Consider the following 57,160-nt stretch of genomic DNA (forward strand, 5'->3'; position numbering starts at 1 on the left):
CGCTGCCAGGAGATCTTCGACTACTCCACGTACGAGCAGGAGGACTCGGTCCGGTACCTGGTCGGGATGGGGCAGCCGATGGACTACGTCGCTCCGATGCTCCTCGAATCGGTGCCGACCATGGTGTGGGGCGGGCAGATCCGGCTGATGGCCCGGGCGCTCGGCGTCGAACTCGACGGGATCCGGGAGACCATGGAACGGCGGGCGCTGGAGTCGGCGGTGACGACCCGGACCATGGGCCAGTTCGCGGCGGGCACCCAGGGCGCGGTGCGGTTCGAGGTGCAGGGCATCGTCGGAGGCGAACCGCGCATCGTCATCGAGCACGTGACGCGCATCCATCCGTCGTGCGCGCCGGACTGGCCGGTGCCGCCGGACGGGGCCGGGGCGCACCGGGTGGTCATCGAGGGCCGGCCGCGGATCGAGGTGACGGTGGAGGCCACCGACGAGGGCGAGAACCGCTCGGCGGGCGGGAACGCCACGGCGGTGGGACGGCTGGTGGGTGCCATCGACTGGCTGGTGGAGGCGGAGCCGGGGCTGTACGACGCGCTGGACGTGCCGTTGCGGCCCGCAGTGGGAAAGCTCGGAAGGAGCGGATGACGGATGATGCGCATCGACATTCCCGAGGGGAAGCACCCGATCGAGTACGTGTGGGGCGACATGGTCCCGGAGATCGGTGCGGCGGCGTCGAACTTCTCGCTGTCGGTGTACGCCCACACCACCCTGGGGCTGCGCGAGTTCGAGGCGGCGCGGCTGCGGATCGCGCAGATCAACGGGTGCGGGTTCTGCCTGGACTGGAGAACGGAGCGGGACGGGGAGAAGGTCGAGGAGGAGTTCGCGGACGCGGTGGAGCGGTGGCGCACCACCGACCGGTTCGACGAGCGGACGCGGCTGGCCGCGGAGTACGCGGAACGGTACGCCCTGGACCACCACGGTCTGGACGAGGACTTCTGGGCGCGGATGACCGCGGCGTACGGGCAGGCCGAGATCGTGGAGCTGAGCATGAGCATCGGTTCGTGGCTGGCCTTCGGCCGGCTGAACCGTGTGCTGGGCCTCGACAGCGTGTGCGTACTGCCTTCGGGGTGAGGCGTGCGAGGGGTCAGGCCGGTGCGGGCGGCCGGACCCCTCCTCACGCCGTCACGCGGTCGCTTACAGGTCGGTGGCGATGATGTGCTCGATGTTGCGTTCGGCGAGCGCCGTGATGGTGACGAACGGGTTGACGGTGGCGTTGCCCGGGATCAGCGCGCCGTCGATGACGTACAGGCCGGGGTAGCCGTGCAGGCGGCCGTGGTTGTCGGTGGCCCGGTCCAGGACGGCGCCGCCGAGCGGGTGGTAGGTCAGGTGGTCGCCCCAGATCTTGTTGGTGCCGAAGAGGTCGGTGCGGTAGATCGTCCCCTCCTTGGCGTTGATCTTGTCGAAGATCGTCTTGGCCATGGTGATGGAGGGCTGCTTCCAGGCGGCCTGCCAGCTGAGGTCGACCTTGCCGGTGGCCGCGTTCCAGGTGAATTCGGCGCGGTGCGGGTTGTTGGTGATGGACAGGTAGAAGGAGGCGTAGGTCTCGATGCCGGTGGGCAGCGGGGCCACCTCGGCGAAGGCACCGCCCGCGTCCCAGTTGTCGATGCCGGCGGTGGGCATGGCGGACTGGAGCTTGCCGGTGGGGTCCCACATGTGGTTGGCCCGGCCGCACATGACGTTGCCGTTGTCGCCCCAGCCCTTGCCGATCTCGTCGCTGAGGTCCGGAAGGGAGCCGGTGGCCTTCAGACGGACCAGCAGCTTGCTGGTGCCGACGCTGCCGGCGGCGAAGAAGACCCGGTCGGCGGTGACCGTCTTGACGGCGGTCACCGCCCCGGTGGTGTCGAGCTGTTCGAGGACGACCGTGTAGCCGCCGCCGGTCGCGGCCGGGGCGACCGAGGTGACCCGGTGCAGGGGCGAGATCGTGACCCGGCCGGTGGCCCTGGCCTGGGCCAGATAGGTCTTCTGCATGTGCTTCTTGCCGGCGTTGTTGCCGTAGATGACCTCGCCGTCCAGTGCCGACCTGGGCACGGTTCCGGCGGCTTCCTGCTTCATGTAGTCCCAGTCGTAGACGTTGGGGACGAACACGAAGGGGAAACCGGACCGCTGGGCGTGCTTGCGGCCCACCCGGGCGTACTGGTAGCAGGCGGCGGACTCCCACCAGGCGGGGTCGACGTGGGTGACGCCCAGCCCGGCGTTGGCCCGCGGGTAGTAGACCTCGTACATCTCGCCGGGGTCGACGGTGGGCAGTACGGAGCCGAACCTTTCCCGTTTCGGGGTGACGGCCATGCCGCCGTTGACGAGGGAGCCTCCGCCGACTCCGCGGCCCTGGTAGACGGTGATGCCGCTGAACTCCTCGGCGTCCAGGATCCCGGTGTAGCGCGGGACGTCCTTGTCGAGCGGGAAGCCGAGGAAGTTGCTGAGCGGCTGCTTGGTCCTGGTGCGGAGCCAGAAGGACCGGTGGTCCGGCTTGGTGGTGTTGGCGAAGATCTTGCCGTCCGGGCCCGGGGTGTCCCAGGCCATGCCCATCTCGGCCATGTGCACGTCGACGCCCGCCTGAGCGAGCCGGAGTGCGGCCACGGAGCCGCCGTAGCCGGTGCCGACGATCAGCACGGGGAGGCGGGCGCCATGGTCGAGGGCCTGCACGACGGTGGGGACGGCCGTCGTGCGGGCGTACGCGGCGGAGCCGTGGCCGGCGAGGGCCACGGCTCCGAGAAGAGAACTTGTTCCGGCGAGGAATCCGCGGCGGGACATCCCGCCCGATCCCTTGTTGCAGGGGGTGTTGTTGCCCATGTGAGCTTCCTCACTTCTGGCGGAAGAGGAACGAGTTCTACTGCCGCCGGTGAGGTAAGTCGATAGATACCGATAGGTAACTTTTGTCTGTACCATCCCCCTTCGCGACCGGAGCGGGTCAGTCCCGGACGAGCACGACCACGACGGCCAGGACGGTGGCCACGGCCAGGGCCGCGGCCCCGTACACCAGGCGGTGCTCGCGCAGCACGGGGAGGTTCCGGTCCACCGAGAAGCGGCCGGGGCCGGCCAGGGCGAGGGCGGCGGCGCAGACGGCGAGCAGCGCCTCGTACTCGATGCCCTGCTCACCGAAGACCGCGCCGCTCCACTTGACGTCCATCGCGTTGATCATCACGCCGAAGATCCCGGCGGCGGCCAGCGGGGTGAGCAGCCCGAGGATCAGCCCGAGGCCGCCCAGCGTCTCGGTCAGGCCGGCGATCACCGCCATGGTCTCGCCCGCCGGGTAGCCGGCCTTGGCGAAGAACCCGCCGGTGCCCTCGATGCCGCCGCCGTCGAACCACCCGAACAGCTTCTGCGCCCCGTGGACGAACATGATCAGCCCGACCGCGAGGCGGATGAGCAGCAGGCCCACGTCGTACGGGGTGCTGTCGTTCACGCTACGGGGGACACGGGCGAGGTCACTGGTGATCATCGCGTTCTTTCTGGTGGGAGGGGAGGGGAGGGAGGGGAACGGCCCGGCGGTCAGCCGAACTGGAGCGAGCGCTTGGCCAGGCCCATCCAGAATCCGTCCACCGGGGTGCGCGGGCTCCCGAGGTCGCCTGCGGCGTCAGCCGCGCCCAGCGTGACGAAAAGCGGGGCGAAATGCTCGGTACGCGGATGTGCGAGTCGGCCGGACGGGGACGCGTGCTCGAAGTCGAGCAGGGCGTCGACGTCGCCCGCGGCCAGCGCCTCGCGGCCCCAGTCGTCGAACTCGGCGGACCAGCCGGGCACGCCGGGGCCCTGGTGGCGCAGGGCCGCGAGGTTGTGGGTGAAGAACCCGCTGCCGACGATCAGGACGCCCTCGTCGCGCAGCGGGGCGAGCCTGCGGCCGATGTCCATCAGCCGGCGCGGGTCCAGGGTGGGCATGGAGATCTGCAGGACCGGGATGTCGGCCCCGGGGAACATCTCGACGAGCGGGACGTACGCGCCGTGGTCGAGGCCGCGGTCCGGGACGTCCTGGACGGGGGTGCCGGGGGCGCGCAGGAGTTTGCGCACGTCCTCGGCGAGCCCGGGGGCGCCCGGGGCGTCGTACCGGACCCGGTAGTAGTGCTCCGGGAAGCCCCAGAAGTCGTGGACCAGCGGCACCCGCTCGGTGGCGCCCAGGGCCAGCGGTGCCTCCTCCCAGTGGGCGGAGACGATCAGCACGGCCCGGGGCCGGGGCAGGCCGGCGGACCACGCGGCCAGCTGGCCCGGCCAGACCGGGTCGTCGGCGAGCGGGGGCGCGCCGTGACTGAGATACAGGGCCGGCATGCGGCCGGGTGCGGGTGTGGTCATGGCGGCGCTCCCTCCTGCCGAGGTGTTGTTCAAATTCAAACGACCAACTTCACCCTAACGCCAGGTTCGAATTTGAACAACCTCCCGTACCCTGGACCCATGACGAACGCGGAGACGGCCACGGGGGCGGGGACGGACACGGGAGCGGGGACGGGCACGGGTACGGACGCGGAGCCCCGGTGGCTCGGTGACGAGGAGATGCGCGCCTGGAAGGCGTTCCTGGCCGCCTCCGCGCTGCTGGGCCGTCGGCTGGACCAGCAGCTCAGGTCCGACTCCGGGCTCTCGCACGCCCAGTACGAGATCCTGGTGCGGCTGTCCGCCGCACCGGACGGCGAGCTGCGGATGACCGAGCTCGCGGACGCCCTGATCAATACCAAGAGCGGGCTGACGTACCAGGTGACCCAGCTGGAGAAGGCCGGACTGGTGCGCCGCCGGAGCTGTCCGAGCGATGTGCGCGGGGTTTTCGCGGTGCTCACCGAGGTCGGCCGGCAGCGGCTGGTCGAAGCGGCGCCCGGCCACGTGGGGACGGTCCGGGAGCTGCTGATCGACGTGCTCACCCCGGAGCAGCTCACGGCGGTCGCCGAGGGCCTGGGCGAGGTGACCCGCCGGCTGCGCGAGGACGGCGGCTGACGCCCCCCGCCCCCGCGGCCGTCATCCGCCCGGCCGCGCCGGGGATGCCGGGCCGCGTCCGCCGGGGCAGGCTGCGGTCAACGGCCACCACCGCACAGACGAGGACCGAGCCATGTCCCACCAACGGCGTTTCGCGGTCATCACCGGAGCGGCGCTGATGCTGCTCACCGCCACCGCCTGCTCGGCCGGCAAGACCACCGTGGGCACACTCAGCTTCCGCGCGCACGATTCGCCGGTCGAACTGACCTACTCGAACACCCCGGTGCAGGGCTGCCACCGGATCGCCCTGCCGCACGGTGCCGCGCACGTGGAGAACAACACGCTCGTCGACATCGTCCTGTACCGGACACCGGGGTGTCAGAAGTCGGAGGAGGCGCCCGGGATCTACGTCGCGACCTCCCTGTCCAACGTCACGGCGCCCGACAGCCTGCCCTGGCGGAGCTTCAGCGTGGTCGGCAGCTAGGGGGTGTCTTGTCGATCAGGCCGGCCCCAGGGCCCAGCCGCTGAACCGGGCGGTGCCGCGGGCGCCGGTTCCGGCGCCGGCCGCGGTCATGAACAGTCCCGCGTCCTGGGCCGCCGCCGCGCCCGGGACGCTCACCCCGGCGACGGTCTGCCAGGTGCTCCCCCCGTCGGCCGAGCACTCGGCCGTGAACTCCGTCCGTGAGCGCCTGGTCAGGCGCAGCAGCGCGGGGGCCGCGAGGCCGGTGATCCGGCGCAGCGCGTCCAGCGTGCCGTCGCCGGTGCTGTCCCAGGAGAGCACGACACCCTGCGCCGGAGTGGTGGCCAGGTTGACGAAGCCGGCCGAGCCCGGCCGGTCCAGGCGGTTGCGTACGACGATGCCCGCGCGGGCCCAGCCGGCCGTGGGGTCCTGGGCGTCCACGCGCAGCCGGATGCTGACGCCGGCGGTGAGGGCGGCCGGCCGGTAGGCGGTGCCGAACTGCTCCAGGTGCCGCCACAGGTCGTCCCCCGCGCCGCTGATGGCGAAGCGGTCGCCGGTCTGGCCGAACACGGCCGAGTTGCTCGTACGGGTCCGCCAGCCGGGGTCCAGCGGGGCCGCCATCAGCAGGCTGCCGCGCTGGGTGACGGTGACCGGGTCGCGGCCCTCCGGCCCGTGGCGGACCGTCACCCGGAGGGCGTACGGGAGCGGCTGCAGGGGTTGCGCGGGCGGTCCGAGCGGCGCGCTGACCCGCCAGGAGGCCCGGACGGTGCCGCCCGGGGCGACCTCGCCGGCCGGGGGGCGGCCGAGCGGGGTGACCGCGGCGATGCCCTCGGGTCCGTCCAGGGCCAGGTCGACCGGTCCGGTGGCGCGCAGCCCGTTGTGGTTGCGGAAGGCGGCGGTGAGGGTGGCCGTGCCGCCCGGCGGGAGGGTGCGCGGCTCCAGGGTGAGGGTGGTGAAGCCCTGGTAGGGGGCGTCGGCGAGGGTGTCGTGCACGGTGCGGGCGGTGCGGTGGGGGTCGCCGGTGGGGCGGACCGGATGGCGTCCCCGGTCCTCGGTCCACGCCTCCTCCCTCGGGTAGAAGTCGAAGGCCGCGGGGGCCCGGTCGCCCTCCAGCGCCTCGGCGTGCTCCCGCAGGTACTCCTCCCATTGCGGCAGGTGCAGCCCTGCGATCAGACCGTGCCAGTCGCGGCCCGCGTAGTTGTTGAGGGTGGTGGCGGCCGGCCGGTCGGCCCAGGTGGTGATCAGGGCGCGGGCGGTGCGTTCGAGTCCCGCGGCCTCCGCGGGGTCGGTGGCGAACCGTTTGGCGGCCTCCAGCCAGGGGCCGAGCAGGAAGTCCCGGTGACAGCCGGCCATGGTGTCGGCCATCCGCATCAGTTTCAGCCAGAGGGCGGCCACCGGCCGGAAGGTGGCGGCGTCGCCGCTCAGCCACGCGGTGCGGAGCACCTGGTGGAGGGTGCGGGAGCGGTTGGCCAGGGCCTGCCGGGCCAGGTCGGTCAGGTCGTGGCGGTAGGCGTCGGAGGCCCGCAGGGCGGGTGCCACGTCGAGGAGGGCGGCGAAGGCCCGGTCGAAGCCCGCCTGGTCGAAGGCGGTGGCGGAGGAGGAGTGCAGCCGGGGCCGGCGGGTGAAGAGGGAGTCGTGGGGGCGGCCGTCCCTGCTGGTCAGCCGGTAGGCGGTGGCCGCGAGTCCGGCGAACGCGGTACGGGCGGCCGGGTCCGGGGCGCCGTAGCGGAAATCGGCGTACCGCGCGAACCAGGCGGCCCGGTCGATGGTTTCCTCCCGCCAGGCCAGCTCGCCGAACAGCTCGAAGGCCGCGGCGTCGCGGCCGGTGGCCTCGGGCATGTAGGCGGTGCCGGTGCAGGCGCTGTCCGGCTTGTCGCGCCAGGCGGGGAACTTGGCCGTCCAGCGGTCGGTGTTGGCGCCGATGGTGGTGCGGCCGCCGAAGTTGGGGATCGTCCCGAAGGCGTAGGGGGTGCCGGCCCAGTCCCGTTCCCGGTCGGTGACGGTGTCGAGGTCGGACAGTCCGTCCACGATGAGCAGGCGGCTCCTGTCGACGGCGTCGAGGAGGGCGGGCAGCGGGTTGTGCTGCCAGCCGAGGAGCACCCAGGTCGCGCCGGGGTGGGCGGTCTGCAGGGCGCGTTCCACGGCGCGGGCGGCGTCGGCGACCGGGACGTCGCCGGGGGTACCGCCCTCGTGCAGCAGGTCCATCTTGAAGTGGTCGGCGTCACCGAGGAGTTCCCGCTGGTGCCGGTAGAAGGCTGCGGCGGCCTCGGCGAACGGCGGGGTGCGCGGATCGAGCCAGTCGGGGCGGCGCATCCCGCACCAGGTGCCCTGCGGGACCACGCGGGCGGTGGGGTGGCGGTCGGTGAACCCGTCGGGAACGGCGCCGAACCAGCCGGGCAGTACGGGCCGCATGCCGTACGCGCGGAGCCGGTCGGTGATCCGGCGGCCGAGTTCGGCGCGGCGGGCGATGATTCCGGCCGAGAGCGGGCCTCCGTAGCCGCTGAGGTTCTGCAGCAGCCACCAGGGCTGGTGGGAAGGGGCGGGCAGCCAGGCCCGGGCCTCGGCGTCGGTGTACCCGCAGTCCAGCAGGAGGCGGTGGTGGACGGCCTCCTGTCCGACGGTGACGAGGACCTGGTTGCAGCCGTGCAGGGCCAGGTCGTCGATCAGCCGCTCCCAGTGCGCCCAGTCGGCGTAGGGGCCGGTGTAGCCGTCGTGGGTGTCGTTGAGGGCGAAGCGGTTCGGGACGGTCGCGGACCGCTCCAGCGGCCTGCCCGGTGCGGGCAGTACGGCGGGCAGGTCCGGGCGGCCGCCCGACGGGGACAGGTGGGTGCGGCAGACGTACTTGAGGTACCAGTGAACTCCGGTCAGGAGGACGGCCGGGCCGGTGCCGGTGACCTCGATCCGGCCGTCGGTGCCGGTGACCTCGAACCGGTCGCGGCCGGCCGCCGCGGCGGATTCGAGCCGCAGGACGAACTGGGCGGCGTGGCGCGGCAGCAGGCGGTACAGGGCCTCGTACGCGGCGGCCGGTGTGGCCGCCGGCGGGGTGGCCGGGCGGGGCGCGGCGGGTTCCGCGGCCGGGGCGGGGAGGGCGGTCGCGGGGAGGGCGGTCGCGGCGGGCGCGAGTGCGGGCAGCCCCGCGGAGAGGCCCACCGCCCCCGCCCCGCCGAGCAGGGCACGCCTCGACAGCACGTCCATCTGTGTCCTCCGTGGTGCTGGTGCGTCGCGCGGGGACGCCGAAGTGACAACGGGCTCTTGCGGAGCGCAGGTTACCGGTACGGATCGGGAGATCCCGGGCGGCACGGGCGGGACACGGGCACCGGTCCGCCCGCCGGACCGTTCAGTCCCGGTGGTGACCGGCCAGCACGGAGCACAGGGCGTCCAGCGCCCGCGGGTAGCCGTGCCGCGAGGCGGCGGCGAACCCCACCAGGAGTCCCTCCGGGCCGGCGTCCGGCCGGTGGTGGAGTTCCCGCAGTCCGCGCAGCGCGATCCCGCGGCGGGTGCACGCGTCCAGCAGCGCCGTCTCGCCGGGCCCGCCGTCCGGGAGGGTGACGAGGGTGTGCAGGCCGGCCGGGACCCCGTGCGGGGTCAGCGCGGGGAAGGCCGACAGGCGGGCCAGCAACTGCTCGCGGCGGCGGCCGTACGCGGTGCGGGCGGCCCGGACGTGGCGGTCGTAGGCGTGGGTGCGGATGAGGTCGGCGAGGACGAGCTGCTCCAGGGCGCCGGTGTACAGGTCGGCCTCCGCCTTGGCCGCCACGACCGGGGCCACCAGGTCGGGCGGCAGCACCATCCAGGCCAGCCGCAGGCCGGGGCCGAGCGTCTTGGACGCCGTGCCGCAGTACACGGTGTGGCCGGGAGTGAAGCCCTGGAGCGCGCCGACCGGCCGGCGGTCGTAGCGGAACTCGCCGTCGTAGTCGTCCTCCAGGATCAGCCCGCCGGTGGTGCGCGCCCACCCGCCCAGCAGGGGGCGGCGGTCGGGGGCCAGCGGCACTCCGGTCGGATAGTGGTGGGAGGGCGTCAGCATCACGGCCGCGGCCTGCGGCGGCAGCGCGTCCACGCGGGCACCGCCGCCGTCCACGGGGAGCGCGGGCGTCGCGAGGCCGGCCCTGCGGAGGGCCCCGCGGTAGTGGTCGTGACCGGGGTCCTCCACCGCCACGGCGGTGGCGCCGCGCTCCCGCAGTACGCCGGCGAGCAGACGGACCGACTGGTGGAAGCCCGAGGTGACCACCACCCGGTCGGGCGTGGTCAGCACTCCCCGGGTCCGGCCCAGGTACCCGGCGAGGGCGGTGCGGAGTTCGATCCGGCCCCGGGGGTCGCCGGGGCCGAAGACCCCGGGGCCGGCGGAGGCCAGGATCCTGCGGGTGGCGGCCAGCCAGGCGCGGGCCGGGAAGGCGCTCGTGTCGGGGAGGCCGGGGCGGAGGTCGTGCCGGGGCGGGTCGGGGACGGGGACCGGGGCGGCGGGGGTACGGGCGGCGGCCGGGACGTCCGCGACACGGGTGCCGGAGCCCGGACGCACCGTCAGGTATCCCTCCTCGGCGAGCTGGTCGTAGGCGGCGGTGACCGTGCCCCGGGACAGGCCCAGTCCGGCGGCGAGGGACCGGGTGGACGGCAGCAGGGTGGCGGGGGCCAGCCGTCCGGACCGCACCGCCTCGCGGAGCGCGGATTCGAGGGCGAGCCGGCGTCCGCCCGCGGCACCGGGGTCCAGGTGCAGGTCGAGGCCGGCCCCCTGGGGCGCCGAACCGGACCGGTTTTCCGACATGCAACCGGATCTTACGACCGGTCCGGTGGCGTCATACGGTCGGCCCGTCCGCACATCGGCGCACATCGGCGCACACCGAAGTACACCGACGCACACCGCAACGCACCGCCTCCGGAAGGACTTCCGCTCCGTGACCCTCATCGCGCACCTCAGCGACATCCACATCGACACCGCGGACGGAGACCGCAGCGCCGCCCGCACCCGGGCGGTCATGGACTACCTGGAGGACCTGCCCGTGGACCTCGACGCGGTGGTCGTGACCGGGGACATCGCCGACCACGCCCGGCCCGAGGAGTACGGGCTCGCGCGGGAACTGCTGCTCGGCTCCCGTCACCCGGTGCTGGTCTGCCCCGGCAACCACGACGACCGCGCGGCCTTCCGGCAGGGCCTGCTCGGCCTGCCCGGCTCGGCGGGTCCCATCAACCAGGTGTTCCGCACCTCCGGTTGCGTCATCGCGCTGTGCGACTCCTCGGTGCCGGGGAAGGACGAGGGCTTCCTGGAGGACGAGACCCTGGCCTGGCTGGAGGAGGTGCTGGCCGGCACCCCTGCCGGAACCCCCGTCCTCGTCGGCTTCCACCACCAGCCCGTGCCGCTGCACACCCCGTACGTGGACCAGTGGCGCCAGTTCGGCGAGGAGCGGCTCGCCGCCCTCACCCGGCGGTACCCGGACGTCGCCGGCTTCCTCTGCGGGCACACCCACACGGCGACGGCGACCGTGTTCGCCGGGCGTCCGCTGCTGGTGGCTCCCGGCGTGGTCTCCGCGCTGCGGCTGCCCTGGGAGCACCCGGCCGTCCCGTCGCCGCACGTGCACCTCGGGCTGCCGCCCGCCGTCGCCTTCCACGTGCTCGACGGCGACGGGCGGCTGACCACGCACTACCGCATCGTGGACGCGAGCAGCGGGTTGGGCAGCGGAAGGTAGCGGGCGTCCGCGCCGTCCGCGCCGGTCCACCGGAGCAGCAGGTTGGTCTTGCCCGGCAGGGTGGGCGCGGCCAGCAGGGCGTCTATCTCGGGCAGCGGGTTCCCGGCCCGGTACCGCAGGAGTTCACGGCGTACGGCGGGCCAGAGGGAGCCGGCCGCGCGCGGGTGCCGGGCGGCGAGGGCGGCCGCGATCTCCGTGAGGTGGTTGACGAAGAGGCAGTAGACCAGCCGTTGCCAGCCCGCTTCCCGGGTCACGGCGGGCAGCCGCTTGACCCCCTCCGCGTCCCGGAACAGGGCCTGTGCCGGGAGACCGGCCGGGTCGAGGGCGATCAGGGTGTTCTGCAGGTGCGCCTCCACGACCACGCCGTCCCGCGCGTACACGTCGAGCACCGGCGGCAGCACCCGGCGCAGGTAGGCCACCCACCAGGCGACGGGGTCGGGCAGACCGTCGAGCGGGCCGCCGGAGAAGCCCTCGGCGAGCGAGGCGGCCAGCAGCGGGGTGGTGCCGGGCAGCAGGTGCTGCCGCAGGCCGTCGCGGACCAGGACGGCCAGTTCCTCGAAGGCGAAGGCCGCGGTGCGGTAGCCGCGGTCGCTCAGCCAGGCCGCCGGCGCCCCGTCCCGCCCGGCTTCCCGGCCCGCCTCCTGCCCCGGGGCCGTCCGCAGTCCGGCGAAGGCCGCGGTGACGGCGGCGTCCGTCTCGCGCAGCGCCAGCAGGTCGTGCCGCCACAGACGGCGCACGTCGTTGGTGATCCGCACGTCCAGGCTGAACTTGACGAACAGGTCGGCGGCCCCGCCCCGGCCCGGGACGTGGACGGTCCGCACCGAGGCGGTGGGGTGGACGTGCCCGCCGGAGCGGCCGAGGCGGATCAGCCGCCCGTCGGCGAGGGCCTCCCGGATCTCGGGGGCCCCGGAGACCAGGGCGAACTGCCAGGGGTGGGCGGGCAGCAGCCGGTAGCCGCGCGGCGCGGCGGGCCCGTTCAGCAGGTCGGACAGGCCGTCGACCGCGTCGGCGGCCGGCCGGCCGCCCTCCTCGGCCGCCTGGTCCTCGCGCACGGCGAGGAACTCCAGCGGGAAGCTCGCGTGCGCCTCCGGTGCGTACGGCAGCCAGCGGGAGGCCGGGCCGCCCCCGCGGGTCTTGGGCGCCGGATGGCAGGGGTGTCCCATCACCAGGGCCTGCTCCGACCGCAGGTAAGGGTCCTCGGGTGCGGCCGCCCCGGCGCGGGCGGCGAGCAGCGCGGCCACCGCGTGGCGGCTGTCCGCCATCTCCACCGGGAGCTCGCCGTTCGGCACGCCCGTGAGCCGGTACAGCTCCTCGGCAGTGATCTTGATGAGTTCGGCGTGGCCGACCGGCCGCCAGCCGCGGGCGGTGCGCAGTTCGGGCCGGACCGGACGGCGGCCGCCGGAGGTGCGGAGGAGCCGGCCGGTGGCGCGCAGCCGGTACGCGCCGCCGCCGACATGGTCGGCCACCTCCTGGAGCAGACAGTTCAGGAGCGGTGCGGAGGCGTACGCGTCGGCGGCGTCAGAGATGTGCTTCACGGATTCCTAGTATCCGTGGTGAGAACCATCGAAGCGGAAGCGGGTACTTGACATGGACCACCGGTACGACGGGCGCGACCGGGGCGGCGCCGCATCGCCGGCCGAGGACGCGATCGCCGGCGAGCTGGCCACCGTACGGCCGGCCCTGCTGCCGGGGTACGAGGCGGCCCTCCCGGCGGCGCGGGCGGCGGTTCTGACCCGGCTGTGGCGGGGGCTGGTGATCGATCCGCTGCCGTGGGTGGTGCGGCGGGAGGACGGCGCGGAGGGCACGGAGCTGCTGCTGGCCGGGGGCGCACGGCTGCGGGGCCCGCGCCCGGATCCGTACGCGACGGCGGCGTACGTGACGGCGGTCCGCCTGGACGGGCGGGAGTTCCGGCGGGCGGCGGCGCTGGTGCGGGCGCTGGGGCTGCCCGCGGGGGCGGGGTTCGCCGCCGAGCTCGACCACAGCACCGCTTCGCTGGCGCTCTCGCTGGCGTCGGCCGCCGCCCGGGACGGGCGGTCCGGGGCGCCCGGCGGGGCCGTGGCGGGCTGGGAATGGGAGCAGAAGGTGGTCGACGGGCATCCGTACCATCCCAACTGCCGTTCCCGGCCCGGTTTCTCGGTGGCCGAGCAGCTGGCGTACGGGCCGGAGCACGGCGCGGTGGTGGAGCTGGGCCTGGCGGCCGTCCCGGTGGACGAGAGCCTGGTGACGGGCGACTGGCCGGACGCTCTGCGGGACGCGGGGCGCGTCCTGGTGCCGGTGCATCCGTGGCAGGCCGAGCACGTGCTGAAGTCCGCGCCGGAGGCGGGGGCCGGGATCGCGGCGCATCCGCTGATGTCCCTGCGGACCCTCGCGCCGGCCGCCGGGGGGTGGCCGGGGACAGGCGCGGGGCTGCCGGCCCCGCACGTCAAGACCGCGCTGAGCAGCCGGCTGACCTCCTCCGTCCGGGACATCTCGGTGTATTCGGTGGAAACGGCCGCGGCGGTCTCGGAGTTCGCCCAGGCACTGGCGGAACGCCTGGACGGGCGGCTGCGGTTCACCCGCACGCTGGCCGCGGCGACCGCACGCACCCCGGACCTGGCGGCGGTGCTGCGCGAGGCGCCCGAGGTGTACGCGGCGCCGGGCGAGCGGGTGGTGCCGGTGGGGGCGCTGGCGGCGACCGGACTGACCCGGTCGCCCGGCTGGACCGCGGAGTTCGCGCGGCTGGCGGTGGGCGCCTGTCTGAAGGTGCTGGAGCTGGGCGTGGCGCTGGAGGCGCACGGCCAGAACCTCCTGGTGGTGCTCTCCCCCTCCGGTGCGCCGGTCCGGCTGGTGTACCGCGACCTGGCCGACGTACGGATCAGTCCGGCGCGGCTGGCGCGGCACGGGCTGACGGTGCCGCCGCTGTCCGGGCGGCTGGTCACGGATGAGGTGACGACGCTGCGGCGGAAGCTGTTCGGGGCGCTGCTGACCGGTGCGCTGGGCGGCGCGGCGGGGTCGGCGGAGGCCTTCGGGGCGGCGCTGGCGGCCGCCGCGGCGGACCTGCCGGACACCGAGGACGGTCTGGCCCTGCGGACCCGGCCGCTGCCGACGAAGGCGCTGACGCTGATGCGGCTCAGCCCGGGTACTCCGGGCGACCAGTGGACGACGGTGCCGAACCCGCTGGCCTGAGCCCGCCGGACCTCGCCCGGCCCGCCGGCCCGGACCCGCCCGCCGGCCCAGACCCGCCTGCCCGCCGGCCCGGACCTGCCGGTGTCCCGGCCTCCTCGTGGGGGCCGGGACACCGGTCGTGCCGGGCCGCCGGGCGGCAGGCGTCGTGCGGCGTGCCGGGGTCAGCGCTTGCGCTGGCCGACGATCGCGCGGGTGACGATCGGCGGGAGCAGGTCCTTGGCGAGCTTCTTCACCTTGGACTGCGGGCGGCGCACCGGCGCCGGGGCCGGCCGGGCGGCGACCGGGGCGGGCTTGGGCGCGGGGGCCGGCTCGGGCTGGTAGCGGGACTCCGGCAGGACCGGGGCGACGGCGTGCTCGCCGCCGATGCGGATCAGCGGGGCGCCGGCGACCTCCTCCACTCCGTGCCACAGGTCCTTGCGGGTCTCCAGCCAGGCCAGCAGCTCCTTGCGGACGGGCTCGGCGTCGCCCCAGGTGGCGTAGAGCTTGGTGCCGGTGATGCAGATCGCCTTGAGGTCACCGCGGTCGACGGCGCCCCAGACGGCGGCGGCGACACCGGGGCAGTGCTCGGAGCGGTAGTCGTCGAAGACCACGACGGCTCCGGGGGTGGTCACCACGCGGGACGCGGCGATGTCCCCGTGCACGTGCTCGTAGAGGTGCGAGGCGTCGATGTGCACGAAGCGGCAGCTGTCGGCACGGACCCGGTCCGCGACCACCGAGGTCGTGGCCATGATCACGGTCGGCAGCTCGTCGTGGAAGGCGAGGTAGTTGGCCTCGAAGGCCTTGCGGGTGAGGGTGGAGTAGGAGCCCTCCATCTCCTTCTCGTTCGACGCGTCGGGCGCGGGCGAGTCGAAGAGGTCGCACACGGTGAACCGCTCGCCCTCCTGGAGGTAGCTCCCCAGGAAGATGGCGCTCTTGCCCATGTAGGCACCGAGTTCGAGCAGGTCGCCCCGCTGTCCCTCGTCCTCGTTCTGCCGCGTGAGGAACCAGTCGAACATCAGCTGGTCGACGGCCCAGAACCAGCCCTTCACATCATCGAGCTTCGTGGGCGGTGCGGGGACAACGGCGGGGGCTTCTGACATGGAGCGGTCTTCCTCCGTATGCGCGGCTCGGTTCCCCAACACAGGTTCGCTGAGCGGGAATCTTCTGCATGGGGAACCCTAGACGCCGGACGCGGATCCGCAATGCCCCTCGGACAAGTGACTGATCAGTTTGGAGCTTCCGTTCTCCCCCGCGGGGGCCGGAATGGCCCCCTCCGCCATCGGTTGGACACCACGCCGGGTCCGCCGGGGGTTGCCGAGCGTCCGGGGGGCGGGCGGGAGGCCCGGGGCGTCGAGCGGGTCCGCGGGCGGCAGGGCGAGGTGCCGGCGCAGGTCGGCGACGGCCGAGCGCAGGGCGGCGTGGATCAGTTCGGCCCCGGGGCGGGCCGTGACCAGTGCGTTCGCGGTCGTCTCGATGGCCTCCACTGCGTCTTCGGCGGCGGCCCGGCTCCACCGGCCCGGCCCGGCGGCGTCACAGGTGGCAGGCGGCCTCCGCGACGGCATCGGCCCGCTCCCCCACCCCCGGCGCGGCAGTGCTCGGCAACAGCTCCATGCCCTGCTCAACGACGCGCTCGCGCAGGCGTCATCGTGTGAGGATCCCTGCCATGACGATGAAGGGGATCAGAGGGTGGCTGCCCGGGCACCGGGTGCCGGGCACAGCGGAGTTGTGGGCGGGGCTCGGGGCGCCGCGGCGGGCCCGGCGGGTGGGCAGCAGTCCCCGCTCCCGGGTGTGGCGGGTGGAGCTGGACCATGGGCCGGTGGTGGTGAAGCAGGCGGTGGACGGGACCGATGCCGGGGAGCGGTTCGACCGGGAGCTCACGGCGCTGCGGCTGGCCGGGCGGCGTGCGCCGGGGCGGCCGGGCGGGCCGGACCTGCCGGACCGGCCCGCGGTGGTCCCGGAGGTGCTGGCCGTGGATCCGCGGGCCAGGGTGCTGGTGCTGGAGCACCTGGAGCACCGGCGGCCCGCCGCCGACTGGACCGTGGGGTACGCGGCGGCGCTGGCCCGGCTGCACGCCGCCGGACGGGCGGAGGACGCGGGGGCGCTGCCGCGCTGGGCGGGGCCGGGCGAGCGGGACGTGGAGGCCTTCCTCGGGCTGGCGGACCGGCTGGGCGCGGCGGCTCCGGCCGGGGCCCGGGAGGAGCTGTCCGCCCTGGTGGAACGGCTCGCGCAGGCGCCCGGACACGCGCTGCTGCACGGCGACCCCTGCCCGGGCAACGACCTGCACACCGCGGACGGGGTCCGGTTCGTCGACTTCGAGCAGGCCTCGCTGGGCAGCGGGCTGATGGAGCTGGCGTACCTGCGGATCGGCTTCCCGACCTGCTGGTGCGTGACGGCTGCCGAGGAGCCTCTGCGGGCGCGGGCGGAGGCCGCATACCGGGAGGCCTGGCGGGCGGAGACCGGCACGGACGTGGCGGTGGACGGCCTGGTGGACGCGTGCGCGGGCTGGCTGGTCCGGGGGGACGCACTGGTGCCCCGGGCCCGCCGGGACGGCCGGGACCATCTGGACCGGGCGGCCTCCCGTGACTGGTCCTGGGGCACGGCCACCGCCCGGCAGCGTCTCGCGCACCGGCTGGGGGTGGTGGCGCGGCTGGCGGAGAGCAGGCCGGAGCTGTCCGCGACCGCCCGGCTGTGCGACGCGCTGCGGGAGCGGATGCGGGAGCGCTGGCCGGCGGCCGGGGCGGCCGTACCGGCCGAGCGGCCGGAGGACTGAAGGCCTGCGCGGGTCTACGGCTGTACGGCCGCGGCGGGCTCGGCCGCAGGGCCGCAGCAGCCTCGGCCGGCAGGCTCAGACCAGGGCCGCCCACTGCAGCCACAGCGGCAGCAGGAGCAGGGCGGCCACCGAGCTCTTGATGACCAGTGCGGCCGAGAGGTCGACGTCGACCTCGTAGCGCTGGGCGAAGATGAACAGGTTCTGCGGGGTGGGCATCGCGGCCAGCAGCACCAGGTACGCCAGCCAGTCGCCCGACACCCCGAACAGCCCGCCGCACACCGCCCAGGTGAGCAGCGGGAAGCCCAGGCACTTGAAGGCGACGATCGCGGCCTCCTCGGCGGTGGTGCCCCGCAGGTTCAGCCCCAGCCCGCCCAGGTGCAGACCGAGGGCGAACAGCGCGACCGGGGAGGCGCTGTCGCCGACGAAGGCGAACCCGTCCAGCAGGGGCCCGGGGAGCGGCACGGACAGCAGGTTGAGCACGATGCCTGCGTTGCAGGAGAGCACCAGCGGGGTGGCCAGGGAGGCGGCGACCGCCCGGAGGGGCCGGCCGCCGGTACCGGGGCGGCCGAACTCCATCACCGTGATCACCACCAGCGAGAGCACGCACACCTGGAACAGCAGGACGGGGAAGACGGGAGCGGCCGTCCCGAACACGGTGATGAACACGGGGACGGCGAAGTAGGCGGTGTTCACCTGCACCGAAGCCATGATCCGCAAGGCCGCCCCGCGGGCGCCCGTGCCCCCGTACAGCCGGGCCGCCAGCCCGACGCCCAGTACCGCCAGGGCCGCCGCCGTCGCGTAGCCGAGGATCCCGCGCCAGTGGAAGAGGGCGCCCAGGTCGCTGGCGTAGATGTTGCCGAAGAGGTAGCAGGGGACGGCGAAGAGGAAGGCGTAGTCGGCGAACACCTTCGAGGTCTCGGCCGGGACCACTTTGCGCCGGGCCAGCAGCACTCCCCCGCCGAAGGCCAGGACGACCGGTATGAGTTTTTCCAGTGCCGCTGCCGTTCCCATGCCCCGCGCCCCGTTCCGTCCGCTCCCGGCCGTCCGCGTGGTGGCGTACCGGCCCCGTACCGTCGCACCTGTGGGTGCGCCCCGGAGCCTACGCCGCCGCGATCACGGACCTTGCGGACCGCCCGGGTCGGGCGTCCCGACGGCCGCCCCGACGGGCTGTCAGCGCGAGCCCGGACAGGAGGCGTTGACGCGTCGCGGCGGCCGGGGAGCGGCCGGACCGGGCCCGCCGTCTCGCACCGTGGACCAGGGCCGTCATATGCCCGGCCGACGGCGGCGGGTGGGCTATGTTGGACACGAGTGGCGGAAAATAAGGAGGCACGACGGTGCCATCGGGGCAGCGGGCACGCGCGCAGGCGGCCGCGATCACACCCAGCGGCCAGGCGCCGGCGCACGAACGCGCCCCGGCCGACCGGGTCCGCGCCCTGTTCAACGGGCACCGGCTCTCCCCCGGCCAGCGGCGGATCGCCCAGTACCTGATCGACCACCTCACCGAAGCCGCGTTCCTGTCGATCACCGAGCTCGCCGAGCGGGTCGGGGTGAGCCAGCCCTCGGTGACCCGGTTCGCCACCGCGCTCGGTTTCAGCGGCTACCCGGCCCTGCGCGAGGTGCTCCAGCCCATCGCGCTGAGCGCGGTGGCCGGGACGCCGGAGGGCAGTGAGGAGACCCGCCGCAACGAGCTCCAGGCGGCCGTGGACGCCGAGATCGCGAACCTGGAGAACGTCCGCCGGCTGCTCGCCGACACCGACCAGGTCCTGGACCTCGGGCGGGAGCTGGCCAGGTCGGTGCCGGTGACCGTGCTCGGCCTGCGGATCTCGGTGTCGCTCGCGCACTACTTCGCGTACGCGGCCCGGCGCATCCACCCCGACGTCCGCCTGATCACCGAGGGCGGCAGCGTCGCCTACGACACGCTCATGCAGGCCCGTGCGGCCGGCGGCACGTGGGTGCTGGCCTTCGCCATGCCCCGGCACGCCAAGGAGACCCTGGCCGCCCTGCAGGCCGCGCGGAGCGCCGGGCTGCGGGTCGCACTGATCACGGACCTCACGCTGGGTCCCCTGGTGGAAGAGGCGGACGTGGCACTGACCGCCGCCACCGGCTCGCGGCTGGTCTTCGACTCCTACGCGGCGCCGAACATCCTGTCCGCGGCGGTCCTCCAGGCGATGGCCGACGCCGATCCGGAGCGGACGCAGGCGCGGCTGGAGAACTACGAGCAGGTCGCCGAACAGCACGGCTTCTTCCTATAGGTCTGCTTTCTCCCCTTTTTCTCCCGTGTTGGGGCGGTTCGCCACGCTGGGGTGCATTTTCATGCGCATCCTGCACATGAAATTTTTCATTCCCTTGCTTACTCGACGGTATATATGTTTACTTCAGGCCACACGGACCACTGCGGCCGGCGACTCCTCCTCACGTCGGCCAGTCGATGCGCCGGACGGGCCCCACATCCCGCACGGCGCACAGGCGGCCTCGGTCACCCCCTGGGCCGAGGCCGCCTCCCCTCTCTCGATCACCGTTCGACCCCTCGGAAGCGACGAGAATGCCTCAGACCGCTCAGCCGGTACGCACCGCACTCAGCCCGGACTGGCCCTGTCAGGTGAAGGCCCCCGGCACGCACGACTGGGAGCGCACCGCCGCCCGCTGGCTGCGGGACCTGCTGCCGGCCCGCTACGCCGGCTACTCGACGCTCACCCGCCACCACGTCCTGCTCGCCCGCCACGCGCAGCTCCAGGTCCAGCACGAGATCCGCGCCGTGCGCGTGGCCCTGCACACCAGCCGGCAGGAGCTGCCCGCGCTCGGGGTGGCCGAGGGCGTCATAGAGAACTCCATCCGGATGTACGCCGTCGAGCTGGAGCAGCTGAACCGTCTCGCCCGGGGCATCCGCCTGGTCAGCGAGGCGCTCGCGCGTCCCTCGGCCCGCCCCTGAGGCGGCCTGGTCCCCGGCCGGCCCCTTCCCCAGGGCCGGCCGGCCCGGAAAAAGGACACCCCCGGATCCGAAGGAGCGGATCCGGGGGTGTCCCCGGTGCGGCGGCCGGGCCAGGGCCGGGCCGGCGCACCGGGACGGTGTGCGCGCCGGGTCAGGCGATGGACGCCGCGACCACCGCGGCGACCGCGATGTTGCAGGAGGCCGTCACCCAGACCGCCGGGTGCGGCTCGGGGTCGACCACTATGGCGCCGAGCTTCCCCGGCGTGACCAGGTCGAGCACCAGGAACGCGATACCCATCAGCACCAGGCCGAGGACGCCGAAGGCCGCCGTCGAGATCAGGCCCTTGCCGAAGTCGTCGTAGGTCGTGAAGATCGACGTGAAGACGATGCCCCCGATGCCGAGCAGAGCCGAGCTCAGCAGAACGGCGGCATTCCGGTTCCGGTCCTCCCAGATCTGCCTGCCGAGCTTCCCGGGCGTCAGCACGTCCACCAGGACGATGCCGAGGATCAGCAGCACCAGGCCGAGAGCACCGTACGCAGAGGTGCGGCCAAGTCCGTTGATGATGTCGCTCATTGAGAAGCCTGTCTCCGGGGAGTGGTGGAACCGGGTGGATGGGAAGGTGAATCTATCGCACCGATGGCGGAAAGCCGATGGCCGGGGAGGGGTGCACCATGCGGGTCAGGGCCGCACGGGCGGAGGAGGCGGAGGCGCTGACGGCGCTGGTCCGCCGTTCGAAGGCGCACTGGGGGTACGACGAGGAGCAGTTGGCGTCCTGGGAGCCCGCGCTGCGCATCGAAGGGACAGAAGTCGGCCACCGACGGATCGTGGTGGCGGAGGACCCGGACGGGGTCCGGGGCGTGGCGTCTCTGGAAGGAGCGGGCGGGGCTGCGGAGGCCGTGCTGGGCCTGCTGTTCGTCGAGCCGGAGGCGATCGGGCGCGGCGTGGGGCGCGTGTTGTACCGGTATGTCCTGCGCCGGGCCCGGCAACTGGGCGTCCGGCGGCTGCTCGTCGACGCCGACCCGCACGCGGCGGGGTTCTACCGGGCGATGGGGGCGGTTCCGGAGGCGGAGCCGGAGCCGGGGACGGCGGACGGACTGATCCGGTTCACGGTGGAGTTGCCGCCGCCCGCCGGCTGGGTGGCCGCGTGGACCGGCGGGCACCGGGCGGTGCACCTGGGCAACGTCGCCGAGTTCAACGCCCAGTTCCGCGACCCCTCGCTGGACGCCTCCCAGTACGCCGCCCACCACTACGCCTCCCTGGCCGCCCTCTACACTCCCCACCCGGCTGCCCTGGTACTGCCCCTCCCCGTCCCGCCCGGCTGGCTGGAGCTGCTCTCCCGGGAACTGGCCTGGGACGGGGTGGAGCTCTACGAGGGACTGGCGGACGAGGCCGGCCCCGGCCTGTCCGGGGCCGTGGCGGCCCGCCCGGCGCTGGCCGGACGGCTGCGCGCGCTCGGCCTGCCGCTCGTACCGTGGGGCCGGACGGAGTCCTTCGGGCGGCTGTCCGGCCGTCCACTGCCCGCCGGGGCACTGCTCCACGAGTCGAAGGCCGCTTCGAACGGCCTGTTCCGGCAGCTGGCCGCGGACGGGGCGCATCCCGGGATCGTGGTGCCCCGGCAGTGGCCCGCCCCGACCCGGCGGGCCGCGGCCCGGCTGCTGTCCGAACGGACGCGGGCGGGCCTGGCCACCGTCCTCAAGTCCGAACACGGCGTCGGCGGCTCGGGCACCACCGTGGTCACGGCGGAGCGGGTCAGGGAGGAGGGCGGCGCCCGCGCCGTACTGCGCGGGCTGCCCCGCGGCCCCCTGCTGGCCGAGGAGTTCGTGCCCGTCGGTACCGACGCCGCGTCGCGGGACCTGACGTATGACGGCTTCGTGGACGCCGACGGCACGGTGCACGAGGTGGGCGCGGCGGTGATGCACGTGGTCGGCACCGGCTACCGCGGGGCGACGGTGGGCCCGGGCGTGGTCCCGGAGCCGCTCCTGGGCCCGCTGCTCGCGTTCGGGCGGGCCGTGGGCGCGGAGCTGGCGGCCTCCGGCCACCGCGGCTGGTTCGACGTGGACTTCGTGGCGGACGACCGGGGCCGCCTGGCCCCGGTCGAGACCAACCTGCGGCTGACCGGCCCCTCGATCGCCTTCATGGCGGCCGCGAGGCTGGACGAAGTCCGGGGCGGCCGCCACGTCGTACGCATCCTGGACCGCGTGGAACTGGGCGCCCGCCTGCCGGACGCCCAGCTCGCCCCGTTCCTCCGCTCCCTGTCCCGCGGCTGCGCGGACCTCGGCGCGGTCTTCCTCCCGGCGATCGCGACGGCCGCCTTCGCCCGGGCCCCGTACCTGGGCGTACTGATCGCCGCACGCACGGCGGCGGCGGTGGACGCGGCGGAGGAATGGGTACGGGAGGAGGCGCGGGGACTGGGCCGGATGTTCGAGACCGCCGGTCCGTAGGGCTCATCGGGGGCGGCACACGGGGCCTGTCGACTCGCCCGGCAGATAGGCCGCCCTTTCCTCCGGGGTGAGGTCCCGGTTGACGGACCGGCAGATCGCCTTGATCGCTGCGGAAGGCTGGGGAAGCACGGTGTTCCAGATGCGCACGGTCATGTCCGCACTGCCCGAGGCGAGAGTACGGCCGTCAGGGCTGAACGCCACCGCATGCACTGCGCCGGTGTGACCGCCCAGGAACGCTCTCGGCGCACGGCCCGCCACATCCCACAGTTCCACGTTCCAGTCGTGGCTGCCGCTGGCGAGGGTCCGGCCGTCGGGACTGAACGCCAGCGCGCTCACCGTGTCCCCGTGTGCGGTCAGAGTATGACGGGGCTTGCCCGTGGCCGCGTCCCACAAGCGCACACTGCGGTCGGCGCTCCCGGTGGCGAGCGTGCGACCGTCCGGACTGAACGCCACCGCGTACACCTGGTCGCCATGACCGGTCAGAGTATGACGGGGCTTGCCCGTGGCCGCGTCCCACAAGCGCACACTCCGGTCGGCGCTCCCCGTGGCGAGCGTGCGACCGTCCGGACTGAACGCCACCGCGTACACCTGGTCCCGGTGACCGGGCAGGGTCCCCAGCGGAGCACCCGTGGCCGCGTCCCACAACCGCACGCTGTGGTCGGCGCTGCCCGTGGCGAGCGTGCGACCGTCCGGACTGAACGCCACCGCGTAGACGCCGCCGATGTGGTCGCCCAGCACAGTACGGGGCTTGCCCGTGGCCGTGTCCCACAGGCGCACAGTGCGGTCGGAGCCGCCGGTGGCGAGAGTACGGCCGTCAGGACTGAATCGCACCGAATCCACCTGCCCGCTGTGCCCGGCCAGGGTCCTGCGCGGGACACCTGCCGCCGCGTCCCACACCTGCACGTTGTTGTCGGTGCTCCCTGTGGCAAGGGAGCGGCCGTCGGGACTGAACGCCAAGGACAGCACCGCTCCGGTATGCCCCGTCAGCGAAGTGCGGGTCGCGCCCGCTGCCAGGTCCCACAGCCGGACAGTCCAGTCGTGGCCCGCACTGGCGAGCGTGCGACCGTCGGGACTGAACGCCACCGAGGACACGAAGTTGGAGTGCCCGGACAGGGACGTGCGGGTGGCTCTCGTTGCCACGTCCCACAACCGCACGCTGCGGTCCGTGCTTCCGGTGGCGACGGTACGGCCGTCAGGGCTGAACGCCACCGAATACACCTGGCCGGCGTGGCCGGCCAGCGCGCCCCTCGCAGCACCGGTGTCCGGATCCCACAAGCGTGCGGTGGCGTCAGCGCTGCCGGTGGCCACCGTACGGCCGTCACCGCTGAACGCCACCGCGAGCACCATGTCCGTGTGGCCCGAGAGCGTGGCCCGGGGCTTTCCGGCGGCCAGGTCCCACAACCGCGCGGTGCGGTCGAAACTGCCGGTGGCCAGGGTGCGGCCGTCGGGACTGAAGGCCACCGCGTACACCTGGTCCCCGTGCCCGGTCAGCGTGTCACGGTGGGCGCCGGTGGCCGTGTCCCACAACCGGACGGTGCGGTCGGCACTTCCGGTGGCGAGGCTCCGGCCGTCAGGGCTGAACGCCACCGAATACACGGTGGCGGTGTGCCCCGGCAAGGTCCTGCGCGTCTGCTCGGTGGCGAGGTCCCACAACCTCACGGTGCGGTCGTGGCTGCCGGTGGCCAGCGTACGGCCGTCAGGACTGAACGCGACCGAGAAGACCGAGTCCTTGTGCCCCCGCAGAGTGGCCCGGAGCGTGCCGGTGGTCACGTCCCACAGCCGCACCGTGGTATCGGAGCTGCCGCTGGCGAGCGTGCGGCCGTCAGGGCTGAACGCCACCGTGCTCACCGCGTAGGTGTGACCGGACAGGCGCCGGTACTGCGGGAGCGCTGCGGCTGCTTCCAGGCTTTCGAAGGCTTCTGCCGTGGGACTGGTCCGGTACGCCTGGACCGCGAGCAGCGACGCCAGTTCGGGATCCGCCGTGAGGAATTGATTGGCCTTGGCGGAAAGCTGCCGGGAGAGGGCCGCCTCCCGTGAGTCCACGGCTGCCCGCCACTGCCAGATCGCGCCGCCCGCAGCGAGGAGTGCGAGGGCGAGGAAGGCGCCCAGGAGCGTGTTGAGACGCCTGCTGCGCCGGATGACGGCCTGCTGGCGGTCCTTGCTCGCGGAGAGGAAGGCCGTGATGTCGGACGGGAGACGGCGCTGTCGTGACCATTCGAGGCCCTCGGCGAGCGCCGTGCCCCCGAGCAGGTCTCCGGGATCGGCCTTGGCCGCCCAGCGGGACCGCCGTTCACGGGTGCGGTCGAGCCACTGGTGGAAGTGGCGGTCCTGGCTGACCCACTCCCGCAGGGTGCCCCAGTCGCGGATGAGGGCGTCATGGATGAGTTCGGCCACTGCCTGCCCGGGGGCGACGGAGTCCTCGGTGGCGCGGAGCGTCTGCGTGGTGATGATGCGATGGCGCGTGAGGACGGCGAGGACCTCGCCGACCGCTTCGTCCTCGCCGGGGCCTCCGGCCATCTCGCGCAGCTCGTCCAGAGGGACTTGCGCGCGTACGGGAGGGATCCGGCGGCCGGGGTCGGCCGGCCGGACCAGGGAGGTCAGGATCCGCCGGGCGATCGGCCGCTGCTCGGCAGGCAGCTCGCCGATGGCGGAATCGCACCACGTCGTCAGGCTGCCGCCGACCGCACCGATGCGCCGGTACGCGTCGTGTGTCAGGTGGCCGTCCTGCCGCCGCTGCCACAGCTGGCTGAGCGTGAGCTCCAGCAGGGGCAGCACGGTGGCCGGCGCCTGGCCGTACTCGGCCGCCTCCGGGGTGATGGCCAGGACATCGGTGATGATCTGCTCGGTCAGCCCCGGCTGGAGGTGGGCGCCCGCGTCCTGGGCCGGCCGGACGATGATGTCGTGCAGGTCCTGCCGGCTCAGGGTGCCCGGCACGTTGAGCAGTCCCGGCGTCGCGGCCTCCAGAAGCCCGGGCGCCTGAGCTGCCAGTTGCGGATAGAAGTCGTCCCGCATCACCAGGACCACACCGATCCGGGCGTCCGAGTCGAAGGCCGTGATGATCCGCTCCGCGACGGCCCGCGGGTCCGGAGAACCATCGGCCGCGGGCTGGGTGAACAGCTCCTCGAACTGGTCGATCACCAGGAGGACCCGCTGCCACGCCGGCTCGGCCGCGAGTCTGCGCGCGACGGCCGTGCCGATGCCCTCGGTGACGGCACCGGGCAGTCCGGCCCGCTCCAGCTCGGCCAGGAGGTCCTTCCGCGGCCTCGCCATCACCGGCAGCCAGCGGTCGCTCCCCGGCAGCTCGCCCCCGGCCAGCGCACGCAGCACACCGGCCTGGACGAGCGAGGACTTGCCCGATCCGGAGGGCCCGAGCAGCAGCGTCAGCCGCCGCTGCCGGCCCAGGTTCGCGACGGCCTGCCGCACGGCCTCGTTCCGGCCCTGGAACCAGCGCGCGTGCTCGGCGGTGAACGGCTCCAGGCCCCGGTACGGGGAGACGTCCTGCACGGCCAGCTCCGGCAGGATGTCCCGCAGCACCTCCGTGGGCGTGACGTAGGCGATGCCCTGTCCGCGCCGGAACGCGTCGGGGGCGGTGATTTCCGTGAGCATGCCGATGACCAGGCCGGTCACCTCGTCGAGGACCGGGCCGCCGCTGAAGCCGGTGGTGAAGTCGTTGGCCCTGGTCAACTGCAGGTAAGCGCCCCTGCTCTCGCTCGCCGGGAGTAGATCGCCTGCCTGGCCGAACCCCCAGTGGCCCCCCGCGGCAGCCTGGGCGGGGAAGCCGAAGGAACGCACCTCGTGACCTCGGCAACCCACCGCCGATCCCAAGGGCAATGGCTTCAGCCCGGCCACTGCCGGCGTGTCGCTCAGCCGGACGACCGCGACGTCTTCGTCCTCGGGGTCGCGCCACGGCCCCTCCAAGACCTGCCCCTCGGCTTCGATGGCCTCGGCCGCCCGGGGGAAGGACAGTCTCACGGAAGCACCCGGACCGCCGCCTGCAGCGCGGACGACGTGGGCACAGGTGACCAGGACGCCTTCGGCCACCAGGAAACCCGCCCCGGCGACCCGCCCGTCCGCACCGAGGATCCGGGCCACGGAGGAGCGCAGTGCCGATGCGATGCCGCTGACGCCGTCGCTGACGCCGTCGCTGACGCCATCGCTGTCCACCGGATCAGTCCTGACCGTCGTCCGGGCGGTGAGGAACGGGTTCCTCGTCCCGCTTCCAGCACATGCTCACCGTGAGGTGGCAGTTGGCGCGGGTCTTGGTGATGACCACGCCGGCCTCCACCGCCAGGTCGAGGCCGAACTCGACCGTGATCTCGTCCGGCCGGGCCTTGCGCAGCTGGTCGAGGGTGACCCTGGCGGCCTCCGTGACGGGCTCCAGGGCCTCGCGCAGGGTGAGGGGCAGTTCCTGGATCGCCTCGCCGATACGGCCCGCTTTCACCGGGCCCTCGAGCTCGGTCGGCTGGTCGACCAGGATCGAGCCGCCGCCGTCCAGCGGAATGCGCGTCAGAGGTGCCATGACGCCTCCTCTGCCTGCCGTGCCCGCCCCGGATGAGGGGCGGCGGTGTGGCCAGCATCGCGGCGGCCGCCGCCCGCCGCACCCGGGGGTACGCCGCCCGGGTGCGCCGCCGCCCGCGGGAGCGGTCCTCCCCCGGGCGGCGGTGCGCGCGGTGTGCGCGGTGTGCGCGGTGCGCGCCTCTAGGAGGAGGCGGGGTAGACCTGCTTCACCTTGCCGTTGAGGTCGGCGGTGAGGTAGCCGGTGGCGTGGTACTCGTTGGAGAGGTAGATCTTCAGGCGGGGCTCGTCCTTGGCGAACATGTCGGGTTCGACCAGCACGTAACGCATCGTCGGCTTCTCCACCTTGAGCTTGCTCTCGGCCTGCTGCATGAGTCCGGGCAGCACGTCCCAGTTCACCTTGTCCAGGTCGACCGGCTTGGCACCGTCCAGTACGGTCCCGCCCGGGCCGAAGCGCGACATGCCGCCCTGGTACCGGTAGCTGTCGTAGGCATTCGCCGGGGACTTCACCGGTACGTTGATCATCGCGTACTCGCCGTAGATGGAGAGGCGCACTACGTTCGCGCTCCCGGTCTCGTCGCGCACGGCCGCCGTCAGGGCCCGGCCGCCGGCCGGGGTGAGCAGGTCGTCCGGGTCGTCCGTCGTGGTCGTGGCGGCGCCGCCGCTCTTGCCCGTGCTGGGGCTGCTCGTCGGCCCGGTCTTGGAGCCGCTCGGGGTGCTGCCCGGGCCGCTGCCGCCTGAGGGGCCGGCCGAGGACGTCGCCTCGTCCTTGCCGCCGCCGTCCGGCAGCAGCCACTTGACGGTGCCGACCGCCCCCGCCAGCAGCACACCGATCACCACCAGGAACACCACCACCGGGACCCCGCGGCGGACGGGCGGAGCGGGCTGCGGCGTGCCCAGGCCGACCGGAGTCGTGGCGGCACCCGGGGCCGGCGGGCCGAAGCCGTTCGACGGGGAATAACCGGACATCGGGCCGTACCCCGTGGGGACGGTCGGCTGCCCGCCCGTCGAGTACCCGGGGCCGGAGGACGGAAAGCCGGCGGGGGGTGAGGCCGGAGCCGGGGCGGGGGCCGCGGGCGCGCCCGAGGCGGGCACCGCGCGGAGCAGTGTCTCCAGCCGCGCCGCGTCCGGCCGGGCCGCCGTGTCGCGGACGAGGAGTTCGGACAGCACCGGTGCGAGCGCGCCCGAACGCGAGGGGTACGGAAGGGGTTCGTCGAGCACGGCGACGACGGTCGCCATGGCGGTGGCCCGCCGCAGGGGGTGCACGCCCTCGGTGGCCACGTACATGGTCATGCCGAGCGACCACAGGTCGGAGGAGGGGTTGCCCTCTTCGCCGCGCACCCGCTCGGGAGCGATGTACTCGGGGGACCCGACCAGGTCACCGGTGGCCGTGAGGCCGGAGGACTCGGGCAGGACCGCGATGCCGAAGTCGGTGAGGACGGCGCTGCCGTCGGGGCGCAGCAGCACGTTGGCGGGTTTGACGTCGCGGTGGTGCACGCCGGCCGCGTGTGCGGCCCGCAGCGCGGACAGCACGTCCAGGCCGATCCGGACCACCTCGTCGACGGGCAGGGGGCCCTGCGCCAGCCGGTCGTGCAGGGAACCGCCCTGGACCAGCTCCATGACGATCCACGGGTGCGAACCGTCCTCCGGTTCGACGATGTGGTGGATGGACACGACGTTGGGGTGGGCGAGCCGGGCCAGGGCCTGTGCCTCCCGGATGGCCCGCTGCCGCAGTTGCAGGGCGATGTCCGGCCGGGCCTCGATGAGCGCCGGATCGGCGGGCCGTACCTCCTTGAGCGCGACGTCCCGCTGCAATGCCGTGTCCCGGGCCCGCCACACGGTGCCCATGCCCCCGCTGCCCAGCCGGGAGATCAACTCGAAGCGGCCGTCGACGAGACGTCTGCCGCCCTCACTCGTATCCATGGCTGCACATCGTAGGGACTGCCCGGACCATTTCGTTCCGCAGGGCCCCGCCCACCCCGTCGCCGCGGTCTATCCGTTCCGGGGCTTGTCCGGTTTGTGGACGGCCCAGACGCCCACGACAGCCGCGGCGATCATGAGCGGGATGTTGAAGGTGTAGACCAGGGCGGCCTGGCGGGACCAGTCCGTTTTGGCCGCCAGCCGGTAGAAGTTGTCCTGTGGCCACCAGGCCATGAGCAGGTAGGCGATGGCCAGGTGGGCTGCTCGGGAGAGGGCTTCCGGACGGCCGGACCGCAGCATCCTGGATCGGGCGGAGAACAGGAAGGCCACTCCGACGCCGAAGGCCAGGCATTCGAAGAGGTAGAGGACGAAGAAGAGGAAGGCCCACGGTCCGGGCACGCCGCTGAGGTCGGTGGAGCCGGGCCAGATGAGGTTGGTGAGGGCGAGGGCGATGAAGCCGAGGACGAAACCCGCGCAGCCGATCGCGCAGGACGGGTTCGACCCTCCGGCGATGGCCCGGCCGTACTTGCCGCCGCTGTCGTCGGCGGCGGGCCCGGGCGGCAGCGGGAGGGCCGTGCGGTCCTCCCGGCCGGCCCGGTCGCGGGGCAGCTCGGACAGCCGGACGACGGTCGCCGGTATGTCGCCTCGCGGGAGGAGCAGGCCCTTGAGGTGGTCGCGCAGTTCGGTGTCGTCCGGCATCCGGGGCGGGCCGTCCGGACCCCGTGCGGTGGTACGCGCGGACGGGGTGACGTAGGCGATGAGGCGCTGGCCCCCGTCGGAGTCCGTGACGGCTCCGACGAGGGCGCCGCCGATGGCCGGGTGCTCACGGACGAGGGCCTCGATCGGGTACGGGTCCACCTGGCGGTGGCCGAACGCGAAGCGGTCCCCGGCCCGGCCGGTGAACTCCAGCGGCCCGGCGGGGTGGTACCGGCCGAGGTCGCCGGTGGGGACGAAGTCACCGCCGCCGGGCGGACGGAGGTGGATCTCACCTTCGCGGACGTCCACACCGCAGCCGGGGAAGGGCTTGCCGAGCAGGCTGTGGCGGGCGGCGTCGGCCACGGGACCGTCGAGCTGCGCCAGTTCGAACCAGGTGCCGGTGCCCGCCGTCTCGGCGGTGCCGTAGACGTTGAGCAGGCGGGCGCCGGCGGGCAGAACGTCCTGCGCGGCGGTCTGCTCGTCGAGGTGGAGGCGGTCCCCGGTGACGGAGACCAGGCGGAGCGTGCCGAGCTCCGGAGGCGGGGCGGCGCCGGTACCCGTCAGGGCCGCCAGGCCGCCGGGGTCGGTGTGCAGGACGGTCACCCGCTCGGCCGCGACCAGGTGGCGCAGGGCGCCGCCGGCCGGAACCGGGAGCGCCGGGCCGGGCGCGACCAGGGTGCCGCCGGTGGACAGGGCCCGGGGCCAGCCCGCGGCGAAGGCGGTGACGTCCGGGCGGGCGGTGAACAGGTGGCGGTCGCCCGGGCCGAACCCCGCGATACGGATCCATGCGTCGAGGGCGGCGAGCAGCTTGCCCCGGCCGATCCGTACGGCCCGGGGCTCGGGCCCGCCGGTGAACATCACGGCGACGGCCTCCCAGGCCACCGTCCAGGGGTAGCTGCTCGGACGCGGCGACACCATCGCCCCGGCGGCGGCAGCACGCCCGGGCCTGCTGTCGGCGCGGCTCCGGGCCGGCGCGTCCGCGGCGGAGGAGACATCGGCGGACGGCTCCTCGTCGATCCGGATCACCCGCTGGACGCGTCCGGAGTCCAGCCTGGCCCAGTGGCGGGAGTCCGTGACAAGCACGAACGGCCTGAGGGCGCCGAGCTGCCGGACGGCGGTCACGGCCGCCTCGGGATCGACCAGGGCGTACGCCACGCCGGCCTTGAGGGCTGCGATCACCGCGGTCACCGCCTCGGCGGGGTCGGGCACGCCGACGGCGACGACGGCACCGGACGGAGGGCGCTCGGCACGCAGCCGGCCCGCCAGCCGGGCGGCCCTGCGGTCGAGTTCCCCGTAGGTGAGGACCGTCCCTCCGGTGGCGACGGCGGGCGCGTCGGGGGTGTCCCGGGCCCACTGCTCGAAGCGGTGGAGAACGCTGTCGGTGGTGTCCGGAGTGCCCGGACCGGAACGCTGCGACTCGGGTTCCTGCTTCATGGCCCGATGATGCCACCGGCCACCGACAGTGCACCGGCTGGGAACCTGCTTGGTACACAAGGGTGTTGGGACACGGACGGTCCTGTTGCACAGGGGGCCGGAAACCATTGACCTCAAGGTTGGTCGAGGTTCTACTGTCGACGGCATGGATATGGAAGTCACCGCCTGGACGTCCCTGCACAGCGCGATCAACGCGCAGACCGACCGCCGTCCGTTCTCCCGGGCCGGCCTGCGCCGGGTCGCCTCCTTCGCCCGCCCGCACCGCCGCGGCCTGGCCCTCTTCCTACTGTTGAGCGTGGTCACCGCGCTGCTGGCGGTGGCCACTCCGGTGCTCGCCGCACAGGTGGTGGACGCCATCGTCGAGGGCCGGGACACCGGCACCGTCACCCGGCTCGCCCTGCTGATCGCGGTGATCGCGGTGGCCGAGGCGGGACTCGGCCTGCTCACCCGCAAGTTGTCGGCCACGCTCGGCGAGGGCCTGATCCTGGACCTGCGGACGGCCGTCTTCGACCATGTGCAGCGGATGCCGGTGGCCTTCTTCACCCGGACCCGCACGGGTGCGCTGGTGAGCCGGCTCAACAACGACGTCATCGGTGCACAGCGGGCCTTCAGCAACACCCTCTCGGGAGTGGTGGCCAACTCGGTGACCCTGCTGCTGACCCTGGCCGTGATGCTGAGCATCTCCTGGCGGATCACCGTGCTGGCGCTGGTGCTGCTCCCGGTGTTCGTGCTGCCGGCCCGCCGGATGGGGGCCCGGATGGCCCGGATGCAGCGGGAGGCGGCGCAGCTCAACGCGGCGATGGGGACCCAGATGACGGAGCGGTTCTCGGCTCCGGGCGCGACCCTGGTGAAGCTGTTCGGGCGGCCGGCGGAGGAGTCGGCGGAGTTCGCGGCCCGGGCGGCCCGGGTGCGGGACATCGGGATCCGCACGGCGATGGCCCAGTCTGTGTTCATCACCGCACTGACCCTGGTGTCGGCGCTGGCCCTGGCCCTGGTCTACGGGCTCGGCGGGTACTACGCGCTGCGCGGCAGTCTCGACGCCGGCTCGGTGGTCGCGCTGTCCCTGCTCCTGACCCGGCTGTACGCGCCGCTGACCGCGCTGGCCGGTGCGCGGGTGGAGGTCATGAGCGCGCTGGTCAGCTTCGAGCGGGTCTTCGAGATCCTCGACCTGGAGCCGCTGATCGCGGAGCGGCCGGACGCCCGCCGGGTGCCGGACGGGCCGGTGTCGGTGGAGTTCGACGCGGTGTCCTTCGGCTACCCCTCCCCCGACAAGGTCTCGCTGGCCTCCCTGGAGGAGGTCGCGAGCCTGGACGCGCGGGGCGGCACCCAGGTGCTGCACGAGGTCTCCTTCCGGGCCGAGCCCGGGCAGATGATCGCCCTGGTCGGCTCCTCGGGTGCGGGCAAGTCCACCATCGCCCAGCTGCTGCCCCGTCTGTACGACGCCGATGCCGGGGCCGTCCGGCTGAACGGCGTCGACGTACGCGAGCTGACGGCCGACTCGATCCGGGACACCCTCGGCATGGTCACCCAGGACGGGCACCTCTTCCACGAGTCGGTCCGGGCCAACCTGCTGCTGGCCCGGCCGGACGCGGCCGAGGAGGAGATCTGGGAGGCGCTGCGCCGGGCCCGGCTGGACGGGCTGGTCGCCTCGCTCCCGGACGGCCTGGACACGGTGGTGGGCGAGCGCGGCTACCGGCTGTCCGGCGGGGAACGGCAGCGGCTGACCATCGCCCGGCTGCTGCTGGCCCAGCAGCGGGTGGTCGTGCTGGACGAGGCGACGGCCCACCTGGACTCGACCTCGGAGGCGGCGGTGCAGGAGGCCCTGGGCGAGGCCCTGGCGGGCCGGACCGCGGTGGTGATCGCGCACCGGCTGTCGACCGTACAGGCGGCCGACCAGATCCTGGTGGTGGAGGACGGCCGCATCGTGGAGCGGGGTACGCATCCGGAACTGCTGGCCGCCGGCGGGCGGTACGAGGAGCTGTACCGGACCCAGTTCGAGCCGGCCGCCGGGAGGGACACGGCGGAGGCGGCCGGAGCGGCGGGCGGGCCGCTGCCGGCGGGCGCATGATGGGGCGATGGACATCAGACTGGAACTCGTGATGGTGCCCGTGACGGACGTGGACCGGGCGAAGTCCTTCTACGAGCGGGCGGGCTTCCACGCCGACCACGACGTGACGGTGAGCGAGGAGGTCCGGTTCGTCCAGCTCACCCCGCCCGGCTCGGCCTGCTCCATCGCCGTGGGCAAGGGGCTGACCCGGATGCCTCCGGGCTCGCTGGACAACATGCAGGTGGTGGTGGAGGACATCGAGGAGGCCCACGCCGGGCTGACGGCGCGCGGCATCGGGGTCAGCGCGATCGAGGACCAGCCGTGGGGGTCCTTCGTGTACTTCGCCGACCCCGACGGCAACCGCTGGTCGGTGCAGCAGAAGGTCCCGCGGGAGGCCGCCGGCTGAGCCCGCCGGTGGTACCGCCGGGCCGATGCGCTTGGGTGGGGGCATGAGCGGGAGCAGGAGCACGCGTACGGGACCGGTCCTGGTCGTCATGGGTGTCGCGGGATGCGGGAAGACGACGGTCGGGCGGCTGCTGGCCGCCGCCCTGGGTCTTCCGTACGCCGAAGGCGACGCGTTCCATCCGGCGGTGAACATCGGGAAGATGACCGCCGGGGTGCCGCTGGACGATGCCGACCGCCGGCCGTGGCTCGATGCCGTCGGTGCGTGGGCGGGAGCGCGCGGGCGGCCGGGGGCGGGCGGCGGGGTGGTGTCCGCGTCGGCCCTGAAGCGGATCTACCGGGACCGGCTGCGGGCCGCCGCGCCCGGGGCGGCCTTCGTCCACCTCACCGGGGACCGGGAGCTGATCGCGGGCCGGCTGGCCGCGCGCACCGGGCACTTCATGCCGGCCTCGCTGCTGGACTCGCAGTTCGCCGCGCTGGAAGGGCTGGGCGCGGACGAGCGGGGGGTGACGGTGGAGGTCACCGGCACGCCGGAGGAGATCACGGCACGGGCGCTCGCCGCCCTGCGCCGCACACCCGGCATGATCGACGGGTGATCATATTCCTGAACGGTACGTCGAGTTCCGGCAAGTCGAGCATCGCCCGCGAGCTGCTCCGGGTCCTGGACGAGGTCTGGTTCCACCTGCCGGTGGACGCCTTCCACGCGATGCGCGCCCGGAAGGACCTGCCGCCCGACGAGGTGCCCGCCCTGCTGCGGCGGACCTGGGAGGGCTACCACCGGGCGGTCGCCGGGATGGCCGCGGCCGGGAACCACGTGGTGGTCGACCATGTGCTGAGCGAACCGTGGCGGTTGCGGGACTGCCTGGACCTGTTCGATCCGGACGAGGTGCTGTTCGTCGGGGTGCACTGCCCGCCGGAGGAGCTGGAGCGCCGCGAACGGGCGCGCGGGGACCGCCCGGAGGGGCTGGCGGCCGGGCAGCTCGGCCGGGCGCACGTCCACGGGGTCTACGACGTCGAGGTGGACACGGGGGCTTCCTCCCCCACCGACTGTGCCCTCCGCATCCGGGAGTTCCTCCCGCGTCGGCCGCGGCCGACGGCCTTCCGGAGGCTCCGCTCACAAGCGGAGGAAGGTCATTCAAACCCGTGATCGATTTTCGGTCGCGGGGCCGGTATGATCGCCGGCGGCAAGGCCGTAGCGCAGAGGTCGTCGCGCCCACGCATCAAGCTGGAGGACGTCGGTTCGAATCCGACCGGTCTTGTCACCATGCTTTCTCGTACGTTTCGTTGTGGACGCCGGTCACCGGCGAAGGACCGGTGGAGCGGTGATGACCCAGCCGATACCCGTACGGTGCCCCGCGATCGAGCACCCGGACCTGCCCCTGGCCGACCCGGCCATGCTGGACCCGCTGCTCGCGCGGCTGGCGGATGCACGGCCGGTGACGGAGGACGAGACGTACCCGCTGGGCACGCTGCGCGCCGACGGCCGCGTCGATCTGTGCAAGCAGGGACTCGGCCCGGACGGCGCCGCCCGGTTGCTGTCCACCGCCACCGCCTCCGCCCATGCCTCCCACCTGCTGCTGGGGACCAACTCCATCGGGGACGAGGGCGCGTCGGCGCTGGCCGGTGCCCTGTCCGCGGACCCGGGCCACCATCTGCGCACGCTCTACCTCGGCTGCAACCGGATCGGCCCCCGCGGAGTCGCCGAGCTCGCCGGTGCCCTGGCCGGCGACAGCTCCGTACGGGCCCTCTGGCTCAAGCGGAACCCGGTCTCCACGGAGGGCGCGCGCGCCCTCGCCGGCCTGCTGCGCCGCAACTCCGCCCTGCGGACCCTCGACCTGGTCAACACCGGTCTCGGCGCCGAGGGGGTCCGCCTGCTCCTCGACGCCCTGACGGAACGTGACGCGCCCCTGGAGCGCCTGTTCCTGGGCGGCAACGGCCTCGGCCCCGACGCGGCGCCGCTGCTCGCCGCCCTGATCCGCGAGGCCGGCGTACGCGAGCTGTACCTCCCCGCCAACCACCTCGGCGACGAGGGTGCCGCCGTCCTGGCCGCCGCGGCCGCGGCCGACCCGGACCGTCCGGTGCACCTGGGACTCGGCGGCAACGGCATCGGCCCCGACGGGGCCCGCGCGCTGGCCGATGCCCTCGTCGGCATCGAGGCCCTGGACCTCGGCCGGCCCATGTCGGAGCGGAGCCTCGGCTCGCCCCCGAACGCCACCGGGGACGCCGGTGCCCACGCCCTGGCCGCGGCCCTGCCGGGCAGCCCGCTGCGCCGCCTGGAACTGCGGCACACCGGCCTCACGGGACGTGGCGCCAAGTCCCTGCTGGCCTCTGTGCCGGATGACTCCCCGCTGGAATACGTGGGACTGGGCCCAGGGCTGCCGCGCCGGGTCAAGCGGTCGTTCGCGGAGCGGCTGCGGCCGGCCCGCGGCGCCCACCCGGACCTGCGTGCGATCGGCAGCGTGTACCGGTGAAGCGGACACCCATGCCCGGTGGGCTCGCCGCCGAGGACGTGGCGATCTGGCGGCGCGTCCGCCGCTACGCCGTGCCCCGCTGGATGATCGAGCAGGCCACGGCACACCGGCTGGCCGGGGACTGGCGTGCCGCGTGCGCGGCCGCCGCCGTCGACCCCGCCTTCGACCTCGGCCACCTCGCCGCCCGGTTCGGGGACCCGGCCGTCGCCGCGGTGACCGAGGACCTCCGCCACCTCGCCCCGGACCTGGTGCGCTGGCACCTGCCCCGGCTGCTGGGCGGGCGTACGACACTGGCCACCGACTACTCCGTCCTGCTCGCCACCTACGGTCCCGAGACCGGGTCGCCCGAGGTGCTGGGCCTCTACGTCACGACCACCCCGATGGTGGAGGGCCCCCAGCGGCTGAGGCTGGTGTGCGCGCCGATCGGCACCCGCTTCTCCACCTCGGCCTCGAACTGGACGCAGGCCCGGCATCTCTGGGACGCCCGGCACGCGGCGGAGCTGCGCGCACGGTTCAGCGGCGGCGCGGACCGGCTGCCGTTCTTCCGCGCGGACGGCACCCCGCTCGCGCCGGACGAGTACCCCGCCGAGGACTCCGGGACCGCCGACCCCGCGGCGCGGGCGGAGTGGATCGCGGTCCTCCTGGACCGGAACGAGGCGGCCGAAGCGTTCCGCGTGGCGGGCGTCGAACTCGACCTGACCCCGCCCGAGGTGAAGTCCAGGCCCTCCCGGGTCACCCCGCTCCGGCTGATCGGGAACATCCGGGTCGACCTCGGCCGTCTGGCCCCCGAGGTCCGCCGCCTGTCGGCGGCCGGTGTCGCCGACCGCTTCAAGCTCCCGGCCGGTTGGCGCACCTGCCTCCTGCTGGAGCTCTCCGGCCCCGGCGCCGGAGACCCGCTGCGCGCACGCCTCGTCGACGCCAACGACGTCAAGGACGTGGCAGCGCTGCCCCACCACTCCCGGCAGCCCCTGCCCGACCTCCACCTGGTGCACGCCGGCCTCCTCACCCCGGCCGAGCTGCACCCGCTGGTCGCCGCTTCCCTGTTCCCCGGGGCCGGCCCCGCCTACGGCCCGCCCACCCCGGCGGCTCCGGCGTCCTTCCGGGTGCGCTGCCGCGGCGAATGGCACGAGGTGCGCTTCCGCGACGGCGAACTGGGCATACCGCACACCCCGCAGGAGCAGCAGCGCGAGCAGGCGCTCCGCGCCTTCGGCGGCGCGGTCGCCGGCTGCTTCGCCGTCCGGCAGACCGTGACCACGGGCGAGGGCAGGCTGCCGCGCGCCCTGCGGGAGCAGCGGCGGGAGCTGCTGCAGCTCGTCCAGCACGGCGACACCCCCGCCGTGCTCGCGCTGCTCGACGCGGGGGTCGACCCGCGGATGATGCTGCCGAACGAGCGCACCCTGCTCCACCTGCTCCACCTCCTCGACCACGAGGAGCTGCTGCCCCGGCTGCTCGCGGCCGGGCTCGGCCTGGAGGCGGAGGACAAGACCGAGCGCACTCCGCTGATGATGGCCGTGACCTACGGCGGTTCGGCGGAACTGGTGCGGGCGCTGCTCGATGCCGGTGCCCGCATCGACATCGTCGACAGCATGGAGACGTCGCTGGCGCAGATCATCCGCCGCTACCACCGCGCCGACCTCGCTTTCCTCAGGGACCGGGTCAGGGAGGAGTTCCCCGGCCTCGGGAACGAGTGGTGGGACGACTGGATGGACGACCAGGAGGAGTACCAGGACGAGGACGAGGAGGACGACGAGTGAGCGGCACGCCCGGAACGACCGCCGCCGGCACCGCCCCGGGACCGCTGGCCGCCGCCGACGCCCTCAACGCCCGTCTCCGCGCCACCCGGACCGAGCCCGCGGCCAGCCCCCAGCTGGAGGCGCTGACCCTGGCCGTGACGGCGAACCAGCCGGTCCTGCTGTGGGGCGAGCCGGGCATCGGCAAGTCGGCGGGCCTGGAGCGGCTGGCCGCCGGGCTCGGCGTCCCGCTGGAGACGGTCATCGCCAGCGTCCACGAGCCGTCCGACTTCGCCGGTCTGCCGATCGTCGGCGACGACCCGGCCACCACCGGCGTGCCCATGGCGCCGCCGGACTGGGCGGTCCGTCTCGCCCGGACCGGGCAGGGCCTGCTGTTCTTCGACGAGCTGTCCTCCGCTCCGCCCGCCGTGCAGGCGGCGCTGCTGCGGGTGGTGCTGGAGCGGCGGGTCGGCAGCCTGGTGCTGCCGGAGTCGGTCCGCATCGTCGCCGCCGCCAATCCGCCCTCCAGCGCCGCCGACGGCTGGCACCTCAGCCCGCCGCTGGCCAACCGCTTCGTCCACCTGGACTGGACGCACCAGCCGCGCACCGTGGCGCGCGGCATGGCGGGCATCTGGCCGGAACCGGCCGTGCCCGCCGTGGACCCGAACCGGGCCTCGGGTGCGGTCGCCCGCGCCCGCGGTGTGATCTCCGGTTTCCTGACCGCCCGGCCGGGACTGGTCCACCACCTGCCCGAAGGGGCGGAGGGCCGGGGGCGGGCCTGGCCGTCGCCGCGCACCTGGGAGATGGCGCTGCGGCTGCTGGCCACCGGGTACGCCGCCGGGGTCGGCCGCGAGGCGCTGGCCGCCGCGCTCACCGGGGCGGTGGGCGAGGGCGCGGGGCTGGAGCTGCTCTCGTACATGGAGCACCTGGACCTGCCGGATCCGGACAGGGTGCTGGCCCACCCGGACGCCTTCGCCCTGCCGGACCGCGGGGACCGGCAGCTGGCCTTCCTGATCGCCGTGGTGGCGGCCGTACAGAGCGACCTGACCCGGGAGCGCTGGGAGGCGGCCTGGGCGGTGCTCGCCAAGGCCGTGGACGCGGGCGTCCCGGACGTGGCCGCCCGGGCGGCTGCCGACCTCGCCGCGATGCGGGACCTGAAGTGGCCCGTGCCGGACGGGATCGACGCCTTCGTGGAACTGCTCCAGCTGGCCGGCGCCCTGCCGGGCGGCGGCTGACCCGGCCGTGGCCACCGTGAGGCCCGAGCGTGCCGCGCGGCCCGGAGACACCGTCCGGGGCGGGCCCGGCGCGCCGTGCGAGCACGCGGAGCGGCCCGAGGACGCCGCGCGGCTGCTGGACACCGCGAAGCTGCTGGCCGCCCGGTACCGGGCGGCCGAGGACCGGCCGTACCTCGCCTCCGCCCTGTACGCCCTGACCGTGGTGCCCTCCATGGGGGTCCCGACCATGGGCGTCGACCGGCACTGGCGCTGCTACGTCTCCCCCCGTTTCGTGGACTCCACCCCCGTGGCGGAGCTCGCGGGGGTGTGGGTGCACGAGGTGGCGCACCTGCTGCGCGACCATCACGGGCGCACCGACCGGCTCCCGGCCGCCGACCAGCGGGACCACGTCCGGGTCAACATCGCCCAGGACTGCGAGATCAACGACGACCTCCTCGCCGACGGGATCGCGCTGCCCGCGGGCCGGGTGGAGCCGAAGGACTTCGGCCTGCCCACGGGCGGTCTGTTCGAGGGCTACCTGCCCTCGATCCCGCCCACTCCGGCCGACCGGTTCCCGGACTGCGGATCCGGCGCCCACGGCCTGCCGATGCCGTGGGAACTGCCCGAGGACTCCGGCCCGGCCCGGCTGGGCCCGGTCGAGGCCGACGCACTGCGCCGTACGACCGCCCAGGCCATGCGCGCCCACCAGCGCAGCCGCGGACACCTGCCGGCCGGGTGGCAGCTCTGGGCCCAGGAGGTCCTCGAACCCACCGTCGACTGGCGGCAGGCCCTCTCCGGCGCGGTCCGGGAGGCCGCCGCCTGGGCCGCCGGCGCGGTCGACTACACCTACCGCCGGCCCTCGCGCCGCACGCCCGCGCTGCGCGGGGTCGTCCTGCCGAGCCTGCGCAGGCCGCTGCCGCGGGTCGCGGTGGTCATCGACACCTCGGGATCGATGGGCCAGGACGACCTGGCCGCAGCGCTGGGCGAGGTCACCGGTGTGCTGCGGCAGGTGGGCATCCAGGGCAACCGGGTGTCGGTCCTGGCCTGCGACGCCGACGTGCACGCCGTCTCCCGGGTGACCAGCACCGCGGAGGTCACCCTCGCCGGGGGCGGCGGCACGGACATGCGGGTGGGCATCGCCGCGGCGCTGGCGGTGCCGGACCGGCCGGGCATCGTCATCGTGCTGACCGACGGCCACACCCCGTGGCCCCGGGAGTTGCCCTCCTGCCGGCTGATCGCCGCCCTGATCGGCCCGGACGCCCCCGCACCGCCGGCGTGGGTGGAGACGGTACGGGTCACCCCGCGCGGCTGAGCCGTCCGCCCGGGCCGGCGCCGCGGAAGGCGCGTCAGTCGGTCGGGACGCAGAGCACCGGGAGCGGCGAGAGGTGCAGGAGCTTGTGCGGGGTCGAGCCCAGCAGGGCGCCGCGCATCGGGCTCTCGCCCCAGCTGCCGACCACGATCACCCGGCCGCCGTGCCGCCGGGCGGCGCCCAGCAGGGCCTGGGCCGGTTTCTCGTCGACGATCTCGACGGCGGTGGGGACACCGGCCTCGTCGGCCTCGCGCACCGCGTGTGCCAGGGCGGTGCGCCCGGCCTGGCGGATCGCCTCCTGGTGGGAGCGGTACTCCTCGCCGGTGGGTCCGGGTGCGGCCGCCCCGTAGACCAGGATCAGAGGCTCGCCGAAGGCCGCGGCGACCTCGATCGCGACCCGCAGGGCCCGTTCCGCGCCGGGGGATTCGTCGTAGCCGAGGATCACGGACATCTCATGGCTCCCCACCCGCCGGTCCGTGGGATTCCCCCGGCTTCCCGTGCACCACGGCCGGGTCGACGACGCTCCGCCGCTCCCGCCAGAAGAGCCCGTGCTTGATCCGCCAGAAGAGCATCACGAGCACGCCGAGCAGGGCGATGCCGATGCCGATGACCAGCGGCGGGCCGAGCCCGAACCAGGAGACGCCGCTGTAGGAGTTCGCCGGGTCGGACATGTCGATGATGGACTCGGCCAGCAGCCAGGTCAGCAGGACGGCGCCGACCACCGGGCCCAGCCCGATGAACAGGAAGTTGTGCAGGCTCTCCGTCAGGTGGCGGCGGTAGTAGATCGCGCAGGCCACGCCGGTGAGCGCGTAGTAGAACGCGATGAGCAGGGAGAGCGCGGTGATGGAGTCGAACAGCGCGTTCTCGCTGATCCAGTTGACGACCAGGTACCAGGCGATGGCGATGCCGGCCACCAGCCAGGTGCTGACGTCGGGGGTGCGGAAGCGCGGGTGGATGTGGGCCAGGTGGTCGGGGAAGGCATGGCGGCGGGCCATGGACAGGGCGGTCCTGGAGGCCGGGATGATGGTGGTCTGGGTGGAGGCGAGGGCGGAGGTGGACACCGCGAGCAGCAGCGCCCAGTCCCAGCCGCCCATCACCTCGTGGGCGAGGGTCGCGAACACCGCCTCCTCCTCGCCGGCGTTCTCGGCGAGGAACTGGGTGCCGGCGTAGCCGACCACCGCGATGCCCACGGACACGTAGGTGACGAGCAGGATCACGGTGGACCACAGGCCGGCCCTGCCGGGTGCGGACGCCGAGTCCCTGACCTCCTCGGTGAGGTTGACGGCGGACTCCCAGCCCCAGTAGATGAACACGCCGAGCAGCAGGCCGCCGGTGAGCGCGGCGCCGCCCGCGCCGAACGGGTTGAGCCAGCTCAGCTCGGGCTTGATCTCGTCGAGGCTGCTGGTCCCCGCGTAGATGCGGTAGATGGCCACCGCGGCGAACAGCAGCAGGAAGAACACCTGGGCGAGGATCAGCACGTTCTGCAGGTGCGCGGACATCTCGGTGCCGAGCACGCAGATGGCCGTCATCACCAGGATCAGGAGCACGGTGAAGGTCTGCCGGATCGGTTCGCTGTTGGCCCAGCTGTCCAGTCCCACGGTGAGGAACCCGAAGCGCACGGCGACGTCCGCGAGCGATCCGATGACCAGGACGCCGGTCATGAAGATGGCCCAGCCGCCGAGCCAGCCCGCCCAGGGGCCCATGGCCCGGGTGACCCAGGAGAAGGTGGTCCCGCAGTCCTGGTCCGCCCGGTTCAGGTAGTAGAACGCGGTCGCGATCAGCAGCATCGGCACGAACGAGGCCAGCATGATGCCCGGCGCGTAGATCCCGGCGAGGGCCACGATCGGGCCGATGGCCGCCGCGAGCGAGTACGCGGGCGAGGTGGAGTTCAGCCCGATCACGAGCGCGTCGAGGAACCCGATCGCGTCGTGCTTCAGCTCGGGGGCCGCTGGGTTCCGATCCGCCACGTCACCGGCCATACCTGCATGGTGGCCCCGGCCGGTGCGGCCCGCACGGCGGGTAGGCTGTCCGCGTGACCCAGTCCCCCGACGACGCCCCTTCGAACGCCTCCGACCTGCCGGAACCGGTGACCCCGGCCCTCCCCGCGGTGTCCTCCTTCGACGGGCTGGACCTGCCGGAACCGCTGCGGCAGACCCTGGCGGCGCTGGGCGTGACCGAGCCGTTCCCCGTCCAGGCCGCCACCCTGCCGAACGCCCTGGCGGGGCGTGACGTCCTGGCCCGGGCCCGCACCGGATCCGGCAAGACGCTCGCCTTCGGTCTCGCGCTGCTGGCCCGTACGGCGGGACGGCGGGCCGAGCCCAGGCAGCCGCTGGCACTCGTGCTGGTCCCGACCCGGGAGCTGGCGCAGCAGGTGACCGACGCGCTCGCGCCCCTCGCCCGCGCGGTGGGGCTGCGGATCGCCACGGCGGTCGGCGGGCTGGCGATCAACCAGCAGGCGGCCGAGCTGAAGGCGGGCGCGGAGGTGCTGGTGGCGACGCCGGGCCGGCTGACGGACCTGCTGGAGCGCAAGTACTGCCGGCTGGACCGGGTGGCCGTCACGGTGCTGGACGAGGCCGACCGGATGTGCGGCCTGGGGTTCCTGCCGCAGGTGACCGACGCGCTGGAGCGGGTGCGGCCGGACGGGCAGCGGCTGCTGTTCTCCGCGACCCTGGACGGCGACGTCGACGGGCTGGTGCACCGGTTCCTGGACGACCCGGCCGTGCACACGGTGGACCCGTCGGCGGGCGCGGTCACCACGATGGACCACCTGGTGCTGCACGTGCATCCGGCCGACCGGTTCGCGACGGCGACGGAGATCGCCGCCCGGGACGGGCGGGTGCTGCTGTTCCTCGACACCAAGGTGTCGGTGGACCGGTTCACCCGGCACCTGAAGGACAGCGGCATCCGGGCCGCCGCCCTGCACGGCGGCAAGTCGCAGCCGCAGCGCACCCACACCCTTGAGCAGTTCAGGAACGGCGAGGTCACCGCGCTGGTGGCCACCGACGTGGCCGCCCGGGGCATCCACATCGAGGACCTGGACCTGGTCGTCAACCTGGACCCGCCGGCCGATGCGAAGGACTACGTGCACCGGGCCGGCCGGACCGCCCGCGCCGGCGGGTCGGGCACCGTGGTCACCCTGGCCGCCCCGAACCAGCGCCGCGACCTGTCGCGGATGCTGTCCGGGGCCGGGATCCGGGCCCGCACCGCCCAGGTCAAGCCGGGCGATCCGGAGCTGGCCCGGCTGACGGGCGCCCGTCCGGCCCCGGCCTCCGCGGGCGGCAAGGGCGGCGGCGCCAAGGGCCAGTCGGAGCTGGGCTTCCGCGGCCGGGGCACCCGTCCGGCGCCGAAGGAGAACCGCCGTACGTCCGAGGCCCGGAAGGTTGCGGAGGCCCGCCGCGCCGCCCGGGTCCGCCGCGGCTCGTAGACCGGGCACAGCCCGAGCGGGCCGCCGGGTACGACCTCATGACTCGACCGGGTGAAGTCCGGCCGGAATCGGGCCGGTCGACGGGGGCGGTGCGATAACTTCCGGTTAGCCGACGGCGGTTGCGCGACGGATCGTGCGCCCTGCAGTCCGTCGCCCTTCCGGAACTTACGGGGAGACCGTGGGATACCTCGTCGAGATGCCCGTGTCCGTAGCCGACCCCCTCGACGGGGTGGTCCGTACGGACCTGGTGAAGGTCGAGGTCGAACAGGCCACGGAGGGACTGGTCGCGGTCGCCCGGCCCGGCCAGGTCGTCGCCCGCGCCACCCGTTCGCTCGGGGAGATGCTGGCCGGGGTACGGCCGATCGCGCAGAACTTCGTCGACAGTTTCCGCGGGATGACCCACTCGCCGGACGAGATCGGCCTGGAGTTCGGGCTTTCGCTCACGGCCGAGGCGGACGTGGTGATCAGCAGCACGGCGGCACAGGCTCACTTCACGGTCTCCCTGACCTGGAACCGGCAGCCCGCGGAGGCGGGCGGCACCGGAACCGAGACGGTCACCGCCGAGGCGCAGGTGCCGGTGCCGTCTCCGGCCACGCCGGAGACGGCGGAGACGACGGCCGTGCCGGCGGCCCCGGGCACCTCCGCTCCGTGACCGGGCGGCCGTCCGCCGGCCCGGGCCCCGCATCCGCTCCCGACCCTCACCACGCCCTCGCCGCCGGACCCGGGGCACTGGACGCCGCCGTGCTGCGGATCCGGGACCCCCGGGGGCGGGCGGTGGGCCTGGGTTTCCTCATCGGGCCCGGGCTCGCGCTCACCTGCGCCCATGTGGTGGCCGCCGCCCTCGGCCTCCCGCCGGACTCCGTGCCCGGTCCGGCGGCGCGGATCGCCGTCGACCTGCCGCTGCTCCGGCGGCCCGGGGACTGCCCGGGCGTGACCGCGGAGGTCCGGGACTTCCTGTCCCCCGGACCGTCCGGCGCCGGAGACATCGCCGTGCTGCGGCTGACCGCCCCGCTGCCCGGAGCCCGGCCCGTGCGGCTGGTCGAGGACCCGGAGGTGTGGGAGCACCCGGTCAGGGTCTTCGGCTTCCCGGCCGGACGGCCGGACGGGGTGTGGCACGCCGGCCTGCTCCGCGCCCGGCAGGCGGGCGGCTGGGTGCAGGCCGACCTGTCCGGCCAGGGGTACGCGGTCTCCCGCGGTTTCAGCGGCAGCCCGGTCTGGGACGACCGGCTGTCCGGCGTGGTCGGCATGATGGTGCAGGCCGAGGCGGGAGAACCGCCGGTCAGCTATCTGATCCCCGCCGACCGGCTGCTGGCGCCCTGGCCCGACCTGCGCGAACTCGCCCTGCCGCGCTCCCCGTTCCGCGGTCTCGCCGCGTTCCGGGAGGAGGACGCGGACGTCTTCCACGGCCGGGAGGAGGAGAGCCGGATCATCGCGGAAGCCCTCGCCGGCCGGCGCTGGGTCACCGTCGTCGGATCCTCGGGCTCGGGAAAGTCCTCCCTGGCCCTGGCGGGCGTCGTGCCCCGGCGGCGGGCGGCCGGCGACGCGGTGGCGGTGCTCAGGCCGACCGCCGGCAGCAGCCCGCTGTCCGCGCTGGCGGCGGCGCTGCTGCCGCTGCTGGAGCCGGACCTCACCGGCACCGAGCGCCTGGCCCGCATCCCGGTCCTGGCCGCCCTCCTCGCGGACGGCGCCCTCGGGGACCTCGCGGAGGGCCTGGCGACATCCCCGCCCGGAGGCGCCCCGCCCCACCCGGCCCGCCGGGACCCGCTTTCCCGGCCCGAGCCGCCCCCACCGGTAACAGCAGCCCCCGGAACCGCGCACGGGCCGCCCGCTCCCCCGACCACCCCCGAGCCTGCGGCCACTCCCCCGCCCCAGGCCGCTCCCGGGTCCGCGGCCGACTCCGGGTCCCCGCCCGGCGCCGACTCCGGGTCCGCGCCCGCTCTGCCCGAGACGCGGGCCCCCGGCATCCCCGCCGACCCACTTCCATCCGTCCCCCTCCACGGCGCCGGCCTCCCCGCCCCGCGCCGGACCGCGCGGTCCGGTGGGGGCGGGTCCCCGCGGCGGCTCCTGATCGTCGTCGACCAGTTCGAGGAGTTGCTCTCGGTACCCGACCCCGCCGCCGTCGACGCGCTCGCCCGGGTCCTGTTCCACGACGCCCTGCCGCCCTCCGTACACGTGCTGACCACCCTCCGCGCCGACTTCCTGGAAGCCGTCCTCGACCGTCCCGCTCTCGGCCGCTTCGTCGGTCGGAGCCTGTACGCCCTGGGGCCGCTCGGGCCCGAGGGCCTCCGGCGTGCCGTCACCGCGCCCGTCGACGCGGTGCCCGGTGTGCGCTACGAGCCGCACCTCGCCGAGCGCATCCTCGCCGACACCGGTGACGAGCCCGGCGCCCTGCCCCTGCTCGGTTTCGCCCTCGACCAGTTGTGGCAGCACCAGAGCGGCGGTCTGCTCACCCACCGGGCCTACGGGGAACTGGGCGGCGTCGCCGGAGCCCTGTCGGCCCGGGCCGAGGAGATCTGGCGGAGCCGGGTCCCGGCAGAGGACGGGCCGCCCTCCCGGCGTCTGCTGACCCGGCTCGTCCGGATCCCGCTCGGCTCGGCCGCCGCGACCCGCCGTACCGTCTCCCTCACCGAACTCGGCCCGGACGAAAGGCGGATCGCCCGTGCCCTCGCCGACGCCGACGCCCGGCTGCTGGTCACCGGCCGTACCGCCGAGGGCACCGAGACCGTCGAACTCGCCCACGAGGCGCTGATCACCGGCTGGGACAGGCTCGCCGCGCAGGCCGCCCGCGACCACTCCTTCCTCGCCTGGCGGGAGCAACTGCGCCACGACCTGGGCCGCTGGGAACGATCCGGCCGCAACCCCGAACTGCTCCCCGCCGCCGACACCCTGGCGGGCGCCCGGCCCTGGCTGGAGAGCCGAGGCCCCGAATTCAGCCCCGAAGAGCACGAGTTCCTGCGGGAAGGCGGAAGCCGGCAGCGTGCCCGTACCCGCAATCGCCGTGTCCTGCGTACCGCCGGGGGCGTCCTGCTCGCCCTGGCCCTCGTCCTCGGCACGCTGTACGCGTACGCATCGGGTCAGGCCCGTGGCCGCGCGGCCCTCGCCGCGTCCCGCGCCCTCGCCCAGGCCGCCCAGGACCAGACCGGCACCGACCCCGCCCGCGCCGCGATGCTGGCCGTGGCCGCCCACCGCACCGCGCCCACCGACGAAGCCCGGAACCAGCTGCTGCGCCAGTACCTCGCCAACGCGGATGCCGACCGGGTGCTCTCCGGACTGCCCGCGCAGATCGACCACTTCGCGGCGAGCCGGGACGGCGAGGTGGTGCTCGCCCGCTCCACCTCCGGCCGCGCCGTGCTGTTCGTGCACGCCGCCACCGGCACCGTCCGCACCGAACTCCTCCGTGCCTCCCAGGTGATCGCCGTCCACGTGGTCCCCGACGGAAGCCGGGCCGCGTACGTCACGTACGACGGCACCGGGGGATGGTTCGAGGTACGCGCGGACGCCGGCCGGATCGCCGGCCCCGAACACCGTCTGCCCCGGATCCCGGACACCTCGAGGTTCGGCGATCCGGGACGTGGCACGGCGGTCTCCGCGGACGGCAGCCGTCTGGCCGTGATCGGGAGCGGCCGGATCGCCTGGTGGGACCTCGGCAGGGACGAGGTCGGCGGCAGCACGCCGCTGCCCGGGGATCCCGATGGAGCCCTGTGGTTCGGTCCCGACCACCGGACCCTGTACGCGGGCCTGTGGCAGGGCCCCGCCCTCGACGACGGGCACCGGCTCCTCGCCCTGCCCCCGGACGGCGGCACCCCGCGCGAGGTGGTGACCCGGGCCCGGTCCTTCCTGCCGTCGGGGGACCGGACCACGGCGGTCGTCTGCCGGAAGGAGGGCACCACGGGGGTGTTCGGGCGGGTCCGGCTCCCCGGAGGCACTCCGGACCCCGTCCGCCACCGCAGTGCGGGCGGCTGCGACCAGGACGCCGTCGACCTCACGGGCCGGCGGTTCCTCGTGCGGGAGGACGGCGCGTTCGGCCTCGTCGACCTGGACCGGGGCACCGTCGTCGCCCGCGCCGGCATCCGCCCCGGGACCGCCTCGACCTCCGTGTACCTGCTGGCCCGGGGCGAGGAGCTGTACGTCGCGGCCAAGGGCGAGGAGACCTCCTGGATCGCCCTGACCAGGATCCTGCCGCAGCGGCAGTGGGTGGACGTCGGCCAGCAGCGCCTCACCCGTGACGGCCGCCGGACCGTCACCGTGCTCAAGGACGGCTCCGCCGTCGAACTGCGCCCCGCCGACCCGGCGGACGGCCGGCTGCTCGCCCGCGAACCCCGGCCGAAGCCGCACTTCGAGCCCCGCCGCGACAGCCGGTTCCCCTTCGGCCGGGACGGCACGCTGTTCGCCGACCGCGACGGCGTCAACACGGTCACCGTGCGCGAGACGGCCACCCTCCGCCCGAGGGTCCGGATCACCACCGCCAAGCCCCCGGAAGCGGCTTCCTTCGGATACCTGTTCCATCGCGACGGGCGGCTGGTGACCGCCGCCGGCACCCTGATCCAGCAGTGGGACCCGCGCAGCGGGCGGGAGCTCGCCCGGTTCGACGTCAAGGACTTCCTGCCGCCCGGCAGGAGCATCGCCACCACCCTCGTGCACACCGCCGCCCACCCGGACCGGGACCGGGTGAGCGTCATGGTGCAGGGCACCGCGAGGGCCCGGGTCGTGGATCTCGGCACCGGTCGCACGGTGGCCGAGGTGCCCGTCGCCGAAGACGTCATCGGGGTCCAGTTCGCCCCGCGCGGCGGACACCTCGCGTTGCTGCGCAGCGGCGGGGTCGTCGAGCTGTGGCGCAGGGACCCGCTGCGTCTGGAGATCGGGCCGCTGCCCAGCGTGGCCGACGCCCCCGGGCAGCAGTTCGTGGCGACCTTCCTCGACGACGGCCGCTACGTTGTGGCCGCCCACTCCACCGTCCGTACCTACCGCCCCGGTGCCCGGACGCCGCCGGACTCCTGGGACTTCGGGCAGCTGCAGAACCCGTACGGAAGGCCGTCGGGCTTCGAGTTCATGGACCTGTCAGGCGATGCCCGGAGCGTGATCTACATCGACCCGCAGCGCAACGGAGGGCCGCTGCGCCTCGACCCGGCCGACTGGGAACGGAAGCTGTGCCGGATCATCGGCCACCGCGCCTTCACCCCCGACGAGCGCCGCACCCTGCCGGTCCCGGCCCCGGACGGCCCGGTCTGCCCGCCCCCCTGACCGGTCGGCCCGCAGGACCGCCCGGGGCGGGTCAGAGGAGCACCAGCTCCCGTACGCCGTCCCGGAGCGCGGGCGGGGCCGTCGGCGGGGCCAGCAGGACCGCCCAGCGGCGGTGCCGCGGGGAGACCCAGAGCGCGGACGGGCCCTGGGCGGCGTGGTGGACCCACAGGTCCTGGCGGGGGTGACTGCCCGGGGCGGGCCGCCACATCAGGCCTCGGGCGGGGAAGAGCTCCCCGGTGCGGATGCGGAGCGAGTCCGCGATCCAGGACGCGGGGAGGGGTCCCCGGCCGGGTTCCAGCAGGTGCCGGAGGAATGCCGCGGCGTCCTCGAGGGTGGTCCGCGGCTCGGGTCCGAGCGTCGTACCGGCCATGTCCAGCGGTGCCCAGACCCGGGTGAGGGCGAGTTCCGCCAGCGGGGTGCCGGTGACCGCCTCGGCGAGCCGGGTCAGCGTCCCGTCGCGGTCGGGCGTGTGGTCCGGGCCGTCGGCCGGGCCGCCGGGGCGACGGCCCGAGGTGAGCAGCTGGTGGGCGGTGGCCCGGCCGGGGAGTCCGTAGGCGGACAGGGGGGTGTGCAGCCGCAGGGCGCCCTCCTCGACGAGGGTGCCGAGGACGGGCCAGAGCGCGAGGGCCCCGCCGAGCCCGGCGGCGGCCGGGGCCGGGGCTCCGCCGTCGGCGCTCCCGCTCGCGCGGAGTCCGCCGGCGTCGCCGGTGGCCCAGGCCGCGCCGGGCGGCAGCGGGGTCCGTGGAGTCGGTGGGGGCGTCACTGCGTCACTGGTCATCCCCACCAGCTGAGCACGGTGGTGCGGGGTCCGCGCGCGCACCGCCCTGCGGCGGGGCCGGTGACCACCCGGATGTCCGAGCGGCCGGCGGCGCGGACCCCGCGGGGCGTCAGGCCGCCCGGTCGGGGCGTTCGGTGACCCGCAGCGTGTTCAGCAGCGGCTTGCCGAAGCCGGTGTGGGTGACGAAGCGGAGGTTGAGCGTCCCGTCCGTCACGGTGACCGTGTAGCTGCGGGTGAGGGCGGTGTACGTGCCGGCCTCCAGGGCGATGTCCAGGGACGGGAGCACCTGGGTGCCCTCGGCCAGTACGTCGAAGACCCGCTTGTTCGGCTTGGTGGTGGAGAGTTCGGCGAAGCCGAGTTCCACCGTGTAGGTGCCGTTGGGCACGTTGTCGAAGCGGTACTCGTACATGCCCTCGCGGGCGGTCCGGAACAGCCGCTGGTCGTCCGTGCCGGCGATGGTGCGCCCGGTGGACTTCACGGTGGAGCTGCCCTGGTAGCCGTACGAGCCGGGGGTGTACTTGCGGTCCGGGTTCCAGGTGTCGCCGAGGGCGTCCGTGCCGGTGTAGTCGGCACCCGCGTCGAGCGCGGCCTGGTAGCGGGGTACGACGACCTTGACCGGGACGGTGAGGACGGGGCTGCGCCCGCTCGCCGAGGTGATCTTCAGGTCGGCGGTCAGGACGGTGCCGGGGGCCACGCCCGCGGTGTCCACGGCGAGGCCGACGGTGGCCTTCCCGTTCGTCGGCAGGTCGCCCGAGCCCGGGGTGGCGGTCAGCCAGGCCGCGTCCTCGGCCACCGTGAAGGCCGTGCCGAGGCCCGGGTTGGTGAGGTCCAGGGTGCGGGTCCGCTTCTCGTCCGGGGTCACCACCAGTTCGACGGACGCCCGGGACGCGGTCACCTTGGCGGTGCGCAGCGACCGGCTGAGCGCGGTGACGTCGGCCGCCTTGATCTCGACGGCCGCCTCCGCGGCTTCGTAGGAGGGGGCGGTCACGGACACCGGGACGGTGCCGGAGGGCGCCTGGACCACGTAGCCGCCGTCCGCCGCGGTGGTGACCGAGACGGCGGAGGCGCCGCTGCCGAGGGTCACGGTGGCGCCGGCGATGCCGCCGCCGTCGTTGGCGTCCAGGACCCGGCCGGACACCACGCCGCTGCGGGTGGTGCGGAAGGCCACGGAGAGGCCGTCGGTGAGGGCGGCGGCGTTGTAGGAGTACTTGAAGGCGTCGGTGCCGGTCTGGTTCTCCACGCCGACGGTGGCCGTGGAGCCGCCCTTGGTACCGCTGCCGGTGGTGCCGCGGTAGTGGTAGGTGACCCGGCCGTCCTCTCCGATGACGGCGGAGAAGGAGAACGGATCGGCCTGCGCGGAGTAGTGGGCGACGTTGCGCCACTCGACCACGTAGGAGCGGTGCGGGGCGGTGCCGGTGACCGAGGTGAAGACGCCGGAGCCGCTGTCGGCGGGGCCGACGACGAGGTCGTCCCAGAACGGGTACAGGGCCGCGTTGGGCGTGGCCGTGCTGGGAATGTCGCCGTTGAAGTCGCCGCCGTGGGCGCCGCCGAAGCTGACGGTGCCGTTGGTGCTGATCCACGCCTGGCCGTAGGTCTTGCCGTAGAGCGGCAGCGGGAAGGGCAGGTCGACGCGTTCGGTGTTGTTGTCGCCGGTGAGGGCGAGCCTGCGGTCGCCGGCCTGGTAGGGGCGGTCGCCCGCGGCCGCGCAGGCGTAGCCGTAGCCGTCGGTGCGCTCGGGGAGGGTGACCTCGGCGGTGGTGTCCCCCGCGACGGTGACCCGGCTGCTGCCGCCGGTCAGGCAGCGGGAGGTGTGGGTGGCCCGTACGTCGTAGGTGCCGTGCGGGAGGGTCACCTCGAAGCGGCCCTGTGCGTCGGCGGTGGCGGTGACCGGGGTGTCGGCGATGGCGACGGCGGCTCCGGCGGCGGGTCCGGCGGCCGAGGTGACGGTGCCGGTGAGCTTTCCGGAGGGGGCCTGGGTGAGGGAGAAGTCCGCGGTGGCGGTGCCGCCCTCGGTGACGGCCACGGCGGCGTCCTGCTGGGCGTAACCGAACTTGCCGGCCGTCAGGGCGTAGTCGCCCACCGACAGAGCGGGGAAGCGGTAGCTGCCGTCGGCCGCGGTGGTCGTCGTACGGTCGATGGGTCCGTCGGCGGTGACCTTCGCGCCGGCCACCGGCTCGCCGCCGGAGCGTACCGTCCCGGCGAGGGCGCCGATGGCGCCGCGCGGGGCTGCCCGGACGGCCGCGAGGGCGTCGAGGCGGCCTTCGCCGAAGACGTTGTTGTCGGCGGCGGTGCCGCCGCAGCTGGTGTTGTCGGTGTCCACCGCGGTGCCGTCGAGCAGCGCCTCGGTCTGCGCGACGTCGCCTTCGAGGGCGGGTGCGGCGGACCAGATCAGGGCGACGGTGGCGGCGGTGTGCGGGGAGGCCATGGAGGTGCCGGAGAAGGCCTCGTAGCCGCCGGGCACGGAGGAGCGCACGTTGACGCCGGGGGCGGCGATGTTCGGTTTGACGCCGCCGCCCTGGGGCGCGCCGCGCGAGGAGAACGAGGCGATCGCGTTGTTCACGTCGAAGGCGCCGGAGCTGTAGGAGACGGCGTAGTCGCCGGGCGAGCCGCTGGTGGCGCAGCCGGGGCCGGAGTTGCCGTTGGAGAAGGCCGGGAAGATGCCGGCCGCCCGCCAGGCGTCGACGACCTGCTGGTACCAGCTGTCGCCGCCGGGTCCGCCCCAGGAGTTGTTGACGATGTGCGGGGCGAGGTCGGGCCGGGGGTTCTGGCCGTTCGCGTCGGTCGGGGCGACGATCCACTGGCCGGAGGCGAGCAGGGACGCCTCGGAGCAGGAGTTGGTCTCGCAGCCCTTGGCGGCGATCCACTTGGCGCCGGGGGCCACGCCGATCTTGTTGGCGCCGCCGTCGTCGCCGACCATGGTGCCCATGGTGTGGGTGCCGTGGTCGTTGTTGTCGCAGGGGGCGCCGCCGGCGCAGATGCCGGCCGGGTCGAACCAGTTGTAGGCGTGGCTGACCGAGCCGTCGGCGGCCCGGCCCCGGTACGAGCCGGCGACCGCGGGGTGCTGGAAGTCGACGCCGCTGTCGATGTTGGCCACGACGATGCCCTCGCCGCGGACGCCCAGCTCCTCCCACACCTTGGGGGCGTTGATCCGGTCGATGTTCCATTCCACGGCGTCGGCGGCCGCTTCCCGCTTGCCTTCGAGGGGCTTGGGGAGGCTGACCTCGTCGTCGGCGTCGATGCGGGCCACCTCGGGCCGCTCGGCCAGGCTTCCGGCGAGCTTTCGGTCGCCGACCACCCGGACGGCGTTGACGATCCAGTACGAGGTGTACTCGGCGCGGGCCCCGTCCAGGGACTTGACCAACCCGGCCTGGGTGCGGTCGGCGTGGGCCTTCTTCGCCTTGTACACGGTCTCGGCCTTGGCGGCCCGGGTGGTCTGGCGGCCGGCCGCGGTGAGGTCGGCGGCGCTGTCGAGGTAGACCCAGAAGACGGCCTTGCCGGAGTCGTCCAGCTGCTCCCGGAGTTCGGGTTCGATCTTGCGCTCGGCGGCCGCGGCGGGGTCGGGCGGTGGTGCGGCGGTGGCCGCCACCGTGCCTGCGGGGATCAGCAGCAGGGAGGCGATGAGGGTGAGCGCCGTGCGTAACGGTCCGTTCCGTTGGGTCACGTGGTCTCCTCTGGGACGTACGGGGCCGGGTGGCGGGGTGCGGGTGCGGAAGCCGGTGCGGGTGCGCCGGAACACGTGAACGGCATGTGCATGACACGTGCGTGACGTGTGCGCGCCATGGTCAGCCATGGGCCGAGGGCGGGACAAGACCGCCCCGGCGCGAACCGCCGCACACGGCCGGTTTCCGGCCACCGGGTGGACCGTCCGGGGCAGGGCGGGGAGCCTTGAGTCATGGCCCCTTCCGCTCCCGGCACCCCCGACCGGCCCCCTCCTCCGCCCCCGCCCCCGCCGGCGGATCCCGGGGCGGCCCGGCCCGGCCCGGGCTCGCCCGTGCCCGCCGTGCGGCTGGCCACCGCGCGCGGCCGGTGGATCCTGCTCACCACCGTGCTCGGCTCGACCATGGCCCTGCTGGACTCGACCGTGGTCAACGTGGCCCTCCCCCGCATCGGCGAGGACCTGGGCGCGGACATGGCCGCCCTGCAGTGGACGGTCAACGCCTACCTGCTCACCCTGGCCGGGCTGATCCTGGTCGGCGGGGCCCTGGGCGACCGGTACGGGAGGCGCCGGATCTTCGTGCTCGGCGTGGTCTGGTTCGCGGCCGGTTCCCTGCTGTGCGGACTCGCCCCGAACACGGAGGTGCTGATCGCCGCGCGGGCCCTGCAGGGCGTCGGCGGGGCGCTGCTGACCCCCGGCTCGCTGGCGATCATCCAGGGGTCGCTGCACCCGGACGACCGGGGGCGGGCGGTGGGTCTGTGGTCCGGGCTGGGTGGGGTGGGGGCGGCCGTGGGCCCGTTCCTGGGCGGGTGGCTGGTGGACGGACCGGGCTGGCGCTGGGTGTTCCTGCTGAACGTGCCGCTGGCCGCGGTGTGCGTGCCGGTCGCGCTGCGGTACGTGCCGGAGACCCGCGACCCGCAGGCCACCGGGCGGTTCGACGTGGCCGGGGCGGTACTCGGCGCGGCCTCGCTCGGGCTGGTGACGTACGCGCTGATCGAGGCGAACAGCGCGTCCGGCCCGGTGATCGGCTCCGCGGTGGCGGGCGTGCTGCTGGGCGTGGCGTTCGTGCTCGTCGAGCGGCGGCGGGCGGAGCCCATGCTGCCGCCGGAGATCTTCCGGTCCCGCCAGTTCACCGCCGTCAACCTGGTCACGCTGGCCGTCTACGCCGCCCTCGGCGGGTTCTTCTTCCTGTCGGTGCTCCAGCTGCAGGTGGTCTCCGGCTACTCGGCGCTGGGCGCCGGGGCGGCCCTGCTGCCGGTCACCGTGATCATGCTGCTGCTGTCGGCCCGGTCGGGCGAGCTCGCGGAGCGGATCGGCCCGCGGATCCCGCTCACGGTGGGGCCGCTGGTGTGTGCGGCCGGCATGCTGCTGATGATCCGGGCCGGGCCGGACGCCTCGTACGTCTCGGACGTACTGCCGGCCATGACGGTGCTGGGCCTGGGCCTGGCGGCCCTGGTGGCGCCGCTGACCTCCACGGTGCTGGCCTCGGTGGACCCGGGGCGGGCCGGGCTGGCCAGCGGGATCAACAACGCGGCCGCGCGGGCCGCCGGCCTGCTCGCGGTCGCGGCACTGCCCCTGCTGTCCGGCATGGGCCCGGAGGCCTACCTCTCCCCCGTCGAGTTCGACGCCGCGTTCGCGCGGGCGATGGCGTGGTGCGCGGGACTGCTGGTGCTCGGTTCGGCGCTGGCCTGGGCGACCGTACGGCGACCCGATCCGGGGGCGGCCCATCCGCAGTGCCACACGCAGTGCGGGGTGGGCGCGCCCACGCTGGAACCGCCGCAGGCGGAACACTGATCACGCCCGTACGGTGGGAAGGGGCTGTGCGCGGAGGTGGCCATGACCGACCGGGAGACCGTCGAGGTCCGGGAACTGCTGCGCAGGGCGGTGACCCGCAATGACGCGGCCGCCATGCGGGAGGCCGTGGACCGGCTGTACGGGCACGGCCCGGAGGGCCTCTCGGCGGCGGCGGAGTACGAGCTCCGCCACCCGGACTACGTGATGGAGATGCCGCAGTCGGGCGAGCGGATCCGCGGCCGCGAGGCGATGCGTCGCATGCAGGAGACCTATCCGGTGCCGCCGTCGGTCACCGTGCGCCGGCTGACGGGTTCGGGCCGGGTGTGGGTGCTGGAGACCGTCAACGACTACGCGGGCGAGATCTGGCACGCGGCGGTGGTCCTGGAACTCGACCAGGAAGGGCGGATCCTGCGGGACACCCGGTACTACGGGAAGCCGTTCCCGCCGGAGCCGTCACGGGCCGCGCTCGTGGAGCCCATCGACTGACGGCCGCGGCCATCGGCCGCTGCCGCCGACCCGGGCGCTCACTGGTTCTGGCCGCCGAGGACGAAGAGGAGATAGACGAAGAAGGCGAAGAGGTGGCCGACGAAGAGGTAGGCGATCAGGCGGATCACCAGACCGCGCGGGAACTTCGTCTCGGAGTGCTCGGACATGGGAGCTCCTTCGTGTCAGGGGCGGGCGTGGCCGCCGGTGCCGCCGAGGCACAGCCCGGCGAGGCTGCTCTGCAGCAGGGTGTGGACGAACAGCAGGTCGGCGCCGCCGCCCGTGGCGGCCGCGATCCGGTGCGGGGTGAGCGAGTCGAAGTGCGCGCTGTCCCCCGGTTCCAGCAGGTACTCGGCCTCCGCCAGGTGCAGCCGCAGCCGCCCCTTGAGCACGTACAGCCACTCCTCCCCGGGATGGACACGGACCAGTTCGCCTTGGCCACGGCCGTGCGGAACGTGCACCCGGAGCGCCTGCATGCCCCGGCCTGAGCCGCCTGCCTGCCAGTACGTCCAGCCGTCGGCCTCCCGGGCGCCCGGACCGCCGGCCCGTACGATGGGATCGGCGACGGCGGTGGTCTCGCCCAGCAGCTCCGACACGGTGGTGCCGTAGGTGCGGGCGAGGGCGAGCAGCAGCGGCAGAGACGGCTGTCGCCGGCCGGTCTCCAGGCGGGACAGGTGGGCCGGGGACAGACCGGCCCTGGCGGCCGCGGCCTCCAGGGTCAGACCGGCGCGGCGGCGCAGGTCGCGCAGGTGCGGGGCGACGTCGGGCAGCCGGTCGGGCTCCTGGTCGGTGCTCATGAACCGATTGAGCCAGGGTTTTGCCTGTGAGGCAATCCGCTTTGCCCCTGAGGCAAAATCGCGCGCGGTCTCAGCGCGCAGGGGTCGGCGTTCAGGGGGTCCCGGCGTTCAGGAAGTCCCGGTGCCGAGCACCGTGTCGACCGTGTCCGCGTCGGCGGCCCGCTTGTCCGGGCGGTGCCGCAGCACCCGGGCGAACCGCAGCGCGACCCCGGCCGGGTAGCGCGGGGAGCGCTGCAGGCCGTCGTAGGCGATCTCCACGACCAGCTCGGGCCGGACCCGCACGGTGAACCCGTCGTCCCCTGTGGCCAGTTCACGCAGCCGGCCGGTCTGCCAGTGCAGCATGGCGTCGGTCAGGCCCTTGAAGGTCTTGCCGAGCATCACGAAGGTGCCGTCGGCCGCCCGCGCGCCCAGGTGCAGGTTGGACAGCAGTCCGGTACGCCGCCCGTGGCCCCATTCGGCGGCCAGCACCACCAGGTCCAGGGTGTGCACCGGCTTCACCTTGAGCCAGAGCTTGCCGCGCCGGCCCGCCGCGTACACGGAGTCCAGGGACTTGACCATCACGCCCTCGTGGCCCCGGCGCAGCGTCTCGGCCCAGAAGGCCTCGGCCTCGGCGAGCCGGCCCACCGGGTCCTCGACGACCAGGCGGCGGACCAGTGCCTCACCGGGCACCAGGCGGACCAGCGCGGCGTACCGCTCGCGCACCGGGAGGTCCAGCAGCACCCGGTCCTCGGTGGCCAGGACGTCGAAGAAGAACGGCCTGACGGGCAGCGCGGCCCGCGCCGCCGCCACGTCCAGACGCGAGCCGACCCGGCTCGCCACCTCCTGGAAGGGCACCGGACGACCGTCCCCGTCGAGCGCGATCACCTCGCCGTCCAGGATGAAACAGGCTTCCGGGAGCTCCCGGGCCAGCTCCGCCACCTCCGGCAGC

At 74.3% G+C, this 57,160-nt stretch carries 44 protein-coding genes and 1 pseudogene (2 of these 45 running past the window's edge); 24 read left to right on the forward strand and 21 right to left on the reverse strand.

Going from position 1 to position 57,160, the window contains the following annotated elements:
• Window positions 1–597 carry the 3' portion of a dihydrodipicolinate reductase gene (locus ACGFQ9_RS02205; RefSeq protein ID WP_393570244.1) on the forward strand. It extends 480 nt beyond the left edge of the window, so only the last 597 of its 1,077 coding nucleotides appear in the window; the start codon falls outside the window, past its left edge; its stop codon occupies window positions 595–597.
• Window positions 598–603: 6 nt separating this feature from the next.
• Entirely contained in the window at window positions 604–1,083 is a 480-nt protein-coding gene (locus ACGFQ9_RS02210) for a carboxymuconolactone decarboxylase family protein (protein WP_393570792.1), read from the forward strand.
• Between the two features lie 63 nt (window positions 1,084–1,146).
• Here the strand turns inward: ACGFQ9_RS02210 and ACGFQ9_RS02215 are convergent, their stop codons facing one another.
• The 3 genes from ACGFQ9_RS02215 to ACGFQ9_RS02225 all read right to left on the reverse strand — a co-directional run bounded on the left by ACGFQ9_RS02215 (window position 1,147) and on the right by ACGFQ9_RS02225 (window position 4,293).
• On the reverse strand, window positions 1,147–2,802 hold the full coding sequence (locus tag ACGFQ9_RS02215) for a GMC oxidoreductase (protein WP_393570246.1): 1,656 nt from the start codon (window positions 2,800–2,802) through the stop codon (window positions 1,147–1,149).
• A gap of 118 nt (window positions 2,803–2,920) precedes the next feature.
• Window positions 2,921–3,451, reverse strand: a complete 531-nt coding sequence (locus ACGFQ9_RS02220; protein ID WP_393570247.1) for a DoxX family protein — start codon at window positions 3,449–3,451, stop codon at window positions 2,921–2,923.
• A 50-nt stretch (window positions 3,452–3,501) separates the two neighbouring features.
• Window positions 3,502–4,293 carry a dioxygenase gene (locus tag ACGFQ9_RS02225; protein ID WP_393570249.1) on the reverse strand — a complete coding sequence of 264 codons (792 nt, stop codon included), beginning with the start codon at window positions 4,291–4,293 and terminating at the stop codon, window positions 3,502–3,504.
• Window positions 4,294–4,491: 198 nt separating this feature from the next.
• Between ACGFQ9_RS02225 and ACGFQ9_RS02230 the strand changes: the two genes are divergently transcribed.
• Both ACGFQ9_RS02230 and ACGFQ9_RS02235 read left to right on the forward strand, forming a co-directional pair.
• Window positions 4,492–4,923: a MarR family winged helix-turn-helix transcriptional regulator gene (locus ACGFQ9_RS02230; RefSeq protein ID WP_393570794.1), complete on the forward strand. Its 432-nt coding sequence runs from the start codon at window positions 4,492–4,494 to the stop codon at window positions 4,921–4,923.
• Between the two features lie 112 nt (window positions 4,924–5,035).
• Window positions 5,036–5,386 carry a hypothetical protein gene (locus tag ACGFQ9_RS02235; protein ID WP_393570250.1) on the forward strand — a complete coding sequence of 117 codons (351 nt, stop codon included), beginning with the start codon at window positions 5,036–5,038 and terminating at the stop codon, window positions 5,384–5,386.
• A 15-nt stretch (window positions 5,387–5,401) separates the two neighbouring features.
• Here ACGFQ9_RS02235 and ACGFQ9_RS02240 read toward each other — a convergent pair whose 3' ends face one another.
• Window positions 5,402–8,557, reverse strand: a complete 3,156-nt coding sequence (locus ACGFQ9_RS02240; protein ID WP_393570252.1) for an alpha-N-acetylglucosaminidase TIM-barrel domain-containing protein — start codon at window positions 8,555–8,557, stop codon at window positions 5,402–5,404.
• Window positions 8,558–8,699: 142 nt separating this feature from the next.
• Window positions 8,700–10,118: a PLP-dependent aminotransferase family protein gene (locus ACGFQ9_RS02245; RefSeq protein WP_393570253.1), complete on the reverse strand. Its 1,419-nt coding sequence runs from the start codon at window positions 10,116–10,118 to the stop codon at window positions 8,700–8,702.
• Window positions 10,119–10,248: 130 nt separating this feature from the next.
• Here ACGFQ9_RS02245 and ACGFQ9_RS02250 point away from each other — a divergent pair, with 130 nt between their 5' ends.
• Complete coding sequence (locus ACGFQ9_RS02250) at window positions 10,249–11,037, forward strand: metallophosphoesterase (RefSeq protein WP_393570255.1); 789 nt, start codon at window positions 10,249–10,251, stop codon at window positions 11,035–11,037.
• Here ACGFQ9_RS02250 and ACGFQ9_RS02255 read toward each other — a convergent pair.
• A complete protein-coding gene (locus tag ACGFQ9_RS02255; RefSeq protein ID WP_393570257.1) occupies window positions 10,992–12,572 on the reverse strand; it encodes an IucA/IucC family protein in 1,581 nt (526 codons plus the stop codon). The genes ACGFQ9_RS02250 and ACGFQ9_RS02255 overlap by 46 nt on opposite strands.
• Window positions 12,573–12,624: 52 nt before the next feature.
• On the opposite strand from ACGFQ9_RS02255, the gene ACGFQ9_RS02260 reads away from it, so the two are divergent.
• The gene (locus tag ACGFQ9_RS02260) at window positions 12,625–14,202 is read left to right on the forward strand and encodes an IucA/IucC family protein (RefSeq protein ID WP_393570258.1); all 1,578 of its coding nucleotides are present in this window, start codon (window positions 12,625–12,627) and stop codon (window positions 14,200–14,202) included.
• A gap of 161 nt (window positions 14,203–14,363) precedes the next feature.
• Here ACGFQ9_RS02260 and ACGFQ9_RS02265 read toward each other — a convergent pair whose 3' ends face one another.
• Both ACGFQ9_RS02265 and ACGFQ9_RS02270 read right to left on the reverse strand, forming a co-directional pair.
• Window positions 14,364–15,281, reverse strand: coding sequence for a class I SAM-dependent methyltransferase (locus ACGFQ9_RS02265; protein WP_393570260.1), 918 nt, complete (start codon window positions 15,279–15,281; stop codon window positions 14,364–14,366).
• A 78-nt stretch (window positions 15,282–15,359) separates the two neighbouring features.
• Entirely contained in the window at window positions 15,360–15,743 is a 384-nt protein-coding gene (locus ACGFQ9_RS02270) for a hypothetical protein (protein WP_393570262.1), read from the reverse strand.
• Window positions 15,744–15,844: 101 nt separating this feature from the next.
• On the opposite strand from ACGFQ9_RS02270, the gene ACGFQ9_RS02275 reads away from it, so the two are divergent.
• Entirely contained in the window at window positions 15,845–16,951 is a 1,107-nt protein-coding gene (locus ACGFQ9_RS02275; RefSeq protein ID WP_393570264.1) for an aminoglycoside phosphotransferase family protein, read from the forward strand.
• Between the two features lie 75 nt (window positions 16,952–17,026).
• Here the strand turns inward: ACGFQ9_RS02275 and ACGFQ9_RS02280 are convergent, their stop codons facing one another.
• Window positions 17,027–17,962: an AEC family transporter gene (locus tag ACGFQ9_RS02280; RefSeq protein WP_393570266.1), complete on the reverse strand. Its 936-nt coding sequence runs from the start codon at window positions 17,960–17,962 to the stop codon at window positions 17,027–17,029.
• Window positions 17,963–18,285: 323 nt separating this feature from the next.
• Here ACGFQ9_RS02280 and ACGFQ9_RS02285 point away from each other — a divergent pair, with 323 nt between their 5' ends.
• A complete protein-coding gene (locus ACGFQ9_RS02285; RefSeq protein ID WP_393570268.1) occupies window positions 18,286–19,203 on the forward strand; it encodes a MurR/RpiR family transcriptional regulator in 918 nt (305 codons plus the stop codon).
• Window positions 19,204–19,493: 290 nt separating this feature from the next.
• Entirely contained in the window at window positions 19,494–19,880 is a 387-nt protein-coding gene (locus tag ACGFQ9_RS02290) for a hypothetical protein (protein WP_393570270.1), read from the forward strand.
• A 151-nt stretch (window positions 19,881–20,031) separates the two neighbouring features.
• On the opposite strand, the gene ACGFQ9_RS02295 is transcribed toward ACGFQ9_RS02290, so the two are convergent.
• The gene (locus ACGFQ9_RS02295; RefSeq protein WP_393570272.1) at window positions 20,032–20,454 is read right to left on the reverse strand and encodes a DUF350 domain-containing protein; all 423 of its coding nucleotides are present in this window, start codon (window positions 20,452–20,454) and stop codon (window positions 20,032–20,034) included.
• Window positions 20,455–20,552: 98 nt separating this feature from the next.
• Here ACGFQ9_RS02295 and ACGFQ9_RS02300 point away from each other — a divergent pair, with 98 nt between their 5' ends.
• Window positions 20,553–22,322 (forward strand): GNAT family N-acetyltransferase, encoded by a 1,770-nt coding sequence (locus ACGFQ9_RS02300; protein ID WP_393570274.1) that lies wholly within the window; start codon window positions 20,553–20,555, stop codon window positions 22,320–22,322.
• A 3-nt stretch (window positions 22,323–22,325) separates the two neighbouring features.
• Here ACGFQ9_RS02300 and ACGFQ9_RS02305 read toward each other — a convergent pair whose 3' ends face one another.
• From ACGFQ9_RS02305 to ACGFQ9_RS02320, 4 genes are all read right to left on the reverse strand, one after another.
• Entirely contained in the window at window positions 22,326–26,486 is a 4,161-nt protein-coding gene (locus ACGFQ9_RS02305) for a trypsin-like peptidase domain-containing protein (RefSeq protein ID WP_393570276.1), read from the reverse strand.
• Between the two features lie 4 nt (window positions 26,487–26,490).
• Window positions 26,491–26,841, reverse strand: coding sequence for a CU044_2847 family protein (locus ACGFQ9_RS02310; RefSeq protein ID WP_393570277.1), 351 nt, complete (start codon window positions 26,839–26,841; stop codon window positions 26,491–26,493).
• A gap of 179 nt (window positions 26,842–27,020) precedes the next feature.
• Entirely contained in the window at window positions 27,021–28,760 is a 1,740-nt protein-coding gene (locus tag ACGFQ9_RS02315; RefSeq protein ID WP_393570279.1) for a serine/threonine-protein kinase, read from the reverse strand.
• Between the two features lie 69 nt (window positions 28,761–28,829).
• Window positions 28,830–30,887: an AMP-binding protein gene (locus ACGFQ9_RS02320; protein ID WP_393570281.1), complete on the reverse strand. Its 2,058-nt coding sequence runs from the start codon at window positions 30,885–30,887 to the stop codon at window positions 28,830–28,832.
• A 145-nt stretch (window positions 30,888–31,032) separates the two neighbouring features.
• On the opposite strand from ACGFQ9_RS02320, the gene ACGFQ9_RS02325 reads away from it, so the two are divergent.
• The 9 genes and pseudogenes from ACGFQ9_RS02325 (at window position 31,033) to ACGFQ9_RS02365 (ending at window position 40,063) form a co-directional block, all read left to right on the forward strand.
• Window positions 31,033–32,955 (forward strand): ABC transporter ATP-binding protein, encoded by a 1,923-nt coding sequence (locus ACGFQ9_RS02325; protein ID WP_393570283.1) that lies wholly within the window; start codon window positions 31,033–31,035, stop codon window positions 32,953–32,955.
• A gap of 7 nt (window positions 32,956–32,962) precedes the next feature.
• Entirely contained in the window at window positions 32,963–33,340 is a 378-nt protein-coding gene (locus ACGFQ9_RS02330; RefSeq protein WP_393570285.1) for a VOC family protein, read from the forward strand.
• Window positions 33,341–33,383: 43 nt separating this feature from the next.
• Window positions 33,384–33,932, forward strand: coding sequence for a gluconokinase (locus ACGFQ9_RS02335; RefSeq protein ID WP_393570287.1), 549 nt, complete (start codon window positions 33,384–33,386; stop codon window positions 33,930–33,932).
• Window positions 33,929–34,483 (forward strand): chloramphenicol phosphotransferase CPT family protein, encoded by a 555-nt coding sequence (locus ACGFQ9_RS02340; protein ID WP_393570289.1) that lies wholly within the window; start codon window positions 33,929–33,931, stop codon window positions 34,481–34,483. The genes ACGFQ9_RS02335 and ACGFQ9_RS02340 overlap by 4 nt, the downstream gene beginning before the upstream one ends.
• A 39-nt stretch (window positions 34,484–34,522) precedes the next feature.
• Window positions 34,523–34,595 (forward strand): annotated as a pseudogene (locus ACGFQ9_RS02345).
• A gap of 66 nt (window positions 34,596–34,661) precedes the next feature.
• Complete coding sequence (locus ACGFQ9_RS02350) at window positions 34,662–35,807, forward strand: gala protein (protein WP_393570291.1); 1,146 nt, start codon at window positions 34,662–34,664, stop codon at window positions 35,805–35,807.
• Window positions 35,804–37,561 carry an ankyrin repeat domain-containing protein gene (locus ACGFQ9_RS02355; RefSeq protein WP_393570293.1) on the forward strand — a complete coding sequence of 586 codons (1,758 nt, stop codon included), beginning with the start codon at window positions 35,804–35,806 and terminating at the stop codon, window positions 37,559–37,561. The genes ACGFQ9_RS02350 and ACGFQ9_RS02355 overlap by 4 nt, the downstream gene beginning before the upstream one ends.
• Window positions 37,558–38,772 carry an AAA family ATPase gene (locus ACGFQ9_RS02360; protein ID WP_393570295.1) on the forward strand — a complete coding sequence of 405 codons (1,215 nt, stop codon included), beginning with the start codon at window positions 37,558–37,560 and terminating at the stop codon, window positions 38,770–38,772. Before ACGFQ9_RS02355 ends, ACGFQ9_RS02360 begins: the two co-directional genes overlap by 4 nt.
• Window positions 38,773–38,884: 112 nt before the next feature.
• Complete coding sequence (locus ACGFQ9_RS02365; protein ID WP_393570796.1) at window positions 38,885–40,063, forward strand: VWA-like domain-containing protein; 1,179 nt, start codon at window positions 38,885–38,887, stop codon at window positions 40,061–40,063.
• Between the two features lie 34 nt (window positions 40,064–40,097).
• Here ACGFQ9_RS02365 and ACGFQ9_RS02370 read toward each other — a convergent pair whose 3' ends face one another.
• Window positions 40,098–40,511, reverse strand: coding sequence for a universal stress protein (locus ACGFQ9_RS02370; RefSeq protein WP_393570296.1), 414 nt, complete (start codon window positions 40,509–40,511; stop codon window positions 40,098–40,100).
• A gap of 1 nt (window position 40,512) precedes the next feature.
• Complete coding sequence (locus ACGFQ9_RS02375) at window positions 40,513–42,039, reverse strand: APC family permease (protein ID WP_393570298.1); 1,527 nt, start codon at window positions 42,037–42,039, stop codon at window positions 40,513–40,515.
• A 53-nt stretch (window positions 42,040–42,092) separates the two neighbouring features.
• On the opposite strand from ACGFQ9_RS02375, the gene ACGFQ9_RS02380 reads away from it, so the two are divergent.
• The 3 genes from ACGFQ9_RS02380 to ACGFQ9_RS02390 all read left to right on the forward strand — a co-directional run bounded on the left by ACGFQ9_RS02380 (window position 42,093) and on the right by ACGFQ9_RS02390 (window position 48,725).
• A complete protein-coding gene (locus tag ACGFQ9_RS02380) occupies window positions 42,093–43,484 on the forward strand; it encodes a DEAD/DEAH box helicase (protein WP_393570300.1) in 1,392 nt (463 codons plus the stop codon).
• A 178-nt stretch (window positions 43,485–43,662) separates the two neighbouring features.
• Complete coding sequence (locus tag ACGFQ9_RS02385) at window positions 43,663–44,136, forward strand: CU044_2847 family protein (protein WP_393570302.1); 474 nt, start codon at window positions 43,663–43,665, stop codon at window positions 44,134–44,136.
• Complete coding sequence (locus tag ACGFQ9_RS02390; protein WP_393570304.1) at window positions 44,133–48,725, forward strand: trypsin-like peptidase domain-containing protein; 4,593 nt, start codon at window positions 44,133–44,135, stop codon at window positions 48,723–48,725. The genes ACGFQ9_RS02385 and ACGFQ9_RS02390 overlap by 4 nt, the downstream gene beginning before the upstream one ends.
• 31 nt (window positions 48,726–48,756) lie before the next feature.
• Here the strand turns inward: ACGFQ9_RS02390 and ACGFQ9_RS02395 are convergent, their stop codons facing one another.
• Together ACGFQ9_RS02395 and ACGFQ9_RS02400 are read right to left on the reverse strand one after the other, a co-directional pair.
• Window positions 48,757–49,503, reverse strand: coding sequence for a hypothetical protein (locus ACGFQ9_RS02395; RefSeq protein WP_393570306.1), 747 nt, complete (start codon window positions 49,501–49,503; stop codon window positions 48,757–48,759).
• A gap of 109 nt (window positions 49,504–49,612) precedes the next feature.
• Window positions 49,613–53,164 (reverse strand): S8 family serine peptidase, encoded by a 3,552-nt coding sequence (locus ACGFQ9_RS02400; protein WP_393570308.1) that lies wholly within the window; start codon window positions 53,162–53,164, stop codon window positions 49,613–49,615.
• Window positions 53,165–53,395: 231 nt separating this feature from the next.
• Here ACGFQ9_RS02400 and ACGFQ9_RS02405 point away from each other — a divergent pair, with 231 nt between their 5' ends.
• Together ACGFQ9_RS02405 and ACGFQ9_RS02410 are read left to right on the forward strand one after the other, a co-directional pair.
• Window positions 53,396–54,952 carry an MFS transporter gene (locus ACGFQ9_RS02405; RefSeq protein WP_393570310.1) on the forward strand — a complete coding sequence of 519 codons (1,557 nt, stop codon included), beginning with the start codon at window positions 53,396–53,398 and terminating at the stop codon, window positions 54,950–54,952.
• Window positions 54,953–54,994: 42 nt separating this feature from the next.
• Complete coding sequence (locus ACGFQ9_RS02410; RefSeq protein ID WP_393570312.1) at window positions 54,995–55,438, forward strand: hypothetical protein; 444 nt, start codon at window positions 54,995–54,997, stop codon at window positions 55,436–55,438.
• Between the two features lie 38 nt (window positions 55,439–55,476).
• On the opposite strand, the gene ACGFQ9_RS02415 is transcribed toward ACGFQ9_RS02410, so the two are convergent.
• The 3 genes from ACGFQ9_RS02415 to ACGFQ9_RS02425 form a co-directional block, all read right to left on the reverse strand.
• The gene (locus tag ACGFQ9_RS02415) at window positions 55,477–55,605 is read right to left on the reverse strand and encodes a DUF6126 family protein (RefSeq protein ID WP_365115079.1); all 129 of its coding nucleotides are present in this window, start codon (window positions 55,603–55,605) and stop codon (window positions 55,477–55,479) included.
• 15 nt (window positions 55,606–55,620) lie between these two features.
• Window positions 55,621–56,232 (reverse strand): helix-turn-helix domain-containing protein, encoded by a 612-nt coding sequence (locus ACGFQ9_RS02420; protein ID WP_393570314.1) that lies wholly within the window; start codon window positions 56,230–56,232, stop codon window positions 55,621–55,623.
• A gap of 108 nt (window positions 56,233–56,340) precedes the next feature.
• Window positions 56,341–57,160 carry the 3' portion of an ATP-dependent DNA ligase gene (locus tag ACGFQ9_RS02425; protein ID WP_393570316.1) on the reverse strand. It continues 713 nt past the right edge of the window, so only the last 820 of its 1,533 coding nucleotides appear in the window; its start codon lies off the right edge, out of view — the gene reads right to left on this strand; it ends in the stop codon at window positions 56,341–56,343.

Origin of the sequence: Streptomyces sp. NPDC048603 (genome assembly GCF_043199475.1) — a bacterium.
Taxonomy (GTDB): Bacteria; Actinomycetota; Actinomycetes; order Streptomycetales; family Streptomycetaceae; genus Streptomyces.

Excerpts from the sequence above, each read along its gene's own strand:
- ACGFQ9_RS02210 (WP_393570792.1), top strand. The coding sequence starts at position 604 with ATGCGCATCGACATTCCCGAGGGGAAGCACCCGATCGAGTACGTGTGG.
- ACGFQ9_RS02215 (WP_393570246.1), bottom strand. The coding sequence starts at position 2,802 with ATGGGCAACAACACCCCCTGCAACAAGGGATCGGGCGGGATGTCCCGC.
- ACGFQ9_RS02220 (WP_393570247.1), bottom strand. The coding sequence starts at position 3,451 with ATGATCACCAGTGACCTCGCCCGTGTCCCCCGTAGCGTGAACGACAGC.
- ACGFQ9_RS02225 (WP_393570249.1), bottom strand. The coding sequence starts at position 4,293 with ATGACCACACCCGCACCCGGCCGCATGCCGGCCCTGTATCTCAGTCAC.
- ACGFQ9_RS02230 (WP_393570794.1), top strand. The coding sequence starts at position 4,492 with ATGCGCGCCTGGAAGGCGTTCCTGGCCGCCTCCGCGCTGCTGGGCCGT.
- ACGFQ9_RS02235 (WP_393570250.1), top strand. The coding sequence starts at position 5,036 with ATGTCCCACCAACGGCGTTTCGCGGTCATCACCGGAGCGGCGCTGATG.
- ACGFQ9_RS02240 (WP_393570252.1), bottom strand. The coding sequence starts at position 8,557 with ATGGACGTGCTGTCGAGGCGTGCCCTGCTCGGCGGGGCGGGGGCGGTG.
- ACGFQ9_RS02245 (WP_393570253.1), bottom strand. The coding sequence starts at position 10,118 with ATGTCGGAAAACCGGTCCGGTTCGGCGCCCCAGGGGGCCGGCCTCGAC.
- ACGFQ9_RS02260 (WP_393570258.1), top strand. The coding sequence starts at position 12,625 with ATGGACCACCGGTACGACGGGCGCGACCGGGGCGGCGCCGCATCGCCG.
- ACGFQ9_RS02265 (WP_393570260.1), bottom strand. The coding sequence starts at position 15,281 with ATGTCAGAAGCCCCCGCCGTTGTCCCCGCACCGCCCACGAAGCTCGAT.
- ACGFQ9_RS02270 (WP_393570262.1), bottom strand. The coding sequence starts at position 15,743 with ATGCCGTCGCGGAGGCCGCCTGCCACCTGTGACGCCGCCGGGCCGGGC.
- ACGFQ9_RS02275 (WP_393570264.1), top strand. The coding sequence starts at position 15,845 with ATGACGATGAAGGGGATCAGAGGGTGGCTGCCCGGGCACCGGGTGCCG.
- ACGFQ9_RS02280 (WP_393570266.1), bottom strand. The coding sequence starts at position 17,962 with ATGGGAACGGCAGCGGCACTGGAAAAACTCATACCGGTCGTCCTGGCC.
- ACGFQ9_RS02290 (WP_393570270.1), top strand. The coding sequence starts at position 19,494 with ATGCCTCAGACCGCTCAGCCGGTACGCACCGCACTCAGCCCGGACTGG.
- ACGFQ9_RS02295 (WP_393570272.1), bottom strand. The coding sequence starts at position 20,454 with ATGAGCGACATCATCAACGGACTTGGCCGCACCTCTGCGTACGGTGCT.
- ACGFQ9_RS02300 (WP_393570274.1), top strand. The coding sequence starts at position 20,553 with ATGCGGGTCAGGGCCGCACGGGCGGAGGAGGCGGAGGCGCTGACGGCG.
- ACGFQ9_RS02310 (WP_393570277.1), bottom strand. The coding sequence starts at position 26,841 with ATGGCACCTCTGACGCGCATTCCGCTGGACGGCGGCGGCTCGATCCTG.
- ACGFQ9_RS02315 (WP_393570279.1), bottom strand. The coding sequence starts at position 28,760 with ATGGATACGAGTGAGGGCGGCAGACGTCTCGTCGACGGCCGCTTCGAG.
- ACGFQ9_RS02320 (WP_393570281.1), bottom strand. The coding sequence starts at position 30,887 with ATGAAGCAGGAACCCGAGTCGCAGCGTTCCGGTCCGGGCACTCCGGAC.
- ACGFQ9_RS02325 (WP_393570283.1), top strand. The coding sequence starts at position 31,033 with ATGGATATGGAAGTCACCGCCTGGACGTCCCTGCACAGCGCGATCAAC.
- ACGFQ9_RS02330 (WP_393570285.1), top strand. The coding sequence starts at position 32,963 with ATGGACATCAGACTGGAACTCGTGATGGTGCCCGTGACGGACGTGGAC.
- ACGFQ9_RS02335 (WP_393570287.1), top strand. The coding sequence starts at position 33,384 with ATGAGCGGGAGCAGGAGCACGCGTACGGGACCGGTCCTGGTCGTCATG.
- ACGFQ9_RS02350 (WP_393570291.1), top strand. The coding sequence starts at position 34,662 with ATGACCCAGCCGATACCCGTACGGTGCCCCGCGATCGAGCACCCGGAC.
- ACGFQ9_RS02370 (WP_393570296.1), bottom strand. The coding sequence starts at position 40,511 with ATGTCCGTGATCCTCGGCTACGACGAATCCCCCGGCGCGGAACGGGCC.
- ACGFQ9_RS02375 (WP_393570298.1), bottom strand. The coding sequence starts at position 42,039 with ATGGCCGGTGACGTGGCGGATCGGAACCCAGCGGCCCCCGAGCTGAAG.
- ACGFQ9_RS02395 (WP_393570306.1), bottom strand. The coding sequence starts at position 49,503 with ATGACCAGTGACGCAGTGACGCCCCCACCGACTCCACGGACCCCGCTG.
- ACGFQ9_RS02405 (WP_393570310.1), top strand. The coding sequence starts at position 53,396 with ATGGCCCCTTCCGCTCCCGGCACCCCCGACCGGCCCCCTCCTCCGCCC.
- ACGFQ9_RS02410 (WP_393570312.1), top strand. The coding sequence starts at position 54,995 with ATGACCGACCGGGAGACCGTCGAGGTCCGGGAACTGCTGCGCAGGGCG.
- ACGFQ9_RS02415 (WP_365115079.1), bottom strand. The coding sequence starts at position 55,605 with ATGTCCGAGCACTCCGAGACGAAGTTCCCGCGCGGTCTGGTGATCCGC.
- ACGFQ9_RS02420 (WP_393570314.1), bottom strand. The coding sequence starts at position 56,232 with ATGAGCACCGACCAGGAGCCCGACCGGCTGCCCGACGTCGCCCCGCAC.